Source organism: Microbacterium sp. K36 (assembly GCF_004794355.1).
In the GTDB taxonomy this organism is placed as follows: domain Bacteria; phylum Actinomycetota; class Actinomycetes; order Actinomycetales; family Microbacteriaceae; genus Microbacterium; species Microbacterium paraoxydans_D.
In genome coordinates this window covers 55,515-109,110 of record NZ_SSDN01000095.1, presented here as the reverse complement: position 1 = coordinate 109,110, position 53,596 = coordinate 55,515, and the positions used below count along the sequence as shown (strand labels likewise).

At 68.7% G+C, this 53,596-nt stretch carries 68 protein-coding genes (2 of these 68 only partly in view); 62 read left to right on the top strand and 6 right to left on the bottom strand.

All coding sequences use genetic code 11. From position 1 onward, the window contains the following. The 43 genes from malF to rplQ all read left to right on the top strand — a co-directional run. Positions 1 to 825, top strand: partial view of a maltose ABC transporter permease MalF gene (gene malF, locus DW296_RS13520; RefSeq protein ID WP_136052631.1) — the 3' portion only. It extends 780 nt beyond the left edge of the window; the window shows 825 of its 1,605 coding nt (coding positions 781–1,605); its start codon lies beyond the left edge, outside the window; it ends in the stop codon at positions 823 to 825. Between the two features lies 1 nt (position 826). Further along, positions 827 to 1,735 (top strand): sugar ABC transporter permease, encoded by a 909-nt coding sequence (locus DW296_RS13515; protein WP_136052630.1) that lies wholly within the window; start codon positions 827 to 829, stop codon positions 1,733 to 1,735. A 49-nt stretch (positions 1,736 to 1,784) separates the two neighbouring features. Further along, a complete protein-coding gene (locus DW296_RS13510; protein ID WP_168429038.1) occupies positions 1,785 to 2,111 on the top strand; it encodes a PadR family transcriptional regulator in 327 nt (108 codons plus the stop codon). Between the two features lie 2 nt (positions 2,112 to 2,113). After that, on the top strand, positions 2,114 to 2,764 hold the full coding sequence (locus DW296_RS13505) for an HAAS signaling domain-containing protein (protein ID WP_136052629.1): 651 nt from the start codon (positions 2,114 to 2,116) through the stop codon (positions 2,762 to 2,764). 64 nt (positions 2,765 to 2,828) lie between these two features. Beyond that, complete coding sequence (locus tag DW296_RS16515; protein WP_167627836.1) at positions 2,829 to 2,981, top strand: hypothetical protein; 153 nt, start codon at positions 2,829 to 2,831, stop codon at positions 2,979 to 2,981. Positions 2,982 to 3,094: 113 nt separating this feature from the next. Beyond that, complete coding sequence (locus tag DW296_RS13500) at positions 3,095 to 4,210, top strand: ABC transporter (RefSeq protein WP_136052628.1); 1,116 nt, start codon at positions 3,095 to 3,097, stop codon at positions 4,208 to 4,210. 71 nt (positions 4,211 to 4,281) lie between these two features. Beyond that, positions 4,282 to 4,710, top strand: a complete 429-nt coding sequence (locus DW296_RS13495; RefSeq protein WP_240743092.1) for a hypothetical protein — start codon at positions 4,282 to 4,284, stop codon at positions 4,708 to 4,710. Positions 4,711 to 4,759: 49 nt separating this feature from the next. Beyond that, on the top strand, positions 4,760 to 5,407 hold the full coding sequence (locus DW296_RS13490) for a spermidine/putrescine ABC transporter substrate-binding protein (protein WP_205808000.1): 648 nt from the start codon (positions 4,760 to 4,762) through the stop codon (positions 5,405 to 5,407). A gap of 227 nt (positions 5,408 to 5,634) precedes the next feature. Continuing rightward, positions 5,635 to 6,003, top strand: coding sequence for a 30S ribosomal protein S12 (rpsL, locus tag DW296_RS13485; RefSeq protein ID WP_018187369.1), 369 nt, complete (start codon positions 5,635 to 5,637; stop codon positions 6,001 to 6,003). A gap of 5 nt (positions 6,004 to 6,008) precedes the next feature. After that, positions 6,009 to 6,479, top strand: coding sequence for a 30S ribosomal protein S7 (rpsG, locus tag DW296_RS13480; protein ID WP_017201608.1), 471 nt, complete (start codon positions 6,009 to 6,011; stop codon positions 6,477 to 6,479). A gap of 87 nt (positions 6,480 to 6,566) precedes the next feature. Then, complete coding sequence (gene fusA, locus DW296_RS13475; RefSeq protein WP_025102411.1) at positions 6,567 to 8,681, top strand: elongation factor G; 2,115 nt, start codon at positions 6,567 to 6,569, stop codon at positions 8,679 to 8,681. 166 nt (positions 8,682 to 8,847) lie between these two features. Then, a complete protein-coding gene (tuf, locus tag DW296_RS13470) occupies positions 8,848 to 10,041 on the top strand; it encodes an elongation factor Tu (protein ID WP_025102410.1) in 1,194 nt (397 codons plus the stop codon). A 147-nt stretch (positions 10,042 to 10,188) separates the two neighbouring features. Continuing rightward, a complete protein-coding gene (locus tag DW296_RS13465) occupies positions 10,189 to 10,401 on the top strand; it encodes a hypothetical protein (protein WP_136052626.1) in 213 nt (70 codons plus the stop codon). 860 nt (positions 10,402 to 11,261) lie between these two features. Then, positions 11,262 to 11,570: a 30S ribosomal protein S10 gene (gene rpsJ / locus DW296_RS13460; protein WP_017201594.1), complete on the top strand. Its 309-nt coding sequence runs from the start codon at positions 11,262 to 11,264 to the stop codon at positions 11,568 to 11,570. 8 nt (positions 11,571 to 11,578) lie between these two features. Continuing rightward, on the top strand, positions 11,579 to 12,238 hold the full coding sequence (gene rplC / locus DW296_RS13455; RefSeq protein WP_025102408.1) for a 50S ribosomal protein L3: 660 nt from the start codon (positions 11,579 to 11,581) through the stop codon (positions 12,236 to 12,238). Between the two features lie 2 nt (positions 12,239 to 12,240). After that, positions 12,241 to 12,903 (top strand): 50S ribosomal protein L4, encoded by a 663-nt coding sequence (rplD, locus tag DW296_RS13450; RefSeq protein WP_136052625.1) that lies wholly within the window; start codon positions 12,241 to 12,243, stop codon positions 12,901 to 12,903. Beyond that, complete coding sequence (gene rplW / locus DW296_RS13445) at positions 12,900 to 13,223, top strand: 50S ribosomal protein L23 (protein ID WP_025102406.1); 324 nt, start codon at positions 12,900 to 12,902, stop codon at positions 13,221 to 13,223. The genes rplD and rplW overlap by 4 nt, the downstream gene beginning before the upstream one ends. Positions 13,224 to 13,243: 20 nt before the next feature. After that, positions 13,244 to 14,083: a 50S ribosomal protein L2 gene (rplB, locus tag DW296_RS13440; protein WP_025102405.1), complete on the top strand. Its 840-nt coding sequence runs from the start codon at positions 13,244 to 13,246 to the stop codon at positions 14,081 to 14,083. 12 nt (positions 14,084 to 14,095) lie between these two features. Continuing rightward, positions 14,096 to 14,377, top strand: a complete 282-nt coding sequence (gene rpsS, locus DW296_RS13435) for a 30S ribosomal protein S19 (protein WP_017201589.1) — start codon at positions 14,096 to 14,098, stop codon at positions 14,375 to 14,377. A gap of 25 nt (positions 14,378 to 14,402) precedes the next feature. Next, positions 14,403 to 14,801 carry a 50S ribosomal protein L22 gene (gene rplV, locus DW296_RS13430; RefSeq protein WP_025102404.1) on the top strand — a complete coding sequence of 133 codons (399 nt, stop codon included), beginning with the start codon at positions 14,403 to 14,405 and terminating at the stop codon, positions 14,799 to 14,801. Beyond that, a complete protein-coding gene (gene rpsC / locus DW296_RS13425; RefSeq protein WP_025102403.1) occupies positions 14,801 to 15,553 on the top strand; it encodes a 30S ribosomal protein S3 in 753 nt (250 codons plus the stop codon). Before rplV ends, rpsC begins: the two co-directional genes overlap by 1 nt. After that, positions 15,553 to 15,972: a 50S ribosomal protein L16 gene (gene rplP, locus DW296_RS13420; RefSeq protein WP_025102402.1), complete on the top strand. Its 420-nt coding sequence runs from the start codon at positions 15,553 to 15,555 to the stop codon at positions 15,970 to 15,972. The genes rpsC and rplP overlap by 1 nt, the downstream gene beginning before the upstream one ends. Next, positions 15,972 to 16,289: a 50S ribosomal protein L29 gene (gene rpmC, locus DW296_RS16715; protein WP_025102401.1), complete on the top strand. Its 318-nt coding sequence runs from the start codon at positions 15,972 to 15,974 to the stop codon at positions 16,287 to 16,289. The genes rplP and rpmC overlap by 1 nt, the downstream gene beginning before the upstream one ends. After that, positions 16,289 to 16,606: a 30S ribosomal protein S17 gene (gene rpsQ / locus DW296_RS13410; protein WP_025102400.1), complete on the top strand. Its 318-nt coding sequence runs from the start codon at positions 16,289 to 16,291 to the stop codon at positions 16,604 to 16,606. Before rpmC ends, rpsQ begins: the two co-directional genes overlap by 1 nt. Continuing rightward, positions 16,603 to 16,971 (top strand): 50S ribosomal protein L14, encoded by a 369-nt coding sequence (gene rplN / locus DW296_RS13405; RefSeq protein WP_025102399.1) that lies wholly within the window; start codon positions 16,603 to 16,605, stop codon positions 16,969 to 16,971. Before rpsQ ends, rplN begins: the two co-directional genes overlap by 4 nt. 2 nt (positions 16,972 to 16,973) lie before the next feature. After that, complete coding sequence (gene rplX / locus DW296_RS13400; protein WP_136052624.1) at positions 16,974 to 17,333, top strand: 50S ribosomal protein L24; 360 nt, start codon at positions 16,974 to 16,976, stop codon at positions 17,331 to 17,333. Further along, the gene (gene rplE, locus DW296_RS13395) at positions 17,333 to 17,923 is read left to right on the top strand and encodes a 50S ribosomal protein L5 (protein ID WP_025102397.1); all 591 of its coding nucleotides are present in this window, start codon (positions 17,333 to 17,335) and stop codon (positions 17,921 to 17,923) included. Before rplX ends, rplE begins: the two co-directional genes overlap by 1 nt. Before the next feature lie 133 nt (positions 17,924 to 18,056). Then, positions 18,057 to 18,455, top strand: a complete 399-nt coding sequence (rpsH, locus tag DW296_RS13390) for a 30S ribosomal protein S8 (RefSeq protein WP_136052623.1) — start codon at positions 18,057 to 18,059, stop codon at positions 18,453 to 18,455. 6 nt (positions 18,456 to 18,461) lie between these two features. Further along, positions 18,462 to 18,998: a 50S ribosomal protein L6 gene (rplF, locus tag DW296_RS13385; RefSeq protein ID WP_025102395.1), complete on the top strand. Its 537-nt coding sequence runs from the start codon at positions 18,462 to 18,464 to the stop codon at positions 18,996 to 18,998. 2 nt (positions 18,999 to 19,000) lie between these two features. Next, entirely contained in the window at positions 19,001 to 19,360 is a 360-nt protein-coding gene (gene rplR, locus DW296_RS13380; RefSeq protein ID WP_025102394.1) for a 50S ribosomal protein L18, read from the top strand. A 20-nt stretch (positions 19,361 to 19,380) separates the two neighbouring features. Further along, positions 19,381 to 20,055, top strand: coding sequence for a 30S ribosomal protein S5 (gene rpsE, locus DW296_RS13375; RefSeq protein WP_200838869.1), 675 nt, complete (start codon positions 19,381 to 19,383; stop codon positions 20,053 to 20,055). Then, a complete protein-coding gene (rpmD, locus tag DW296_RS13370) occupies positions 20,055 to 20,240 on the top strand; it encodes a 50S ribosomal protein L30 (RefSeq protein ID WP_017201575.1) in 186 nt (61 codons plus the stop codon). The genes rpsE and rpmD overlap by 1 nt, the downstream gene beginning before the upstream one ends. Continuing rightward, positions 20,240 to 20,857, top strand: coding sequence for a 50S ribosomal protein L15 (gene rplO / locus DW296_RS13365; protein ID WP_136052622.1), 618 nt, complete (start codon positions 20,240 to 20,242; stop codon positions 20,855 to 20,857). The genes rpmD and rplO overlap by 1 nt, the downstream gene beginning before the upstream one ends. A 153-nt stretch (positions 20,858 to 21,010) precedes the next feature. Then, positions 21,011 to 22,333: a preprotein translocase subunit SecY gene (secY, locus tag DW296_RS13360; RefSeq protein WP_025102391.1), complete on the top strand. Its 1,323-nt coding sequence runs from the start codon at positions 21,011 to 21,013 to the stop codon at positions 22,331 to 22,333. Next, positions 22,330 to 22,953: an adenylate kinase gene (locus tag DW296_RS13355; protein WP_136052621.1), complete on the top strand. Its 624-nt coding sequence runs from the start codon at positions 22,330 to 22,332 to the stop codon at positions 22,951 to 22,953. The genes secY and DW296_RS13355 overlap by 4 nt, the downstream gene beginning before the upstream one ends. A 1-nt stretch (position 22,954) precedes the next feature. Next, positions 22,955 to 23,806, top strand: coding sequence for a type I methionyl aminopeptidase (gene map, locus DW296_RS13350; protein ID WP_136052620.1), 852 nt, complete (start codon positions 22,955 to 22,957; stop codon positions 23,804 to 23,806). Beyond that, the gene (locus tag DW296_RS13345; protein WP_136052619.1) at positions 23,806 to 24,477 is read left to right on the top strand and encodes a DsbA family protein; all 672 of its coding nucleotides are present in this window, start codon (positions 23,806 to 23,808) and stop codon (positions 24,475 to 24,477) included. Before map ends, DW296_RS13345 begins: the two co-directional genes overlap by 1 nt. Before the next feature lie 174 nt (positions 24,478 to 24,651). After that, positions 24,652 to 24,873, top strand: a complete 222-nt coding sequence (gene infA / locus DW296_RS13340; protein WP_017201569.1) for a translation initiation factor IF-1 — start codon at positions 24,652 to 24,654, stop codon at positions 24,871 to 24,873. Between the two features lie 97 nt (positions 24,874 to 24,970). Next, complete coding sequence (gene rpmJ, locus DW296_RS13335; RefSeq protein WP_005050492.1) at positions 24,971 to 25,087, top strand: 50S ribosomal protein L36; 117 nt, start codon at positions 24,971 to 24,973, stop codon at positions 25,085 to 25,087. A gap of 179 nt (positions 25,088 to 25,266) precedes the next feature. Next, positions 25,267 to 25,641, top strand: coding sequence for a 30S ribosomal protein S13 (rpsM, locus tag DW296_RS13330; protein WP_025102387.1), 375 nt, complete (start codon positions 25,267 to 25,269; stop codon positions 25,639 to 25,641). A gap of 30 nt (positions 25,642 to 25,671) precedes the next feature. Further along, positions 25,672 to 26,070 (top strand): 30S ribosomal protein S11, encoded by a 399-nt coding sequence (gene rpsK, locus DW296_RS13325; protein WP_017829189.1) that lies wholly within the window; start codon positions 25,672 to 25,674, stop codon positions 26,068 to 26,070. Positions 26,071 to 26,200: 130 nt separating this feature from the next. Further along, positions 26,201 to 27,190, top strand: coding sequence for a DNA-directed RNA polymerase subunit alpha (locus DW296_RS13320; protein ID WP_025102386.1), 990 nt, complete (start codon positions 26,201 to 26,203; stop codon positions 27,188 to 27,190). 34 nt (positions 27,191 to 27,224) lie between these two features. Beyond that, positions 27,225 to 27,797 (top strand): 50S ribosomal protein L17, encoded by a 573-nt coding sequence (gene rplQ / locus DW296_RS13315; RefSeq protein ID WP_136052618.1) that lies wholly within the window; start codon positions 27,225 to 27,227, stop codon positions 27,795 to 27,797. Positions 27,798 to 27,851: 54 nt separating this feature from the next. Here rplQ and DW296_RS13310 read toward each other — a convergent pair whose 3' ends face one another. Then, entirely contained in the window at positions 27,852 to 29,072 is a 1,221-nt protein-coding gene (locus DW296_RS13310; RefSeq protein ID WP_136052617.1) for a PAS domain-containing protein, read from the bottom strand. 160 nt (positions 29,073 to 29,232) lie between these two features. Between DW296_RS13310 and DW296_RS13305 the strand changes: the two genes are divergently transcribed. From DW296_RS13305 to DW296_RS13250, 12 genes are all read left to right on the top strand, one after another. Then, entirely contained in the window at positions 29,233 to 30,252 is a 1,020-nt protein-coding gene (locus tag DW296_RS13305; protein WP_136052616.1) for a Bug family tripartite tricarboxylate transporter substrate binding protein, read from the top strand. Between the two features lies 1 nt (position 30,253). Next, on the top strand, positions 30,254 to 30,814 hold the full coding sequence (locus DW296_RS13300; protein WP_136052615.1) for a tripartite tricarboxylate transporter TctB family protein: 561 nt from the start codon (positions 30,254 to 30,256) through the stop codon (positions 30,812 to 30,814). After that, positions 30,814 to 32,361, top strand: a complete 1,548-nt coding sequence (locus tag DW296_RS13295) for a tripartite tricarboxylate transporter permease (RefSeq protein WP_085606370.1) — start codon at positions 30,814 to 30,816, stop codon at positions 32,359 to 32,361. The genes DW296_RS13300 and DW296_RS13295 overlap by 1 nt, the downstream gene beginning before the upstream one ends. A gap of 46 nt (positions 32,362 to 32,407) precedes the next feature. Then, positions 32,408 to 33,205: a sulfite exporter TauE/SafE family protein gene (locus DW296_RS13290; protein ID WP_136052614.1), complete on the top strand. Its 798-nt coding sequence runs from the start codon at positions 32,408 to 32,410 to the stop codon at positions 33,203 to 33,205. 60 nt (positions 33,206 to 33,265) lie between these two features. Further along, a complete protein-coding gene (locus DW296_RS13285) occupies positions 33,266 to 33,721 on the top strand; it encodes an FAS1-like dehydratase domain-containing protein (protein ID WP_062632842.1) in 456 nt (151 codons plus the stop codon). Next, entirely contained in the window at positions 33,718 to 34,122 is a 405-nt protein-coding gene (locus DW296_RS13280) for a MaoC/PaaZ C-terminal domain-containing protein (RefSeq protein ID WP_136052613.1), read from the top strand. The genes DW296_RS13285 and DW296_RS13280 overlap by 4 nt, the downstream gene beginning before the upstream one ends. After that, positions 34,119 to 35,249, top strand: a complete 1,131-nt coding sequence (locus DW296_RS13275; RefSeq protein ID WP_136052612.1) for a UDP-N-acetylmuramate dehydrogenase — start codon at positions 34,119 to 34,121, stop codon at positions 35,247 to 35,249. Before DW296_RS13280 ends, DW296_RS13275 begins: the two co-directional genes overlap by 4 nt. Then, positions 35,246 to 35,956: a FadR/GntR family transcriptional regulator gene (locus tag DW296_RS13270; protein ID WP_136052611.1), complete on the top strand. Its 711-nt coding sequence runs from the start codon at positions 35,246 to 35,248 to the stop codon at positions 35,954 to 35,956. The genes DW296_RS13275 and DW296_RS13270 overlap by 4 nt, the downstream gene beginning before the upstream one ends. Positions 35,957 to 36,088: 132 nt before the next feature. Next, positions 36,089 to 37,516 (top strand): four-carbon acid sugar kinase family protein, encoded by a 1,428-nt coding sequence (locus DW296_RS13265; RefSeq protein ID WP_136052610.1) that lies wholly within the window; start codon positions 36,089 to 36,091, stop codon positions 37,514 to 37,516. After that, complete coding sequence (locus DW296_RS13260; protein ID WP_136052609.1) at positions 37,513 to 38,403, top strand: NAD(P)-dependent oxidoreductase; 891 nt, start codon at positions 37,513 to 37,515, stop codon at positions 38,401 to 38,403. The genes DW296_RS13265 and DW296_RS13260 overlap by 4 nt, the downstream gene beginning before the upstream one ends. Before the next feature lie 39 nt (positions 38,404 to 38,442). Next, positions 38,443 to 39,864, top strand: a complete 1,422-nt coding sequence (locus tag DW296_RS13255) for a GntP family transporter (RefSeq protein ID WP_136052608.1) — start codon at positions 38,443 to 38,445, stop codon at positions 39,862 to 39,864. A 94-nt stretch (positions 39,865 to 39,958) separates the two neighbouring features. Beyond that, a complete protein-coding gene (locus DW296_RS13250) occupies positions 39,959 to 40,360 on the top strand; it encodes a VOC family protein (RefSeq protein ID WP_136052607.1) in 402 nt (133 codons plus the stop codon). Positions 40,361 to 40,459: 99 nt separating this feature from the next. Here the strand turns inward: DW296_RS13250 and DW296_RS13245 are convergent, their stop codons facing one another. Next, complete coding sequence (locus DW296_RS13245; protein ID WP_136052606.1) at positions 40,460 to 41,668, bottom strand: pyridoxal phosphate-dependent aminotransferase; 1,209 nt, start codon at positions 41,666 to 41,668, stop codon at positions 40,460 to 40,462. Positions 41,669 to 41,749: 81 nt separating this feature from the next. Further along, positions 41,750 to 42,844, bottom strand: coding sequence for an alanine dehydrogenase (ald, locus tag DW296_RS13240; RefSeq protein ID WP_136052605.1), 1,095 nt, complete (start codon positions 42,842 to 42,844; stop codon positions 41,750 to 41,752). Between the two features lie 107 nt (positions 42,845 to 42,951). On the opposite strand from ald, the gene DW296_RS13235 reads away from it, so the two are divergent. Then, positions 42,952 to 43,470 carry an Lrp/AsnC family transcriptional regulator gene (locus DW296_RS13235; RefSeq protein WP_136052604.1) on the top strand — a complete coding sequence of 173 codons (519 nt, stop codon included), beginning with the start codon at positions 42,952 to 42,954 and terminating at the stop codon, positions 43,468 to 43,470. Between the two features lie 16 nt (positions 43,471 to 43,486). On the opposite strand, the gene DW296_RS13230 is transcribed toward DW296_RS13235, so the two are convergent. From DW296_RS13230 to aceA, 3 genes are all read right to left on the bottom strand, one after another. Then, positions 43,487 to 43,918, bottom strand: a complete 432-nt coding sequence (locus DW296_RS13230; protein WP_136052603.1) for a hypothetical protein — start codon at positions 43,916 to 43,918, stop codon at positions 43,487 to 43,489. Between the two features lie 89 nt (positions 43,919 to 44,007). Continuing rightward, positions 44,008 to 45,642 carry a malate synthase A gene (gene aceB, locus DW296_RS13225; RefSeq protein WP_136052602.1) on the bottom strand — a complete coding sequence of 545 codons (1,635 nt, stop codon included), beginning with the start codon at positions 45,640 to 45,642 and terminating at the stop codon, positions 44,008 to 44,010. 125 nt (positions 45,643 to 45,767) lie between these two features. Beyond that, the gene (gene aceA / locus DW296_RS13220; RefSeq protein WP_136052601.1) at positions 45,768 to 47,093 is read right to left on the bottom strand and encodes an isocitrate lyase; all 1,326 of its coding nucleotides are present in this window, start codon (positions 47,091 to 47,093) and stop codon (positions 45,768 to 45,770) included. Between the two features lie 242 nt (positions 47,094 to 47,335). Between aceA and DW296_RS13215 the strand changes: the two genes are divergently transcribed. The 6 genes from DW296_RS13215 to DW296_RS13190 form a co-directional block, all read left to right on the top strand. After that, complete coding sequence (locus DW296_RS13215; protein WP_136052600.1) at positions 47,336 to 48,781, top strand: helix-turn-helix transcriptional regulator; 1,446 nt, start codon at positions 47,336 to 47,338, stop codon at positions 48,779 to 48,781. A gap of 22 nt (positions 48,782 to 48,803) precedes the next feature. Beyond that, entirely contained in the window at positions 48,804 to 49,928 is a 1,125-nt protein-coding gene (locus DW296_RS13210) for a DUF6226 family protein (protein ID WP_136052599.1), read from the top strand. A gap of 230 nt (positions 49,929 to 50,158) precedes the next feature. Beyond that, positions 50,159 to 51,262 (top strand): ABC transporter substrate-binding protein, encoded by a 1,104-nt coding sequence (locus DW296_RS13205; protein WP_240743091.1) that lies wholly within the window; start codon positions 50,159 to 50,161, stop codon positions 51,260 to 51,262. Beyond that, positions 51,262 to 52,059 (top strand): ABC transporter ATP-binding protein, encoded by a 798-nt coding sequence (locus DW296_RS13200; RefSeq protein ID WP_136052597.1) that lies wholly within the window; start codon positions 51,262 to 51,264, stop codon positions 52,057 to 52,059. The genes DW296_RS13205 and DW296_RS13200 overlap by 1 nt, the downstream gene beginning before the upstream one ends. Further along, a complete protein-coding gene (locus DW296_RS13195) occupies positions 52,052 to 52,900 on the top strand; it encodes an ABC transporter permease (RefSeq protein ID WP_136052596.1) in 849 nt (282 codons plus the stop codon). The genes DW296_RS13200 and DW296_RS13195 overlap by 8 nt, the downstream gene beginning before the upstream one ends. 108 nt (positions 52,901 to 53,008) lie before the next feature. Then, a protein-coding gene (locus DW296_RS13190) for an NtaA/DmoA family FMN-dependent monooxygenase (protein WP_136052595.1) crosses the window boundary here: on the top strand, positions 53,009 to 53,596 show its beginning. It continues 792 nt past the right edge of the window; only the first 588 of its 1,380 coding nucleotides appear in the window; its start codon is at positions 53,009 to 53,011; its stop codon lies beyond the right edge, outside the window.

Sequence of the window (53,596 nt, the reverse complement as noted above, 5' to 3'; positions counted from 1 at the left end):
GACGGTGCGTTCACCGCGGAGGACGGCGAGCAGCTGCTGCCCGGCTGGCAGACCACGGTCGGCTTCGACAACTTCGTCCGCGCGGTGACCGACGAGTCCATCCGCGGCCCGCTCATCTCCGTCACCGTCTGGACCTTCGTCTTCGCGCTGGTGTCCGTCGCGACGACCTTCTTCCTCGGCCTGCTGCTCGCGCTCGTCTTCAACAACACGCGGATGCGCTTCCGCAACGGCTACCGGATCATCCTCATCCTCCCGTACGCCTTCCCCGCGTTCCTCTCCGCGCTCGTCTGGGCCGGGATGATGAACGAGAGCTTCGGGTTCATCAACCAGGTGCTGTTCGGCGGTGCGGCCATCCCGTGGCTCACCGACCCGGTGCTGGCGAAGGTGTCCGTGCTGCTGGTGAACCTCTGGCTCGGCTTCCCGTACATGTTCCTCGTCTGCATGGGGGCGCTGCAGGGCATCCCGGAGGACGTCAACGAGGCCGCCGTGATGGACGGCGCGAACCCGTGGCAGGTCTTCCGCCGGATCAAGCTGCCGCTGTTGCTGGTGACCGTGGCGCCGCTGCTGATCTCGTCGTTCGCGTTCAACTTCAACAACTTCAACCTGATCTACATGCTGACCAAGGGCGGCCCGCGCTTCAGCGACGTGTCGATCCCCGTCGGCCACACCGACATCCTCATCTCGATGGTCTACAAGGTGGCCTTCACCGGGCAGACCCGCGACTACGGGCTCGCCTCCGCCTTCACGATCCTGATCTTCGTCGTGGTCGCGACGATCTCGATCATCAGCTTCCGCAAGACCAAGGCCCTCGAGGAGCTGAACTGACATGAACACCGTCCCCAGCACCGCCACCGCCCTGCGCGCCGCTCCGCCGCGTCGTTCGTTCGGCGCCTGGTTCGCCGACACCGGATGGCGTCACCTCGTCGCCATCGTGGTGAGTGCCTTCGCCCTCTTCCCGCTGCTGTACGTCGTGTCGGCCTCGCTCAACCCGAAGGGCACGCTCACCGGGTCGAACCAGCTCTTCTCGGCCATCGGGATCGACAGCTACGTGCGCATCCTCAGCGACCCGCAGAACCCGTACGGGACGTGGTTCCTGAACACGCTGCTCATCGCGGTCGTGACGGGCGCGGTCACCGTCTTCATCGGAGCCTGTGCGGCATATGCCTTCTCCCGCATGCGGTTCGCGGGCCGCCGCGTGGGGCTCGTCACCATCGTCGTGGTGCAGATGTTCCCGCAGCTCCTCGCGGTCGTCGCGATCTTCCTACTGATGTCGACGCTGGGGGACTGGTTCCCGGCGATCGGCCTCAACACCCACACGGGCCTGATCCTCGTCTACCTCGGCGGCGCGCTCGGCGTGAACACCTACCTGATGTACGGCTTCTTCAACACGATCCCGAAGGAGATCGACGAGGCCGCCCGCATCGACGGCGCCGGGCACGCACGGATCTTCTTCACGATCATCCTGCGCCTGGTCGCCCCGATCCTCGCGGTCGTCGGTCTGCTCTCCTTCATCGGCACGGTGAACGAATACGTGATCGCCAGCGTCATGCTCGTCGACGTGGATCAGCAGACCCTCGTCGTCGGTCTGACCAAGCTCGTGGCGAACCCCCGCTACGCCGACTGGTCGGCCTTCTCGGCCGGCGCGGTCATGGCCGCCATCCCAGTGATGGTGCTCTTCCTCTTCCTCCAGAAGTACATCGTCGGCGGTCTGACCGCGGGGGCGACCAAGGGCTGATCGACGCATCGGTGGGCGCTAGCCTGCGTCACATGCTACCTTGTGAGGCATGACAGCGGACGTCGGGGCGCAGATGCGCAAAGGAGTGGTCGAGTACTGCGTGCTCGGCTTGCTCTCGCGCGAGCCCATGTACGGCTGGCAGCTGTCGGAGGCACTCACCGGCGCCGGGCTGATCGCCAGCATCGGCACGCTTTACCCGCTGCTCGGGCGGTTGCGGGACAACGGCTGGGTGACGACGTTCGACCGGCCGTCCGAGAGCGGGCCGGCGCGCAAGTACTACCGGCTCACGGATGCCGGTATCGATCAGCTCGCGCGCTTCCGGGCGCAGTGGGCGCCGTTCGCCCGTGCCGTCACGGGCATGGTGGGGGAAGGATGACCATGACCGAGAAGACCGCAGCCCAGTTGCGTGACGACTACCTGGCCCGGTTGGACGAGGCGATGGGCGGACTCCCGCACGGCGTCGCGTCCGAGATCCGCGGCGGGATCGCAGAGGAGCTCGACGGGCTCGACGCGGTGGCGACCGCAGAGCGGATCGACCGCCTCGGAGATCCGCGGGGGATCGCGCGTGAGGCGGAGGACGAGGTGCCGAAGGCCCCGCCCGTCGGGTTCCCGGCGCCTGCGCCCGCTCCGTCGGCACCGCGTACGCCGACGACCGCGACGCGAGGGTTCGCGATCGCGGCCGCGCTCACGCTGAGCTTCGGCGGGATCGTGGTGCCGGTCGTCGGCTGGTTCGTGGGTGCGGTGCTCGTGAGCCTCAGTGCGATGTGGCGGACCTGGGAGAAGGCCGTCGCGATCCTGGTGCCCTTCGTCGCCACCGGGCTGTCCTTCCTGATCGCCTCGACGATGACCGGCTTCTCCACCGGATCGGCGTCCGGTGGCTCGACCGGCGGCGAAACGATGGCGGAGGTGGTGAACCCGCTCGTCCCCTCCTTCGGGGAGTGGCACCTGCTCCTGCTCCTGGGGTTCCTGCTGGTCCCGGCTTCCGGGCTCTGGCTGCTCTGGCGGATGCGCGGCCGCGGCCTCCGCTGACGGAGGCCGCCGCGTCGCGGCGTTGCTCACGACCCTCGCGACGGCTCGGGCCTACGGTGAGACCATGGCACGGGTGGGTGGACGCAACCTCGGGATGAGCTGGTTCGCCGGCATCGTGTGCGCAGGGATCGTCGCCGGACTCGTCTGGCTCTCGCTGCCGATGGTGCCGATCCTCGCGCAGTTCGCCGGGGATGCGCTTCGCAGCACCTTCCCGTGAACGGCGCGGACCCGCGGAAGCACGCGTATGACGACACGTCGGCACGCCTCCGGAAGCGTCGGGAGCCGCGGCGGTAATCTCACACTGCACATCCCCGATGAGAGGCGCACCCCATGAGTGATCCCGAGGCTCGTCAGCCCGAGAAGTCGAACGACGTCGACGGCGTCGTCGGCAGCGCGAACGCCGGTCTCGACGCCGCGGCGGCGGCCCGCGGAGATGTCCCCGGCCATGCCGACGACGCCCGTGCGGATGATTGGGATGCCGCAGCCGCGGCCCCTGCCTCCGCTGAGTCGACGGTCGACCAGGGCGCGACGCGGCAGGAGCCCGCTGTGGACCCCGACCTCGCCGCCTTCGAGGCCGCGGAGCGGGAGCATCCCGGCACTTTCGGGGCCACGGTCCCGACACCCTCCCGTACCGACGGCGACCGCTTCACCGCCGATCGCGACGAGGCGGACATCCGTGAAGCGGACCGACGCGACGCGACCCCCGAGACCTCGCTGTACGCGACGCCGGAGACCTCGCTGTACTCCACGCCGGGCACTCCTGCGCACGAGGAGTCGGCCATGGCCGGCGCAGCCTATGCGTCGCACGCCGACGACACCGACACCCGGATCGTGCCGTCCGAGCCGCTCACGAACGGCGCGGCCGCCGCACCGCAGCAGCCGCAGCCGATCTTCGTGCAGGCACCGGAGCCGCCGCGAGAGCGCGGCAACCGCGGCACCGCCGGGGCCATCGGTCTGCTCGCCACCGTCGCCTTCGCGCTGCTCTATCTCGCCACCACGCTCGGTCTCGGCGCCCTCGCGGGTGACGTGAACGGGGAGAACATCGGCGAGGCGCTCGTCGCCCCGCTCCTCACCTGGGGGTTCTGGACCCCGGTGGTCGTGTTCTTCCTCGGCTTCTGGCTCCTGGGAGCCATCATCAACCGCGGCCGCTGGGGCCTGTGGGTGGTGTTCGGCATCGTGGTCGGGCTGATCGCCTACGCCGGACACATCCTGGGCCAGCTCTTCGAGGCGCCCTTCTGGAAGCTCACCGCGTCGCAGGGTCTCGAACTCGCGGGCGAGCAGCTGCTCGCCCCGCTGGCCATCGCGGCCTTCGTCTTCGCCCGCGAGCTCACCATCTGGTTCGGCGCATGGGTGGCCCGCAGTGGTGCCCGCAAGACCGAGCTGAACGAGGAGGCGCAGCGCGAGTACGAGCGCACCCTCGAGGCCGGTCCCACCCTGTCGAGGTAATCACGAACACCACCACGCCGAACCCCCGCGGGCCCGAGTCCGCGGGGGTTTCGGCTGTCCTCGCGGCGGTGATGGCGACCATCGCATTCTTCGCCCTCGCCGTCTTCGGTCTCGGTGCCCTGAGCGTCGCCACCGACCGCGACATCATCGACGTCCCGGGCCTGGGGCAGGTCCCCGGGGTATCCGGCATGGTCGCGGCCGTCGTCGTGTTCGCACTCACGCTGTGGGTGACGGTGCGGAGAGGACACGCCTCCTTCGGCTCCGCTCCCGTGATCGCGCTGCTCACGGCACTCGTGCACTTGGCCACGGTCTGGATCGCCGTGCTCGTCGCGACGAGCGATGTGGTCGTGGCCACGGCCGTCGCCGGAGATCTCGTCCGCGGCGGCGCGAGCCTCGTGCTCCTCGCCGCCGCAGCGGTGGCCGCCTGGGGTGGCATAGCCCTCCGCCGCACGAGGTCTGCGCGGCCGCGATGGCCGTGGGAGCGCGACGAGGGGGAGTGACACCCCGCAAATCCGCGCCGTGAGCGGCGACGCGCCGTACGCTGGTGGGGTGGAGCGCTCATTGGAGACGCAGGTCGACCAGGCCGTCGAGGCCTGGTTGCGCTGGGTGCCGCGCTGGGAGCCGGCGACTCACCGCGGAAGGACTGCGCCGTGCCGGCGCTGTCTCGGCTCGCCCATCCTCGCCGCCGCAGGCATCGCGGGCACCACGCCGCACGGTGTCCAGCATGGGCTGTCGACGCGCATCAAGACGATCGTCGACCACGCGGTCGCGGAGTACACGGCGCGGAACCTCCCGACCTTGCAGCGCGAGCTCGATCAGCAGGCCGCACGCAACCGCGCCCGCAGCTACCGACCGACGGAGGACCTCGACCCCGAGTTCGAGGGCCTGCCGCTGGATCCGGAGCCGGTACCCGGCGCCCCCTTCCTCTTCACGATCGCCGGTCTCGCTGACGATTCCGCCGCCGAGTTGCCGCCGCTGCCCCCGCTGTCGGACGAGGCGAAGACCGCGCTGCGGCAGGAGGTCGCCTTGGCGGATGAATACGCGAACCTCGTCGGGCGCGAGATCTGCGGGATCCTGCTCCGACACCGGATCACCATCCAGGCGGCGGTGTCGCGACATGTCGAGCCGCAGATCGAGGCGCTTCTCGCCGAGCTCACGGAGTCGCTGGACTCGCCGTTCGACCCCGACATCCCCTGACTTCGGGCGGCGCGGGGGAGTGCGACCGTCATTTGACCGTCAGGTTACGCGGCATTACACTTGATCAGGTGTGTGCACGTCCTGACGTGCGCGCTGGGCGTCGGCACCTCGCCGGTCCGCCCCCACGGCATACCCACCACACCAAAAGCTCGTCGGTTCCGGCGTGCCGGTGGGTCATGATGTGAAACCCATCACGCTGTCACCGTGCAGCACTATGAGGAGAGAACGTGCCAACCATTCAGCAGTTGGTTCGCAAGGGTCGCTCGCCCAAGGTCACCAAGACCAAGGCGCCCGCGCTCAAGGCGAACCCGCAGCAGGCCGGGGTCTGCACCCGCGTCTACACCACCACCCCGAAGAAGCCGAACTCGGCCATGCGCAAGGTCGCTCGTGTGAAGCTCCGCAACGGGACCGAGGTCACCGCGTACATCCCCGGTGAGGGCCACAACCTGCAGGAGCACTCCCTGGTGCTCGTCCGCGGCGGTCGTGTGAAGGACCTCCCCGGTGTGCGTTACAAGATCGTCCGTGGCGCTCTGGACACCCAGGCCGTCAAGAACCGTAAGCAGGCTCGTTCCCGCTACGGCGCGAAGAAGGGTTGAGTTAGATGCCTCGTAAGGGTCCCGCCCCCAAGCGCCCCGTCGTCAACGACCCGGTCTACGGCGCTCCGATCGTCACCTCGCTGGTGAACAAGATCCTCGTCGACGGCAAGAAGTCGCTGGCCGAGTCGATCGTCTACGGCGCCCTCCGCGGTGTCGAGGCGAAGAACGGCCAGGACGCCGTCGCCACCCTGAAGAAGGCGCTCGACAACGTGCGCCCCACGCTTGAGGTCCGCAGCCGCCGCGTCGGTGGCTCGACCTACCAGGTTCCGGTCGAGGTCAAGCCGCACCGTGCGAACACTCTCGCGCTGCGCTGGCTCGTGAGCTACGCCAAGGGTCGTCGTGAGAAGACGATGACCGAGCGTCTCCAGAACGAGATCCTGGACGCGTCGAACGGCCTCGGTGCCGCGGTCAAGCGCCGTGAGGACACCCACAAGATGGCCGAGTCGAACCGCGCGTTCGCTCACTACCGCTGGTAAACAGCTTCGCCCGCCCTTCGGCCACTCGCCGAGGGGCGGGCACCCCCTCTTCGCAGTACACCTGCTCCAAAAGATAAGGACACTCCTGTGGCACAAGACGTGCTCACGGACCTGAGCAAGGTCCGCAACATCGGCATCATGGCGCACATCGATGCCGGCAAGACCACGACGACCGAGCGCATCCTGTTCTACACGGGCGTCAACCACAAGCTCGGCGAGACGCACGACGGTGCGTCGACCACCGACTGGATGGAGCAGGAGAAGGAGCGCGGCATCACGATCACGTCTGCCGCCGTGACCTGCTTCTGGAACAAGAACCAGATCAACATCATCGACACCCCCGGTCACGTGGACTTCACGGTCGAGGTGGAGCGCTCGCTCCGCGTCCTCGACGGTGCGGTCGCCGTGTTCGACGGTAAGGAGGGCGTCGAGCCCCAGTCCGAGACCGTGTGGCGTCAGGCCGACAAGTACAACGTCCCCCGCATCTGCTTCGTCAACAAGATGGACAAGCTCGGCGCGGACTTCTACTTCACGGTCGACACGATCATCAACCGCCTCGGCGCCAAGCCGCTGGTGCTGCAGCTCCCGATCGGTGCCGAGAACGACTTCGTCGGCGTCATCGACCTCGTCGAGATGCGCGCCCTGGTGTGGCCCGGCGATGCCAAGGGTGACGTGACCATGGGCGCCTCGTACGAGGTGCAGGAGATCCCGGCCGACCTCAAGGACAAGGCCGAGGACTACCGCCAGCAGCTGCTGGAGACGGTCGCCGAGACCGACGAGGAGCTTCTCGAGAAGTTCTTCGGCGGCGAGGAGCTCACCGTCGCGGAGATCAAGGGCGCCATCCGCAAGATGGTCGTCGCCAGCGAGATCTACCCGGTCCTCTGCGGCTCCGCCTTCAAGAACCGCGGTGTGCAGCCGATGCTGGACGCCGTCGTCGACTACCTCCCGTCCCCGCTGGACGTGCCCGCCATCGAGGCGCACGACCCGAAGGACGAGGAGAAGATCATCGAGCGTCACCCCGACGCGAAGGACCCGTTCGCGGCCCTGGCCTTCAAGGTCGCCGTGCACCCGTTCTTCGGTCGTCTGACGTACGTGCGCGTCTACTCGGGCGAGCTCGAGTCGGGCGCTCAGGTCATCAACTCGACCAAGGGCAAGAAGGAGCGCATCGGGAAGATCTTCCAGATGCACGCCAACAAGGAGAACCCGGTCGACAAGCTGACCGCCGGCAACATCTACGCCGTCATCGGCCTGAAGGACACCACCACCGGTGACACCCTCGCCGACATCGCGCAGCCGGTCGTCCTCGAGTCGATGACGTTCCCGGAGCCGGTGATCGAGGTCGCCATCGAGCCGAAGACCAAGGCCGACCAGGAGAAGCTGGGTCTCGCGATCCAGAAGCTCGCTGAGGAGGACCCGACCTTCCGCACGGAGCTCAACCCGGAGACCGGTCAGACGACCATCAAGGGCATGGGCGAGCTGCACCTCGACATCCTCGTGGACCGCATGAAGCGCGAGTTCCGCGTCGAGGCGAACGTCGGCAAGCCGCAGGTCGCGTACCGCGAGACGATCCGCAAGGCCGTCGAGAAGCACGACTACACGCACAAGAAGCAGACCGGTGGATCGGGCCAGTTCGCCAAGATCCAGTTCAACATCGAGCCGCTCGAGCTCGACGGCGAGAAGACGTACGAGTTCGTGAACGCGGTCACCGGTGGCCGCATCCCGCGCGAGTACATCGGCTCGATCGACGCCGGTTTCCAGGACGCCATGAACGTCGGAGTCCTCGCGGGCTACCCGATGGTGGGCGTCAAGGCGACCATCGTCGATGGTGCAGCGCACGACGTCGACTCCTCGGAGATGGCGTTCAAGATCGCGGGCTCCATGGGCTTCAAGGAGGCCGCGCGTCGTGCCAACCCCGTGCTGCTCGAGCCGCTGATGGCCGTCGAGGTCCGTACTCCGGAGGAGTACATGGGCGACGTCATCGGCGACCTGAACTCGCGTCGTGGCCAGATCCAGTCGATGGAGGACGCCGCCGGCGTCAAGGTCGTGCGCGCCGCGGTGCCGCTGTCCGAGATGTTCGGCTACATCGGTGACCTGCGCTCGAAGACCTCGGGCCGTGCCGTCTACTCCATGGAGTTCGACAGCTACGCCGAGGTCCCGCGCGCGGTGGCCGACGAGATCGTCCAGAAGGCCAAGGGCGAGTAATCGCTCTTCTGGGAGCCCTGGGTGCTGAGCACGTCGAAGCACCCGGGGTTCCCAGGTCACCTACAACTTCACATTCCCTCTCTACTAAACTGAGAACCTAACCCGTAGAGAACCGGTCGCAAACCAGTGCCCGGCACCTCTACAACGACGTCCTGAGGAGGACCCAGTGGCTAAGGCCAAGTTCGAGCGGACCAAGCCGCACGTCAACATCGGAACGATCGGTCACGTCGACCACGGCAAGACCACGCTCTCCGCAGCGATCTCGAAGGTGCTTGCTGACAAGTACCCGTCCGACACGAACGTGCAGCGCGACTTCGCTTCCATCGACTCGGCGCCGGAAGAGCGCCAGCGCGGTATCACGATCAACATCTCGCACATCGAGTACGAGACCCCGAAGCGCCACTACGCCCACGTTGACGCCCCCGGCCACGCCGACTACGTCAAGAACATGATCACGGGTGCGGCGCAGATGGACGGCGCGATCCTCGTCGTCGCGGCCACCGACGGCCCGATGGCGCAGACGCGCGAGCACGTTCTGCTCGCCAAGCAGGTCGGCGTCCCCTACCTGCTCGTCGCGCTGAACAAGTCCGACGCGGTCGACGACGAGGAGATCCTGGAGCTCGTCGAGCTCGAGGTTCGCGAGCTGCTCTCGAGCCAGGGCTTCGACGGCGACAACGCTCCCGTCGTTCGCGTCTCCGCTCTCAAGGCCCTCGAGGGCGACGAGAAGTGGGTCGACGCGATCCTCGAGCTCATGCAGGCTGTCGACGACAGCGTTCCGGACCCGGAGCGTGACCGTGACAAGCCGTTCCTCATGCCTGTCGAGGACGTCTTCACGATCACCGGTCGTGGCACCGTCGTCACGGGTCGTGCCGAGCGTGGCACCCTGGCCATCAACTCCGAGGTCGAGATCGTGGGTCTGCGCCCGACGCAGAAGACGACCGTCACCGGTATCGAGATGTTCCACAAGCAGCTCGACGAGGCATGGGCCGGCGAGAACTGTGGTCTGCTCCTCCGCGGCACCAAGCGCGAGGACGTGGAGCGCGGCCAGGTCATCGTGAAGCCGGGTTCGGTCACGCCGCACACCAACTTCGAGGGTACGGCCTACATCCTGTCCAAGGACGAGGGTGGCCGCCACAACCCCTTCTACACGAACTACCGTCCGCAGTTCTACTTCCGCACCACGGACGTCACCGGCGTCATCTCGCTGCCCGAGGGCACCGAGATGGTCATGCCCGGCGACACCACCGACATGACGGTCGAGCTGATCCAGCCGATCGCCATGGAGGAGGGCCTCGGCTTCGCCATCCGTGAGGGTGGTCGTACGGTCGGCGCCGGTACGGTGACGAAGATCATCAAGTAAGCAGCCGCTTCCTCGCAGAGGGGTCGAGCCTTCGGGCTCGGCCCCTCTGTCGTTTTCCGGATCGAGGGTTCCGTCGCCCGGTTCTGCCCGGCACAATGAGGTGTCCGGCGCGATCGTCGGAAGCACACACCTCCGAAGGGGATTCACATGGGTATCGAGGACGCCGTCAACAAGGGCAAGGACGTGTACGAGCAGAACAAGGACAAGCTGGCCGAAGCGGTCAAGAGCGAGCAGGCCGAGGACATCAGCGACAAGGTGCTCGACGGCGTCGCCGACTTCGCGAAGAAGATCGCCCCCGGTGCCGCCGACAAGATCGATGAGATCCGCGAGAGCGCTGACAAGAGCATCGGCAACGAGTAGATCGCGACATCTCCGTGGAGGGCGGCGGTCCCGAGAGGGGGACCGCCGCTCTTCCGTGTCGAGGGGACGCATGGCGCCCTCGGATGTGGCGGATCCTCGGAGAGATCGAGTAGGATCGTGTCGACCGCCTGGGGATCTTGCGGTCGGGGTGCCGAAGGGGTTCGGCTCCCGAATCACGCGGGTTCGTCCGCGTTCACACTGGGGAAAGCGATCTTGGGGATCATCGTGCGACGCGCGCACTCTTTGCGCCTGAGCGTCTTCCCGCCTGCGCGGCGGGTCTTCCGCCGCGCCCTCGGTCGAGGCGTCCGGCGTCCCTTCACGTCGGATTCCTCGCGTTCGGTGTGCCCCCTCGCACCGGACGCCCTCCCCAAGCGGGGCGAGGCATGGGGATGCCTCGCCCCGCGCTCCTCCGCAGGCTGAGGTACTCGGGGAGGAGGCGTTCACTGGGAGTCCGGTGAGCGCGACACGCCCGGGTTTGCAGAAGTGAAATCCGTCGTGGCAGAATAGACAGGTTCGATATTCCGTCGCCGCTGTGCGTGCGCCGGATCACTGCCAGGGCAGTGCATAGACGGCGTCTCCTCCGGGAGGCTGCAGGGTTCTAGGCCGCGGGCAGCAGAGCACAATCCCGACACCTTCATCATCGAGGGCACTGCCGTGCGCGGCGGGCGTCGGGCATCCGTCACCTTCGGGTGTGCGGCTGACAGCAGAACAGTGGTGCAGCCTCTTCGACAGGCTCCCTGACCGCGAGGTCGAGAGCCCGAGAAGACGAGTGCCGAGGCGCGAACAGCGCCGACGTGCGTCCAATGCCCCAAGGCCACCCGGTCTCGGACGGTAAGACGCTTAAAGAGAGAGAGCAGACAATGGCGGGACAGAAGATCCGCATTCGCCTGAAGTCGTATGACCACGAGGTCATCGACACGTCCGCACGCAAGATCGTCGACACCGTGACCCGTGCGGGCGCGACCGTCGTCGGACCCGTGCCCCTTCCGACCGAGAAGAACGTCGTGTGCGTCATCCGGTCGCCCCACAAGTACAAGGACAGCCGCGAGCACTTCGAGATGCGCACCCACAAGCGCCTGATCGACATCGTCGACCCGACGCCCAAGGCCGTCGACTCGCTGATGCGTCTCGACCTTCCGGCCGACGTCAACATCGAGATCAAGCTCTGAGGTCCGCCATGGTTGACATCAACTCCAAGGTTTCCAAGGGCATGCTCGGCACCAAGCTCGGCATGACCCAGGTCTGGAACGAGAACGGCAAGCTCGTTCCCGTCACCGTCATCGAGCTCGCGCCGAACGTGGTCACCCAGATCCGTACCCCCGAGAAGGACGGCTACAACGCCGTGCAGATCGCGTACGGTCAGATCGACCCCCGCAAGGTGAACAAGCCCCTCTCGGCTCACTTCGAGGCTGCCGGCGTCACGCCGCGTCGTCACGTGACCGAGGTCCGCACGGCCGACGCCGCCGACTACACCCTGGGCCAGGAGCTCACGGTGGACGGCACGTTCGAGGCCGGCCAGCTCGTCGACGTCGTCGGCACGAGCAAGGGCAAGGGCACCGCCGGTGTCATGAAGCGCCACAACTTCAAGGGCGTCTCGGCATCGCACGGTGCACACCGCAACCACCGCAAGCCCGGCTCCATCGGCGCATCGTCGACCCCGAGCCGCGTCTTCAAGGGCATGCGCATGGCCGGCCGTATGGGTGGCGAGCGCGTGACCGTCCTCAACCTCACGGTGCACGCCATCGACATCGAGAAGGGACTCATGCTCGTCAAGGGCGCCGTCCCCGGTGCTCGCGGCCGCATCGTCTACGTCCGCAACGCAGTGAAGGGTGCCTGATCATGGCTGACTCCACTCTCGCGCTCGACGTCCTCAAGGCAGACGGCAAGAAGGCAGGCTCCATCGAGCTTCCCGCCGCACTGTTCGACGTCAAGACGAACATCCCGCTCATCCACCAGGTCGTCGTCGCGCAGCTTGCGGCGGCTCGCCAGGGCACCCACTCGACCAAGCGTCGTGGCGAGGTCTCCGGCGCCGGCCGCAAGCCCTTCAAGCAGAAGGGCACGGGTAACGCCCGTCAGGGCTCGATCCGCGCGCCGCACATGACCGGTGGTGGCATCGTGCACGGCCCGAAGCCGCGCGACTACTCGCAGCGCACCCCCAAGAAGATGATCGCGGCCGCCCTCCTGGGTGCGCTCAGCGACCGCTTCCGTGGTGACCGTCTGCACGCGATCGACACCTTCGGCACCGACGGCGCGCCGTCGACCAAGGCCGCCGCGGGCTTCCTCGCCCAGGTCGCCACGTCGAAGAACGTCCTCGTGGTCATCGAGCGCGGCGACGAGCTCGCGCTCAAGAGCATCCGCAACCTCGGCCACGTCCACGTGCTGACGTTCGACCAGCTCAACGCCTACGACGTGCTCGTCTCCGACGACATCGTCTTCACCCAGGCCGCGCTCGAGGGCTTCATCGCCTCCAAGTCCGGCGCCAACCAGGAGGTCTCCGCATGAGCGAGCAGGCATCTGTTCTCCAGACGGCCCTGAACAAGGACCCGCGCGACATCATCCTGAAGCCGGTCGTGTCCGAGAAGAGCTACGGCCTGATCGACGAGGGCAAGTACACCTTCCTCGTCGACCCGCGCGCTTCGAAGACCGAGATCAAGCTCGCCATCGAGAAGATCTTCGGCGTCAAGGTCGCGTCCGTCAACACGATCAACCGCGTCGGCAAGGCCCGTCGCACCCGCTTCGGCACCGGTAAGCGCAAGGACACCAAGCGCGCCATCGTGAGCCTGAAGTCGGGCACCATCGACATCTTCACGGCAATCGGCTGATCCGGGGGATAAGGACAATCATGGCTATTCGCAAGTACAAGCCCACGACCCCGGGCCGTCGCGGCTCGTCGGTGGCTGACTTCGCCGAGATCACCCGATCGACGCCGGAGAAGTCGCTGCTGCGCCCGATCTCGAAGACCGGTGGTCGCAACAACCAGGGCCGCATCACGACCCGTCACATCGGTGGTGGCCACAAGCGCCAGTACCGCGTCATCGACTTCCGTCGCAATGACAAGGACGGCGTGAACGCCAAGGTCGCTCACATCGAGTACGACCCCAACCGCACCGCGCGCATCGCGCTGCTGCACTACTTCGACGGCGAGAAGCGCTACATCCTCGCGCCGGCGAAGCTGAAGCAGGGCGACATCGTCGAGTCGGGCCCCGCGGCGGACATCAAGCCGGGAAACAACCTCCCGCTGAAGAACATCCCCACGGGTACCGTCATCCACGCCATCGAGCTCCGCCCCGGCGGCGGCGCGAAGATGGCGCGCTCGGCCGGTGCGTCGGTCCGCCTCGTCGCCAAGGACGGCCCCTACGCCCAGCTGCGTCTGCCCTCCGGTGAGATCCGCAACGTCGATGCGCGCTGCCGCGCGACCATCGGCGAGGTCGGCAACGCCGAGCAGTCGAACATCAACTGGGGCAAGGCCGGCCGCATGCGCTGGAAGGGCGTCCGCCCGACCGTCCGCGGTGTCGCGATGAACCCGGTCGACCACCCGCACGGTGGTGGTGAGGGCAAGACGTCCGGTGGACGTCACCCCGTCTCCCCGTGGGGTCAGGCCGAGGGCCGCACCCGCCACGCCAACAAGGAAAGCGACAAGTACATCGTGCGTCGTCGCAACGCCGGCAAGAAGCGCAAGTAGGAGTAAGAGAAGATGCCTCGCAGTCTCAAGAAGGGCCCCTTCGTCGACGAGCACCTGCTTCGCAAGGTGGTCGTGCAGAACGAAGCCGGCACGAAGAACGTCATCAAGACCTGGTCCCGCCGGTCCATGATCATCCCGGCCATGCTGGGTCACACGATCGCGGTCCACGACGGTCGCAAGCACATCCCCGTGTTTGTCTCCGAGACCATGGTCGGTCACAAGCTGGGCGAGTTCGCGCCCACCCGCACCTTCCGCGGCCACGAGAAGGACGACAAGAAGGGCCGCCGCCGCTGACGCGGTGGCGATAGAGGAGAGAGAAATGGTGGAGTCCATCGCACGCGTGCGACACATCCGCGTGACCCCTCAGAAGGCTCGTCGTGTCGTCGCGCTCATCAAGGGCAAGCAGGCCCAGGAGGCTCTGGCGATCCTGAAGTTCGCTCAGCAGTCCGCCAGTGAGCCGATCTACAAGCTTGTCGCGTCGGCCATGGCCAACGCGCAGGTCAAGGCGGATCGTGACGGCGAGTACCTCGACGAGCAGGACCTGTACGTGAAGAACGCGTACGTGGACGAGGGCACGACGCTCAAGCGTTTCCAGCCCCGTGCACAGGGTCGCGCTTTCCAGATCAAGAAGCGCACGAGCCACATCACGGTCGTGCTCTCGACGCCGGAGGCGGCTCCTGCTGCGGCCGGCGACAGCAACAAGAAGGCGAGCAAGTAATGGGACAGAAGGTCAACCCGTACGGCTTCCGCCTCGGCATCACCACGGACCACGTGTCGCGCTGGTTCTCCGACTCGACGAAGCCGGGTCAGCGTTACGCCGACTACGTGGCCGAGGACATCAAGATCCGTCGCCTGCTGCAGACGCAGCTCGACCGTGCCGGCGTCTCGAACATCGAGATCGAGCGCACCCGTGACCGCGTCCGCGTCGACATCCACACCGCCCGCCCGGGCATCGTGATCGGTCGTCGTGGTGCAGAGGCCGAGCGCATCCGCGGCGACCTCGAGAAGCTCACGGGCAAGCAGATCCAGCTGAACATCCTCGAGGTCAAGAACCCCGAGGCCGACGCTCAGCTGGTCGCCCAGGGCATCGCCGAGCAGCTCTCGGCTCGTGTGGCGTTCCGTCGCGCGATGCGCAAGGGTCTGCAGGGCGCGCAGCGCGCCGGCGCCAAGGGCATCCGCATCCAGGTCTCGGGCCGTCTCGGCGGCGCCGAGATGAGCCGGTCGGAGTTCTACCGCGAGGGTCGTGTGCCGCTGCACACGCTGCGCGCGAACATTGACTACGGCTTCTACGAGGCCAAGACCACCTTCGGCCGCATCGGCGTGAAGGTGTGGATCTACAAGGGCGACCTCACCGCCAAGGAGCTCGCGCGCGAGCAGGCCAACGCGCCGAAGTCGCGCCGTGACGACCGTGGTGACCGCCGCCGTGCCCCGCGCAACGAGGCACCTGTTGCAGAAGGAGCTTCGGCATAATGCTCATCCCCCGTAAGGTCAAGTACCGCAAGCAGCACCACCCGGGGCGCTCGGGTCAGGCCACCGGCGGCACGAAGGTCTCCTTCGGCGAGTTCGGCATCCAGGCCCTCACCCCCGCGTACGTGACGAACCGTCAGATCGAGTCCGCTCGTATCGCGATGACCCGTCACATCAAGCGTGGCGGCAAGGTGTGGATCAACATCTACCCGGACCGTCCGCTCACGAAGAAGCCTGCCGAGACCCGCATGGGTTCCGGTAAGGGTTCCCCCGAGTGGTGGGTCGCCAACGTCAAGCCGGGCCGCGTCCTCTTCGAGGTCGCGGGTGTCGACGAGCAGCTCGCTCGCGAGGCACTGACCCGTGCAATCCACAAGCTGCCGCTCAAGGCACGCATCATCAAGCGCGAGGAGGGCGACGCGTAATGGCGATCGGCACCAAGGAGCTCGCTCCGGCAGAGCTCGACACGTTCGAAGACCAGCGCCTCGTTGAGGAGCTGCGCAAGGCCAAGGAGGAGCTGTTCAACCTCCGTTTCCAGTCGGCCACCGGCCAGCTGGAGAGCCACGGCCGCATCCGCGCCGTCAAGCGCGACATCGCGCGCCTCTACACGGTGATCCGCGAGCGCGAGCTGGGCATCCGTGCGACGCCCGCTCCGGTCGAGGCTCCCGCGAAGAAGGCGACCAAGTCGAAGGCGAAGAAGGCGGACGCCGCCGAGGACGCCCCGAAGGAAGAGGCTGAGTGATGGCCACCAAGAAGGAAGCCGCCGTCGAGGCTGAGCACGCCGCTCACGACGTGCGCGACGCCGACGCCCGCGGGTACCGCAAGGCCCGTCGTGGCTATGTCGTCAGCGACAAGATGGACAAGACGATCGTCGTCGAGGTCGAGGACCGCGTGAAGCACCCGCTTTACGGCAAGGTCATCCGCCGGACGTCGAAGGTCAAGGCGCACGATGAGGCGAACTCCGCCGGCATCGGCGACCTGGTCCTGATCAACGAGACCCGCCCGCTGAGCGCCACCAAGCGCTGGCGTCTGGTGGAGATTCTGGAGAAGGCCAAGTGATTCAGCAGGAGTCCCGTCTCAAGGTCGCCGACAACACCGGCGCCAAGGAGCTGCTCACGATCCGCGTGCTCGGTGGCTCGCGCCGCCGGTACGCCGGTCTGGGCGACACCATCGTCGCGACCGTCAAGGACGCGATCCCCGGTGGCAACGTCAAGAAGGGCGACGTCGTCAAGGCCGTCATCGTCCGCACCAAGAAGGAGACCCGTCGTCCCGACGGCTCCTACATCAAGTTCGACGAGAACGCCGCCGTGATCCTGAAGAACGACGGGGAGCCCCGCGGCACCCGTATCTTCGGGCCGGTCGGCCGTGAGCTTCGCGACAAGAAGTTCATGAAGATCGTCTCGCTGGCACCGGAGGTCATCTGATCATGGCGAAGATCAAGAAGGGCGACCTGGTTCAGGTCATCTCGGGCGCCAAGCCCGAGCGTGGTGGCGACCGCGGCAAGCAGGGCAAGGTCCTCGACGTCCTCGTCGAGCAGAACCGTGTCGTCGTCGAAGGCGTCAACTACGTCACCAAGCACACGCGCGTCGGTCAGACGCAGCGTGGCACGAAGACGGGTGGCCTCGAGACCGTCGAGGCGCCCATCCACATCTCGAACGTCGCACTCGTCGACCCCTCGACCAAGAAGCCGACCAAGGTCGGCCGCCGGGTCGAGGAGCAGACCAAGGACGGCGTGAAGCGCACCGTCCGTGTGCGCTTCGCGAAGAAGAGCGGTAAGGACCTCTGATGGCAACGACCGACGCTGCGGTGGCTGGCAAGATCCAGCCCCGCCTGAAGGCGAAGTACAACGCCGAGATCAAGAAGGCTCTGCAGGACGAGTTCGGCTACGAGAACGTCATGCAGATCCCCGGCCTGGTCAAGGTCGTCGTGAACACCGGTGTCGGCGAGGCTGCTCGCGACAGCAAGGTGATCGATGGTGCGGTCGACGACCTCACCAAGATCACCGGCCAGAAGCCGATCGTCACCAAGGCCCGCAAGTCCATCGCGCAGTTCAAGCTGCGCGAGGGCCAGGCCATCGGCGCGCACGTCACCCTCCGTGGCGACCGTGCGTGGGAGTTCGTGGACCGCCTGGTCTCGCTCGCCCTGCCCCGCATCCGCGACTTCCGCGGTCTGTCGGCCAAGCAGTTCGACGGCAACGGCAACTACACCTTCGGTCTTCAGGAGCAGAGCGTGTTCCACGAGATCGATCAGGACAAGATCGACCGCGTCCGTGGTTTCGACATCACCGTCGTGACCTCGGCGAAGACGGACGACGAGGGTCGGGCGCTGCTCCGTCACCTCGGCTTCCCGTTCCGCGCGGACGACGCCCAGGCGTGACCCATCGACGGGCTCAGTGGTCTCCGTGTCACTGAGCCCGTCGATGTGCACGTACAATTGAAGATTGCGTGCTCATCGCAGGCCGTCTGTCGTGTAACGGCAGCCGGAACCTCATGAACGAAAGTAGACAACAATGACAATGACAGACCCGGTCGCAGACATGCTGACCCGTCTGCGCAACGCGAACTCGGCGCACCACGACACCGTGACGCTGCCGTCGAGCAAGCTCAAGACGCACATCGCAGAGATCCTCCAGCAGGAGGGCTACATCGCCGGTTGGGAGACCTCCGACGCCCGCGTGGGCACGAACCTCACGCTGACGCTGAAGTACGGTCCGAACCGCGAGCGCTCGATCGCGGGCATCAAGCGCGTGTCGAAGCCCGGCCTCCGCGTGTACGCGAAGTCGACCGAGATCCCCACGGTCCTCGGCGGCCTCGGCGTGGCCATCCTGTCCACCTCCTCCGGTCTCCTCACGGACCGCCAGGCTGAGCAGAAGGGCGTGGGCGGAGAAGTTCTCGCCTACGTGTGGTAATCCGAAATGTCGCGTATTGGACGACTTCCCATCGACGTTCCCGCGGGCGTGACCGTTTCGGTCGACGGCCGTGAGGTCGCGGTGAAGGGCCCCAAGGGTGAGCTCACCCTGACGGTGGCCAGCCCCATCGAGGTGTCGGTCGAGGAGAACCAGGTTCTCGTCACCCGCCCCGACGACGAGCGCGAGTCCCGGTCGCTCCACGGCCTGACCCGCACGCTCATCAACAACAACATCATCGGCGTGACCCAGGGCTACACCAAGGGTCTCGAGGTCGTCGGCACCGGTTACCGCGTGCAGCAGAAGGGGAACTCGGTCGAGTTCGCCCTCGGCTTCTCGCACCCGGTCCTGGTCGACCCGCCCGCCGGCATCACGCTCACGGTCGAGGGCACCAACAAGCTCACCGTCAGCGGGATCGACAAGCAGGCCGTCGGCGAGGCGGCTGCGAACATCCGCAAGATCCGCAAGCCCGAGCCGTACAAGGGCAAGGGTGTGCGCTACGCCGGCGAGGTCGTGCGTCGCAAGGCCGGAAAGGCTGGTAAGTAACCATGGCTGTGAAGTCGAAGTCCGACGCCCGCGCGCGTCGTCACGCCCGTCTTCGCAAGAAGATCGTGGGCACCGAGGTGCGTCCGCGCCTCGTCGTCAACCGTTCGGCGCGTCACGTCTTCGTGCAGCTCGTCGACGACAGCAAGGGCCACACGGTCGCCTCGGCCTCGACGCTCGAGACCGACCTGCGTTCGCTGGATGGCGACAAGACCGCCAAGGCCCGCAAGGTCGGCGAGCTCCTCGCCGAGCGTGCGAAGGCCGCAGGCGTTTCCGAGGCAGTGTTCGACCGTGGCGGCAACCGCTACGCGGGTCGTGTCGCCGCCATCGCCGACGGCGCCCGTGAAGGGGGTCTGGCACTGTGAGTGACAACAAGGAGAACGAAGTGACCGAAGCGGCTGCTGCCACTTCCGAGACGGCCGCCGGCACCACGCAGGCTGAGCCCACTCGCGACCAGCGGGACGGCCGCCGCGGCGGACGTGACCGCAACCAGGGCGGCCGCGACCGCAACTCGCGCGACCGCGGCGACAACCAGTTCCTGGAGCGCGTCGTCACCATCAACCGCGTCTCGAAGGTCGTGAAGGGTGGTCGTCGCTTCAGCTTCACCGCTCTCGTGGTCGTCGGCGACGGCAACGGCCTGGTGGGCGTCGGCTACGGCAAGGCCCGTGAGGTCCCCCTGGCTATCTCGAAGGGTGTCGAAGAGGCCAAGCGCAACTTCTTCCGCGTCCCGCGCGTCGGCAGCACCATCCCGCACCCCGTGCAGGGTGAGTCGGCCGCCGGTGTGGTGCTCCTGCGCCCCGCCGCCGCCGGTACCGGTGTCATCGCCGGTGGTCCGGTCCGCGCCGTGCTCGAGTGCGCCGGCATCCACGACGTGCTGTCCAAGTCGCTCGGCTCGTCGAACACGATCAACATCGTGCACGCGACGGTCACCGCCCTGAAGGAGCTCGAGGAGCCCCGCGCCGTCGCCGCACGTCGTGGTCTCGAGTTCGACCAGGTCGCCCCGGCCCGGCTCGTCCGCGCCGAGGCCGAGGCCATCGCCGCACAGAAGGTAGGTGCCTGATGGCCGCGCGACTCAAGGTCACGCAGATCAAGTCCAAGGTGAGCGAGAAGCAGAACCAGCGCGATACGCTGCGCAGCCTCGGTCTCAAGCGGATCGGTGACACCACCGTCCGCCCCGACGACGCGCAGACGCGCGGCTACGTCAAGACCGTCGCCCACCTCGTCAAGGTTGAGGAGATCGACTAATGGCTGAGAAGAACGAGGCCATCGAGGCCGAGAAGGCCACCAAGAAGGCGGCGGCTCCCAAGGCCGACGCTGCCAAGAAGCCCGCCGCGAAGAAGGCACCGGCCAAGACCGCTGCCGCCGACGCCAAGGCCGACGGCTCCGCCAAGGCTGCGCCGAAGAAGGACGCCCCGGCGTCCCGCCCCGGTGTGCTGAAGGTCCACCACCTGCGTCCCGTCCCCGGCTCCAACACCGCGAAGACCCGTGTCGGTCGCGGTGAGGGCTCGAAGGGCAAGACGGCCGGTCGCGGCACGAAGGGCACCAAGGCCCGCAACACCGTGCGCGTCGGCTTCGAGGGTGGCCAGATGCCGCTGCACATGCGCACGCCGAAGCTGCGCGGCTTCAAGAACCCGTTCCGCGTCGAGTACCAGGTCGTGAACCTGGAGAAGCTCGCGGAGCTCTACCCCCAGGGTGGCGACGTCACCGTGAGCGACCTGGTCGCCAAGGGTGCGGTTCGCAAGAACGAGAAGGTCAAGGTTCTCGGCAATGGCGACATCGCCGTGAAGCTCACCGTCGCGGTCGACAAGGTCTCGGGTTCTGCCGAGCAGAAGATCGTGGCTGCGGGCGGATCCGTCAAGTAACCACTGCGGAAGAGGGGTCGGAGATTCTCCGGCCCCTCTTCTGGTTCGGCGGGGGAGAAGCCGACCGCTCGCATTCCCCAGACCTCGGAGTGGGTTACCCTGGTGTTTCAGCCGCCCCTCGAGGGTTCGGCCACCTTTTCAGGAGGAACGTTCTTGTTTAGCGCCATCGCGCGGATCTTCCGCACGCCCGACCTGCGTCGGAAGATCGGTTTCACTCTCGCGATCATCGCGATCTACCGTCTGGGCTCGAACGTCCCTGCGCCGTTCGTCAACTTCCCGAACGTGGAGCAGTGTCTCGCGGCCAATGCCGGCACCGAGGGTCTGCTCGGACTCGTCAACCTCTTCTCCGGTGGCGCTCTGCTGCAGCTGTCGATCTTCGCGCTCGGTGTCATGCCGTACATCACGGCGACGATCATCACGCAGCTCCTGCGCGTCGTCATCCCGCACTTCGAGGCGCTGCACAAGGAGGGCCAGGCCGGACAGGCCAAGCTCACCCAGTACACGCGGTACCTCACGATCGCCCTTGCGCTCCTGCAGTCGACGACGCTCGTCACTGTGGCCCGCACCGGTCAGCTCTTCGGAACGACCGACATCGGCGCGTGCACCCAGCTCCTCACCAACGACGTGTGGTGGGCGCAGGTGCTCATCATCATGGCGATGACAGCCGGCACCGGTCTGATCATGTGGTTCGCCGAGCTCGTCACCGAGCGCGGCATCGGCAACGGCATGTCGCTGCTGATCTTCACCTCGATCGCCGCGACCTTCCCCGGCGCGATGTCGATCATCTGGCAGACCCGCGGCTTCGAGGTGTTCCTCCTCGTGCTGCTCGTCGGCATCATCGTGATGGGGCTCGTGGTGTTCGTCGAGCAGTCGCAGCGGCGCATCCCCGTGCAGTACGCGAAGCGCATGGTGGGCCGCCGCACCTACGGCGGCACGAACACGTATATCCCGATCAAGGTGAACATGGCCGGTGTGATCCCCGTCATCTTCGCCTCGTCGCTGCTGTACATCCCGGCGCTCATCGCGCAGTTCAACACGCCGCAGGACGGCTCCACGCCGCCCGCGTGGGTCAGCTGGATCAGCGCGAACTTCACCACCGGCAACAGCCCGATCTACATGGCGGCGTACTTCCTGCTGATCATCGGGTTCACCTACTTCTACGTCGCGATCACGTTCAACCCGGTCGAGGTCGCCGACAACATGAAGAAGTACGGCGGCTTCATCCCCGGGATCCGGGCCGGCCGTCCGACCGCGGAGTACCTGGACTACGTGCTCACCCGCATCACGCTCCCCGGTTCCCTCTACCTGGGTCTGATCGCCCTCATCCCGTTGATCGCCCTCGCCACGGTCGGCGCCAACCAGAACTTCCCGTTCGGTGGCGCGTCGATCCTCATCATCGTCGGCGTGGGTCTCGAGACGGTCAAGCAGATCGATGCCCAGCTGCAGCAGCGACACTACGAAGGACTTCTCCGATGACGGTTCGACAGGCTCACCGACCCACTGCCCGTTTGCTCATCGTCGGCCCCCAGGGTTCCGGCAAGGGCACGCAAGGTGTGCGCATCGCCGAGTCCTACGGGATCCCCGTCGTCTCGACCGGCGACATCTTCCGCGCGAACATCAAGGAGGGGACGGCTCTCGGCCAGCAGGTCACGGCCATCCTCGACAAGGGCGACCTCGTTCCGGACGAGCTGACGAGCGAGATCGTGCGCGACCGGCTGAGCCAGGACGACGCGCAGAACGGCTTCCTCCTCGACGGCTACCCCCGCAACACCGCTCAGGTCGCGCACCTGGACGCGTTCCTCGAAGGACGCGGCGAGGCGCTGGACGCGGTGATCCTCCTCGACGTCCCGCGCGAGGAGAGCATCGCCCGCCTCACCCTCCGCGCTGCGGAGCAGGGGCGTTCCGACGACACCGACGAGGCCATCGCGCACCGACTCGACATCTACGAGAAGGAGACGGCGCCGATCATCGAGCTCTACAGCAGCCGCGGCATCGTCGACCGCATCGACGGCGTGGGCTCCCTCGAGGAGATCACGGAGCGCATCGCCGCCGCCCTGGCCGCTCGCGGGCTGCGTTCCGCTGCCTCCGCCGTCTGAGATGTTCCGCCGCTCGATCTACAAGACCCCGGCTCAGCTCCGAGCCCTGGTCGAGCCGGGCCTCATCACCGCTGAGGCCCTCGACGCCGTCCGCGCCCTCATCAAGCCGGGGGTGAAGACGATCGAGCTCGATGCCGCCGCGAACCGCGCGATCGTGCAGCGGGGCGCGGAGTCGAACTTCCAGCTCGTCAAGGGCTACCACCACACGATCTGCGTCTCGGTCAACGAGCAGGTCGTGCACGGTATCCCGGGGGAGCGGGTGCTTCAGCCCGGCGACATCGTCTCGGTCGATTGCGGCGCCCAGTTCGAGGGCTGGAACGGTGACAGCGCGATCACCGTCGTCGTCCCCGATCCCGAGCGCCCGGAGCTCGTCGCGCGCCGCGAGGAGCTCTCCCGCGTGACCGAGGGATCGATGTGGGCGGGGATCGCCGCGATGGCCACGGCGTCGTCGATCGACGAGATCGGTGCCGCGATCCAGGACTACATCGAGGCGCAGGGGCCGTCCGCCGTGAGCGGCGAGCCCTACGGGATCCTCCGCGAGTACGTCGGCCACGGCATCGGGCGGAAGATGCACGAGGCGCCCAGCGTCTTCAACTACCGGACACCGGACCGCGGCGCGGACGTGAAGCCCGGGCTCGTGCTCGCCATCGAGCCCATGGTGACCGCCGGCGGCGAGGCGACCTTCGTGGAGGACGACGACTGGACCGTCACGACGGTCGACGGCACCGACGGCTCACATTGGGAACATAGCGTCGCCCTGCATGATGGGGGCATCTGGGTGCTCACCGCGCCCGATGGTGGAAGAGCCGGACTCGCCCCGTTCGGGGTCGAGCCTCGAGAGATCGGAAAGTAATGGCAGCGGCGAAGAGCAACACCAACTGGTTCGCGATCGGCGTCTCCATCGCCGTCGTCGTGGTCCTGGTGGCCCTCGGCGGACTCGTGGTGTTCCTCAACAACCAGGCGACCTCTCCCGGCGCCACCCCGGCCGCGAGCGACAACTTCGACGCCGAGGCCGGCTCCATCTCCATGGGTGACGGCGACACCACGGTGTCGGTCTTCCTCGACTTCCAGTGCCCGGTCTGCAAGACGTTCGAGGACCAGTTCGGCGCCGCCCTCGAAGCCAAGGCGCAGAGCGGCGAGATCACCCTCGAGCAGCACCCCATCGCGATCCTGGACCGCTTCTCACAGGGCACGGAGTTCTCCTCCCGTTCGGCCGGTGCCGCGTTCTGCGTCGCCGAGTCGGACTCCGACCTCTACTTCGACTACGCGAAGGTCCTGTTCGAGAACCAGCCGGCGGAGAACAGCCCCGGCCTCACGAACGAGCAGCTCGCCGAGTTCGCCACCCAGGTCGGCGCGGGCGACGATGTCGTGTCCTGCATCACCGACGAGACGTACCGCAAGTTCGGTGCCGCGCAGGCGAAGGCCAACGACATCCAGGGCACGCCGACCGTCGAGATCGACGGCGAGCGGCTCGACCTCCAGAACCAGGAAGACATGAAGCGGTTCACCGACCTGCTCGGCTGAGACCCGCTCACCCCGCTCGACGCCCCATTCGGCCAAGTTGCCGGATGGGGCGTCGTCGGATAACATAGATCTTTGGTGCCTTGTGCCATGCGTTCGGCGTGTCCGATCCGGCCCGGTACCGCATACCACCCACCCACCGCAGATCGACCGATCTGCAGAAGCGTCAGCGAGGCTATGGCTAAGAAAGACGGTGTCATCGAGATCGAGGGCGTGATCTCCGAGGCTCTTCCCAACGCGATGTTCCGCGTTGAGCTCAGCAACGGACACAAGGTCCTGGCAACGATCTCCGGAAAGATGCGGCAGAACTACATCCGTATCATCCCCGAGGACCGTGTGGTCGTGGAGCTCAGCCCCTACGACCTGACCCGCGGCCGCATCGTCTACCGCTACCGCTGATCGGTCGAGAAGTAACGGCTGCCCTTCGACGGGCTCAGGGACCCCGGTCTCGGAGGTCGGACATCGGGCAGCACGAAGACAGCGAACAGGAAACATCATGAAGGTCAACCCCAGCGTCAAGCCGATCTGCGATCACTGCAAGGTGATCCGCCGCCACGGCCGCGTCATGGTGATCTGCAAGAGCAACCCGCGCCACAAGCAGCGCCAGGGCTGAGCCCCCGCTGCGTGAGCGCCGCTCTCGCAATCTCACAACTCAATACGAAACGGCAGGATCAGACGCTTCGACAGGCTCAGCGACCGGGTAACCGGCGGAGCCCGTAGGGGCTGACACCTCGGGGCGGAGGCCCGGGCACCGATCCTGCTCCACACCTCCACAACACCCAGGAGAACCGCATGGCACGTCTTGCCGGCGTTGACATCCCGCGCGACAAGCGCGTGGTGATCGCCCTTACCTACATCTACGGCGTCGGCCGTACCCGCTCGGTCGAGATCCTCAAGGCGACCGACATCGACGAGAGCATCCGCGTCAAGGACCTCAGCGATGACCAGCTCATCGCCCTCCGCGACTACATCGAAGGCAACTACAAGGTGGAGGGTGACCTGCGCCGCGAGGTCGCCGCAGACATCCGCCGCAAGGTCGAGATCGGCTCCTACGAGGGCCTCCGCCACCGTCGTGGCCTTCCGGTCCGCGGTCAGCGCACCAAGACCAACGCCCGTACCCGCAAGGGCCCGAAGCGCACCGTCGCCGGCAAGAAGAAGGCCCGCTAAGCAGCGGCCAGGGACTAGGAGAACACTTTCATGGCTGCACCCAAGGCCGCCGCGCGTAAGCCGCGCCGCAAGGAAAAGAAGAACATCGCGCTGGGCCAGGCCCACATCAAGTCGACGTTCAACAACACCATCGTTTCGATCACCGACCCGTCCGGCGCCGTCATCGCCTGGGCTTCGTCGGGTGGCGTGGGCTTCAAGGGCTCCCGCAAGTCGACCCCCTACGCCGCCGGCATGGCAGCGGAGTCCGCTGCCCGCCAGGCCGCCGAGCACGGCGTGAAGAAGGTCGACGTCCTCGTGAAGGGTCCGGGCTCCGGCCGCGAGACCGCGATCCGCTCGCTGCAGGCCGCCGGCCTCGAGGTGGGTTCGATCCAGGACGTCACCCCGCAGGCGCACAACGGCTGCCGCCCGCCGAAGCGCCGCCGCGTCTGATGCGTGTGCCGAGCCGCTCGCCCTTCGGGTCGGGCGGCTCGGCGCCCCGCGTGGGGCATCGACTTCCACAACTCAAGACCTCACCCCACCACATGTCATATAGCGGGCATGTGATCGAAAGGAACACAGAGTGCTTATTGCACAGCGTCCCACACTGACCGAGGAAAAGATCGTCGAGAACCGGAGCCGGTTCATCATCGAGCCTCTGGAGCCCGGCTTCGGCTACACGATCGGCAACGCGCTGCGTCGCAGCCTGCTGTCGTCGATCCCCGGCGCCGCTGTCACCAGCGTCCGCATCGACGGTGTGCTGCACGAGTTCAGCACGATCCCCGGCGTGAAGGAGGATGTCACCGAGATCATCCTCAACATCAAGCAGCTGGTCGTCTCCAGCGAGCGCGACGAGCCCATCACCGCGTACCTCCGCAAGACCGGTGCCGGTGAAGTGACCGCCGCCGACATCTCGGCTCCGGCCGGTGTCGAGGTGCACAACCCCGAGCTCGTCATCGCGACGCTCAACGACACCGCCAAGTTCGAGCTCGAGCTCACCATCGAGCGCGGCCGTGGCTACGTCTCCGCGACGCAGAACCGCAACGAGTACGCCGAGGCCGGTCAGATCCCGATCGACTCGATCTACTCGCCCGTGCTCAAGGTCAGCTACCGCGTCGACGCGACGCGTGCCGGTGAGCGCACCGACTTCGACAAGCTCATCCTCGACGTCGAGACCAAGTCGGCGATCAGCCCCCGCGACGCCGTCGCCTCGGCTGCTAAGACGCTCACCGAGCTGTTCGGCCTCGCCCGCGAGCTGAACGTCGAGGCCGAGGGCATCGAGATCGGCCCGGCGCCGGTGGAGGCTGTGAACTCCAGCGAGCTGTCGATGCCGATCGAGGACCTCGACCTGTCGGTCCGCTCGTACAACTGCCTGAAGCGTGAGGGCATCAACACCGTTTCTGAGCTCGTCGCCCTGTCGGAGACGCAGCTCATGAACATCCGCAATTTCGGCCAGAAGTCGGTCGACGAGGTGCGCGACAAGCTCATCTCGCTCGGTCTGTCGCTCAAGGATTCGGTGCCCGGTTTCGACGGCGCCCACTTCTACGGCGGCAGCGAAGACGAGTCCTTCTGATACCCGACCCTTTCTGACCAGGAGTTAGACGATTATGCCCAAGCCCACCAAGGGTCCCCGCCTCGGAGGCGGCCCCGCCCACGAGCGCCTGCTGCTTGCCAACCTCGCCGCTGCGCTGTACACCCACAAGTCGATCAAGACGACCGAGACCAAGGCCAAGCGCCTGCGTCCGCTCGCCGAGCGCCTCATCACCTTCGCCAAGCGCGGAGACCTCCACGCCCGCCGTCGCGTGCTGTCGGTCATCGGTGACAAGGAAGTCGTGCACGTCCTGTTCAACGAGATCGCTCCGCTCGTCGCGGACCGCGAGGGTGGCTACACGCGCATCACCAAGGTCGGCAACCGCAAGGGCGACAACGCTCCCATGGCCGTGATCGAGCTCGTCCTCGAGCCCGTCACCCCGAAGGCGAAGTCGACCAAGAAGGCCGCCGCGGCTCCGAAGGACGAGAAGCCCGCTGCCGATGAGGCTCCCGCCGAGGAGACCGTCGAGGCTCCCGCGGACGAGACCGCTGCCGACGACACGGCTGCCGAGGCCGGCGCCGAGTCGCAGGCCGAGGGCGAGGCCGCTGAGGCCGCCGCCGAGGACGCTGTCGAGAAGAAGTCCGAGTAAGGACCGCTCTGCCACGAAGCCCGCCGCCCCTCTCGGGGTGGCGGGCTTCGTCGTTCAGCGGGGATCGGTGATCCGATAGCGCGCTCCGGGGCGCCCCTTGGTGGAGTAGTCCAGGGACCGCACGGCCCGGCCCGTGGCGGCGAGGTGCTCGAGATAGCGACGGGCGCTGACGCGGGAGATGGCGAGGTCGTCCCCGATCTCGGTCGCCGAGGCATCCGGTCGGGCGGCGAGGGCGGCGGAGACCCGTTCCAGGGTCTCCGCGCTCAAGCCCTTCGGCAACCCGTACCGCTCCCGGAAGGCGATGATCGCGTCGGCCGTCTCGACCCGGCGGACGACGTCGTGCAGCTCGGTGTGGTCGCGCAGCAGGAGCGTCGCCCCGACCTCGGCGGAACCGTTTCCGGAGGCGGTGCTGCGGGCGACGAGCACATGCGAGCCGACGATCACGGGACGGCCCGCGGCCTCGCCTTCCCGGAGCACGGTGGCGAGGTCGGCGCCGAGCACCTCGTCGGCGGGAGCACCGTCGAGGTCGGCGGCATCGCGACCGAGGAACCGCGCAGCCGCGTCGTTGACCAGGGTGATCCGACCGGAGCCGTCCACCGTGACGACCCCTTCGCTGAGCCCGTGCAGGGTCGTCTCCTGGTTCTTGACCAGGGCCGCGATCTGGTGCGGCTCGAGGCGGTAGATGCGGCGACGGATGAACGACGTCACCCACGCGGCCCCGAAGACGCCGAGGACCGCCGCGACGAGCATGGCGGAGATGAGTCCGACGAGGTTGCTGGTGAACTCCTCGTTCAGCTCGGACTCCAGGATGCCGACGGACGCCGTGCCGATGACGGCGCCGTCCTCGTCGCGGATGGGCACCTTCACCCGCCACGAGGTCCCGAGCGTACCGGTCTGCGTGCCGACGAAGATCTCGCCGCCGAGCGGGATCGACGGGTCGGTGGACACCCGCTCGCCGATGCGGTCGATGTTCGGATGCGAGTACCGGATACCCTCGTCGTTGGCGACCACGACGTACGCGAGGTCGGAGGCCTCGCGGATGACCTCGGCGACCGGCTGGATGGCGGCGGCCGGATCCTCGTCGTCGAACGCATCGAGGACGACGGGGAGCGCAGCGACGGACTGGGCGACCGCCTGCATGCGGTCCTTGTAGGCCTCGCGAAGCGCGTTCTCCTGGAACGCCCCGGCGGCGATGCCGGTGCCGAGGGTCACCAGGAACACGATCAGCGCCTGCAGCGCGAGCAGCTGCACACGGAGCGTCATCTTCGAGGCCACGGATCCATTCTCCCGGGTGGGTGGACGGGCCGCGAGCCGGCGACCATGCTGTTCGCGACCAATAGTTACGGAACGCGACCAATGGTTTCCGAAGCTTGAGCGGGCGCATCCGCACCTCGACAGTGGACGGATTGCACCCGAACGCTCAAGGAGGAGCGCCATGAATCACGCCCGCATCGGGACCCTCGCCGCGGCAGTCGCCGCGACCGCCCTCGTCCTCACCTCGTGCTCGACCGCCGACGGCGGAACGGCCGGCTCCGACGGCGGCGACGAAGCGGTCGCCATCACCGACGTCAACATCGTCGTCCCCGCCGACCCGGGCGGCGGCTGGGACCAGACCGGCCGCGCCCTCTCGCAGCTGCTCACCCAGGAGGACATCGTCGGCTCGGCGCCCGTCACCAACGTCGGCGGCGCCGGAGGCACGGTCGGGCTCGCGCAGCTCGCCAACGAGAAGGACCCGGCGACCCTCATGGTCATGGGCCTCGTGATGGTGGGCGCGGTGGAGACCAACGCCTCCGCCGTCCGCATCGAGGACATGACCCCGATCGCCCGACTCACCGACGAGCCCCTCGTCGTGGTCGTTCCCGCGGACTCCGAGTACGACACCCTGGAGGACCTCGTCGAGGACGTCGTGGACAAGGGTCAGGAGGTCACGATCACGGGCGGTTCGGCCGGGGGAGCGGACCACATCCTCGCCGGGCTGCTGCTCGAGGAGGCGGGACTCGACGGCGCGGAGATCGCCGAGAAGCTGAACTACACGCCCAACTCGGGCGGCGGCGAGGCCACGTCGCTGATCCTGGGCGGCAAGGTCTCGGCGGGCATCTCCGGCGTGGGCGAGTTCCTGCAGCACATCGAGGCCGGCACCATGAAGGCCCTGGCCGTCTCGTCGGAGGAGCCGGTCACGCAGCTGCCAGACGTCGACACGATCACCGACTCCGGGTACGACGTCGTGCTCACCAACTGGCGCGGCGTGATCGCCCCGGGCGGGATCAGCGACGCCGAGCGCTCGGAGCTCGAGCGCCTCGTCACCGAGCTGGAGGCGTCCGACGCGTGGAAGGACGAGCTGGAGACGCGAGGGTGGGCGGACGCGTTCCTCACCGGCGCGGAGTTCGACGAGTTCCTCGACGGCAACATCGCCGAGGTCACCACGACGCTGCAGAACATCGGGCTGGTCGGCTGAGATGACGACCGGGTCTTCCGGACCCGTCGAGGAGGTGCGGACCGGCGCCCGTCGGTCCGCACGTTTCGTCGCGTCCCTGCCGCGGGGGGAGCTCGTCTTCGCCCTCCTCATGGTGGCCCTCGGCGTGTTCGCTCTCGCCGGGGTCTTCACCATCCACGTGCCCGCGGGCGGCCAGGTCGGCCCGACGGTCTTCCCGCTGTTCGTCTCGATCCTGCTGCTCGGCTCCTCCCTCGCCGTCGTGGTGAGCATCCTCCGGGGTCACCGGGGCGTGCCGGAGGAGGGGGAGGACGTCGATCAGAGCCTGCCGACCGACTGGCTCACCCTCGTGAAGATCGTGGCGCTCGTGGTCGCTCATCTGCTCCTCATCGAGCCGCTCGGCTGGGCCCCGGCGGCGGCGCTGCTGTTCGGCGGCGTCGCGTGGGCGCTCGGCGCCCGCCGCTGGTGGATAGCGCTCCTCATCGGCGCCATCCTCGCGCTGGTCGTCCAGGTCGTGTTCGGCGGTCTGCTCGGGCTGTCGCTTCCGTGGGGACCGGCGCTCGGCTGGCTGGGAAGGATGTTCTGATGGACAGCTGGAGTCTGCTCCTCGAGGGGTTCGCGACCGCGCTGCAGCCCCAGTACCTCGTGTTCGCCTTCTTCGGCGTGCTGATCGGCACCGCCGTGGGCGTGCTCCCCGGGATCGGGCCGGCGATGACCGTCGCCCTGCTCCTTCCCCTCACCTACACATTGGAACCGGCCGCGGCGCTGATCACGTTCGCGGGGATCTACTACGGCGGCATGTACGGCGGGTCGACCACGAGCATCCTGCTGAACACCCCGGGGGAGTCGTCGTCGATCGTGACGGCGATCGAGGGCAACAAGATGGCCAAGCTCGGGCGGGGCGCGGCGGCCCTGGCCACCGCGGCACTCGGGTCGTTCGTCGCCGGGACCCTCGCCACCGTGGGCCTGACGCTGCTCGCACCGGTGCTCGCGCAATTCGCCGTGAACCTCGGGCCCGCCGACTACGTGGCTCTCATCGTCGTGGCCTTCGTCACGGTCGGTGCGCTGATGGGGTCCTCGGTACCGCGCGGCCTGCTGTCGCTCGGCGTCGGGCTGTTCCTCGGCCTGGTCGGCACCGACTGGCTCTCGGGCCAGCAGCGGTACACGCTCGGCCTGCTGCCGCTGGCGGACGGCATCGACGTGGTGCTCGTGGCGGTGGGGCTCTTCGCGGTCGGCGAGACGCTCTACGTCGCGGCCCGGCTGCGGCACGGCGCGATCGACGTGATCCCGGTGTCGCGCGGGTGGCGCAGCTGGATGACGAAGGACGACTGGCGTCGCTCGTGGAAGCCCTGGCTCCGCGGCACCGCCATCGGCTTCCCGATCGGCACGATCCCGGCCGGCGGGGCGGACGTGGCGACCTTCCTGTCCTACGCGACCGAGCGCAAGCTCTCGCGCCGCAAGGACGAGTTCGGCCGTGGGGCCATCGAAGGCGTCGCGGGCCCGGAGTCGGCGAACAACGCCGCGGCCGCGGGCGTGCTCGTGCCGCTGCTGACGCTGGGACTTCCGACGACGGCGACAGCCGCGATCATCCTCACCGCGTTCCAGACGTACGGCCTGCAGCCCGGGCCGCAGCTTTTCACCGGACAGGCGGACCTCGTGTGGGCACTGGTGGCGAGCCTCTACATCGGCAACGTGATCCTGCTCGTGCTGAACCTGCCGCTGGTGGGCATGTGGGTGAAGCTCCTGCAGATCCCGCGCCCGTATCTGTACGCGGGCATCCTCCTGTTCGCCGCCTTCGGGGCGTACGCGCTGAACTTCGCGGTCGTCGACATCCTGATCCTGCTGATCATCGGCGTCCTCGGCTACTTCCTGCGGCGGTACGGGTTCCCGGTGGCGCCGCTGGTGGTGGGCATGATCCTCGGGCCGATGGGGGAGGAGCAGCTGCGCCGCGCACTGCAGCTCAGCCAGGGCGACCTGACGACGCTCATCGCGCAGCCGTTCTCCGCAGTCGCCTACGTGATCCTCGCGCTGCTCATCGCCGGCGGGCTGTGGCTGCGGCGCCGGCAGCGCCGGTACGAGCAGGCGCTCACGGAGTCCATCGCGGTGCCCGTCAAAGCGGACTCGGAGGTCTGAGCCCGCTCGATTCGAGGAGGGGAGAGGCCGGGAGTAAGCTGATCCGGTGAGCGATGCGACGGTCCTGAAGCGCGGGCCACGCGCCTACGCCACGTTCATCGGCATCGGCCTCCTCGCCGGCCTCCTCTCCGGTCTCTTCGGCGTCGGCGGCGGCACGGTCATCGTCCCGCTGCTGGTGCTCCTGCTCGCGTTCGACCAGCGACTGGCGGCCGGGACGTCGCTGGCGGCGATCGTCCCGACGGCGGCGGTCGGGGTCATCTCCTACGCCGCGTCGGGCGCCGTCGCCTGGATCCCGGCGCTGATCCTCGCGGCCGGGGCCGTGGTCGGGGCGCAGATCGGCACCCGCCTGCTCCCGCGGATCTCGCAGACCGCCCTCCGTTGGGGCTTCGTCGGCTTCCTCGTCGTCGTGATCGTGAGCCTCTTCCTCGTCATCCCCTCGCGCGACGCCGTCTTCGAGCTCACCTGGCTCACCGGGATCGCCCTGGTGGCCGTGGGAATCGGAACCGGCGTCCTGGCCGGGCTCATCGGTGTGGGCGGCGGTGTCATCGTCGTCCCGGTGCTCATGCTCGCGTTCGGCACGAGCGACCTCGTCGCCAAGGGCACCTCGCTGCTCATGATGATCCCGACCGCTCTCTCCGGCACGGTCGGCAACTTCCGCAACCGCAACGTCGATCTCCTCGCGGCGTCGCTCATCGGCGTCTCGGCGTGCACCACGACGGCCCTCGGTGCCTGGCTGGCGACCATCGTCGACCCGACCGTCGGCAACCTCCTCTTCGCCGCGTATCTCGTCGTGATCGCGGTGCAGATGGCCCTCAAGGCCATCCGCGGGCGTCGGCGCGGCTGACACACTTTTCCTCCGGCTCGCCCGAACCGGACTGTCGGCGTGCCTCGGTAGGATCAACGGGTGGCAGTGAACCAAGAACTCGTCGGCCGGGAGTTCCCGCCGACCGCCCCCTACCTCGTCGGACGGGAGAAGGTGCGCGAGTTCGCGCGCGCCGTCTTCGCCGACGCCCCCCAGCACACTGACGTCGAGGCGGCCCGTGCGGCGGGCTTCGCCGACGTCGTCGCGCCGCCGACCTTCGCGATGGTCCTGCAGGACCTCACGCTGCAGCAGCTGCTGGCCGAGCCGGATTCCGGCATCGTCCTGGCGCGGACCATCCACGCCGAGCAGCGGTTCCGCTACACCAGGCCGATCGTCGCGGGCGATGAGCTGACGGCGCAGCTACGCGTCACCGGCATCCGCATGATGGGCGGCAACGCGATGATCACGAGCGAGGCCGAGATCACCGACGACGGGGGCGCGCACGTCGTCACCGCCACCAGCGTGCTGCTCGTCGGCGCCGAGGAGGAGGCCGCATGAGCGCGTTCACCGTGGGAGACGTGCTGGCCGAGCGCACCGTGCATCTGACGAGGGAGTCGCTCGTCCGTTACGCCGGCGCCTCCGGAGACTTCAACCCGATCCACTACCGCGATGACGTCGCCGCTTCGGTGGGCCTGCCCGGCGTGCTCGCGCACGGCATGCTGACCATGGGCATCGCCTCCTCGGTGGTCGTGGCCGCGCTCGACCCGCAGACCCGGATCCTCGATTACGGCGTGCGCTTCACCAAGCCCGTGGTGGTCGACCCCGAGACCGGCGCCGACGTGCACGTCGTCGCGACGATCGGCGCGGTGGACGAGGAGTCCGCACGCATCGACCTGAAGGTCACGGCGGGCGACACCACCGTGCTCGTCAAGGCGCAGCTGCGCGTCGCCGTCCGATGAGCGACGTCGAGCCGATCCGTCTGGCCGAGCTCACGACGCTCCGCACCGGCGCCGCCCCCGCGCACATGCGCGAGGCGGCGACGACCCCGGAGCTCGTCACGGTCCTCCGGGAGACCTGGGCGGAGGGCGACCCCTGGCTGGTGCTCGGAGGCGGCTCGAACCTCTTCGTGGGTGACGAGCCGTTCGAGGGCACCGTCATCCGCATCCGCACGAGCGGCATCGAAGAGCTCCCGTCCCCGCACGCCGGCCGCATCCGCCTGCGCGTGCAGGCCGGACACGGCTGGGACGACCTGGTCTCGTACGCGGTCGAGCGGGGCTACGCCGGGCTCGAAGCCATGAGCGGCATCCCCGGCACGGTAGGTGCCGCGCCCGTGCAGAACATCGGCGCCTACGGGCAGGAGATCCAGGAGACCCTCGTCGAGGTCGAGCTGATGGACGAGGACTCGGCCGAGATCTCCACCGTTCCGGCGACGGAACTCGGGCTCGGATTCCGCACCTCGGTGCTCAAGCACCATCACGGGAGCGAGCCGCAGCGCCGGGCCGTGATCCTGTCCGTCACGGTCGATCTCCTGGTCGCCCGCGAACGCGTGGTCCGCGGGGAGCAGCTGCGACGCGCTCTCGGTCTGACCGACGACACCCCGGTGCCGCTGACGTGGGTCCGAGAGCGCATCCTCGCCACGCGCGCATCGAAGGGCATGCTGCTCGACGCGGACGATCCGGACACACACGGCGTCGGCTCCTTCTTCCAGAACGCGATCGTCACGGCCGCCCAGGCCCGGTCCCTCCCGCCGGAGTGCCCGCGCTGGCCGGTCGCCCCCGACCTCGACGCCGTGACCGTCATCCCCCTCGCCTCCTACGACGGACACGTGCCGCCGACGAAGACCGAGGCCCCGGACGTGAAGGTGAGCGCCGCCTGGCTCATCGAGCAGGCCGGCATCCGCAAGGGGTTCAAGCTGCCCCGCTCGCGGGCGTCCGTCTCGACCAAGCACGCCCTGGCCTTGACCAACCGGGGTGGCGCCACGGCGGCCGAGGTCGCCGAGCTCGCCCGCTTCATCCAGAACCGCGTGCATGCCGAGTTCGGTCTGGTGCTGCAGCCGGAACCCGTGCTGGTGGGCGTCGACCTGTGACGAAGGTCGAGCGGGTGTCGCGGACGCAGGCCGTCGTGGACGGACTGCTCGACGCCATCATCGCGGGTCGGCTCGAGGCCGGCCAGCCGCTGCCTCCCGAGGGGGAGCTGGCGGAGCAGTTCGGGGTCTCCCGTCTCACGATGCGCGAGGGCGTCCGCCTCCTGCAGGCGCAGGGCGTGATCGTCGCGGTGCCGGGCACGCGACACCGCATCGCGCCGACCGACGAGTGGACAGGCCTCGATGCGGTCGTGCGGCACGCCCAGAGCGCGGGTGCCCGGGAGCGCTCCTCGCTGGAGATGCTCGAGATGCGCATGATGTTCGAGACCGGGGCGGCCGAGTTCGCGGCGGGGCGACGCACCGAGGAGCACCTCGCCGAGATGGCCGCGCTCCTCGCGGAGATGCAGGCGGCGCACGAGCGGGCCGACGTGGACGCCTTCGTGGCTGCGGACCTCGCCTTCCACGACGTGATCATCCGCGCGGCGGAGAACCGCATCCTCGTCGCCTCGATGCGCCCGCTGACGACGATGCTGCAGGCGACCCGCAGCGAGACCAGCGCCATCCCGGACATCCGCGAGCACGCGCTGAGCGAGCACGCGGCGGTGCTGGAGGCGATGCGGACCGGGTCCGGCGCGGCCGCCCGCCAGGCCATGCGCAGCCACATGCGCCAGACCCGCGACGACCTGCTGCACTACGTCCACGGTCGCTGACCGCACGGCTCCCATCGGTTTGGAGCCGGCGTGATCGTGGGGTACGCTCGTCGTTATCTGATATCGGATAACGATGCAGATCCCCGGTCCGTGGCCCCCACCACGGACCCTCTCCGGAACGAAGGAGTTCGTGTGCACATCGACGACCTGCTGGCCCCCCTGCCCGCACCCGTCGCCGTCACCGCGGCCGATGTCCGCACCGAGGTCGACCCCACCGACGTGCTCCTCGTCCTCGACGACGACCCGACCGGCACGCAGTCGGTCGCGAACCTCCCCGTCCTCACTCGATGGGAGCGCGCCGATCTGGACGAGGCCCTCGCGACGGGCGCCGCCGCCGTGTATGTGCTCACGAACACCCGGTCCCTCGACGAGGACGGCGCCGCCGCCCGCAACCGCGAGATCGTCGACGTGGCCCTCGCCGCCGCGGAGGCGCAGGGGCGGCGCGTCACGTTCGTCTCCCGGGGTGACTCGACGCTGCGCGGCCACTTCCCGCTCGAGACCGACGTCCTCGCCGCGGAGATCGGATCCCGTACCGGCCACGCCCCCGCGCTGACCCTGCTCGTGCCCGCCTTCCCCGACGCCGGCCGCATCACGGTCGACTCCGTGCACTACTGGGTCACCGACGGCGAGGCCACCCCGGTCGGCGAGACACCCTTCGCGGCGGACGCGACCTTCGGCTACGCCTCTTCCGACCTGCGCGAGTGGGTCGCCGAGAAGACGGGCGGACGCATCCCGGCATCCGCGGTCGCGGGTCTCGACATCCGCACCATCCGCGCCGGAGTGGACGCGGTGGCCGGCTTCCTCGACGCGCTGACCGACGGCACGGTCGTCGCGGTCGACGTGGTCGAGGAATCGGACATGCGCGTCGTCGCGCTCGCGCTGCACCGCCTGCGGGACCGCGACGTGCTCCTCCGCGTCGGCCCGCCCTACGTGCGTGCGCACATCGGACAGGAGATCGCCGAGCCGGTCCGCGCAGAGGACATCCCCTTCGCGCATGACCGTGGCGGTCTCGTGGTCGTGGGAAGCCATGTGCCGCTCACCACCGCCCAGCTCGAAGCTCTCACGGCGGCGCGGCCGAACACCCGCACGATCGAGCTCGACGTGCGCGCCCTCATCGGCTCCGAGCGCGAGGCTCATCTCGAGGCGCAGGCCCACGCCGTGGCCGAGGCACTCGCCACGGGGACCGTGATCGTGCACACCACACGCGAACTCGTCACCGGGGCAGACGGCGACGAGAGCCTCGCGATCGCCCGCCGCATCTCCAGCGGCGTGGTCGAGCTCGTGCGCCGGGTGCTCGCCATCGCTCCGCCCCGCTTCGTCATCGCGAAGGGCGGCATCACCTCCAGCGATGTCGCGAGCGAGGCCCTCGAGATCCGCCGGGCCACCGTGCTCGGCCCCATGCTGCCCGGCCTCGTCTCGCTATGGCAGCCGGAGACCGGCCCCGCGGTCGGCATCCCGTACGTCGTGTTCGCCGGCAACGTCGGCGACGCGGACTCCCTCGTCACGGTCGTCGCCACGCTCGCAGGCGACGATGGAAACAACCCGGAAGGACACTCATGACATCCACCGTCGCTGTCATCGGACTCGGCGCCATGGGGCTGCCGATGGCCACCCGCCTCGCCGAGCGCTTCGCGGTGCGCGGCTTCGACATCGCCGCCGAGCGCGTCGCCCTCGCCGCGGAAGCCGGGGTCACGCCGGCCCCCTCGGCGGCGGACGCCGTGGACGGTGCGGATGCGGTGCTGGTCGCCGTCCGCACCGGCGCGCAGCTCGAGGCGCTGCTCTTCGGCGAGGACGGGCTCGCCCCACACCTCGCCGACGGCGCCGTCGTGATCCTCACCAGCACGGTGGGCACGGACGGCATCGACGCGATCGCCGCACAGCTCGCCGCGCACGGTGCGCAGCTCGTCGACGCCCCGCTCTCCGGCGGACCGGTCCGTGCGGGGGAGGGCGACCTCCTCATCGTCGTCGGCGCTACCCCGACCGCTCTGGAGACGGCACGCCCCGTGCTGGACCAGCTCGCCTCCACGCTGTCCATCGTCGGCGACAAGCCCGGCGACGGCCAGGCGCTGAAGACCGTCAACCAGCTCCTCTGCGGCGTGCACATCGCCGCGGCCGCGGAAGCGCTCGCGCTCGCCGACGCCCTCGGGCTGGACCGCGCCCGCACGCTGGACGCGCTGACGGCCGGTGCTGCGAACTCCTTCATGCTCGGCAACCGCGGTCCGCGCGCCCTGCAGGCCTACGACGAGGACGGCGCCGAGGTGCTCAGCCGCCTCGACATCTTCGTCAAGGACCTCGGCATCGTCGGCGACGCCGCCCGCCGTGCGCACCTGTCCACGCCGGTCGCCGCCGCGGCCGAGCAGCTGTTCCTCCTCGGCGAAGCGCAGGGCCTCGGCGCCCTGGACGACTCCGCCGTCATCCGCGTCGTCGCACCCGAACGACTGTCCTGAGCGCGACGTCGCGCCCTCACTGAAAGAAGAGATCCAGAGATGCTTCCTCTTCCGATCCTCATCCTGATCGGCCTGGCGGGCCTCGGCCTGCTGCTCCTGCTCATCATCCGGTTCAAGATGCAGGCGTTCTACGCCCTCATCCTCGTGTCGATCATCGTCGGCATCGCGGCGGGCCTGCCGCTGACCACGATCCCCGCCGACGGCGACACCCCCGAGCAGCTCGGCGTCATCCAGGCGATCATCGCCGGTGTCGGCGGCACGCTGGGCTCGGTGGCCGTGCTCGTCGCGCTCGGGTCGATGCTCGGCAAGATCATCGAGCTGTCCGGCGGCGCCGATGCGCTCGCCGGCCGTTTCACCGGCTGGCTGGGCCCGAAGCGCGTCGGCATCGCGCTCGTCATCGCCGCCGGCGTCCTCGCGATCCCGGTGTTCTTCGACGCGGGGTTCATCATCCTCATCCCCATCGTGTTCGCCTTCTCGAAGGCGGCCGGTCTCAACCCGATCAAGTTCGGCCTCCCCGTGGCCGGCATCATGCTCGCGGTGCACGTCGCGGTGCCGCCGCATCCGGGCATCGTCGGCGGTTCCGCGATCCTCGGCGCCGACATCGGCTGGGTCACGATCTTCTCCCTCGCGATCTCCGTGCCGCTCGGTGTGCTGTCCTACCTCGTGGCGAAGTGGATCAACACCCGCGAGTTCGCGATGCTCGCGGCCACGAAGGAGATGTACGACAACTTCGGCACGGAGAAGTCGACGCTCACCGGCGGGCTCGGTGCGGGCGAGAAGGCGCCGGGTGCGGGAACGGTCCTCGGGCTCATCCTCCTGCCGCTCGTGCTCATCATGCTCGGCACCGCGGTCGCGCCGCTGTTCGAGGCGGGCACGTTCTGGAACGGGTTCCTCAGCATGGTCGGGCAGCCGATCTTCGCTCTCATGGTCGCGATCGCCGCCGCGATGTACCTGCTCGGCGTGCGCCGCGGCTGGTCGGCCGCGCACCTCGGCGAGGTCATGGAGTCGGCGCTGCCGGCCGCCGCCGTCATCATCCTCGTTACCGGTGCCGGTGGCGCCTTCGGCCGGGTCCTGACCGAGACCGGGATCGGTGGAGCGGTCGCCGACGTGCTCGCGTCCAGCGGGATGCCCCTGCTGCTCGCGGCCTTCCTCATCTCGCTCATCATGCGTGCCGCCCAGGGGTCCGCCACCGTCGCGATCGCCACGACCGCAGGACTCCTGCTGCCGTCGGTCTCCGCGATGGGACTCGACACCGTGCACACCGCGCTGCTCGCGGTCGCGATCGGCTACGGAGGCCTCGGTCTCAGCCACGTGAACGACTCCGGATTCTGGGTGGTCACGCGGTACCTCGGCCTGTCGGTGAAGGACGGTCTGCGCACGTGGACGCCGCTCACGACGGTGCTCGGTGTGGCCGGCTTCGCGCTGACCTGGATCCTCTACGCGGTGATCCCCGTCTCCTGACCGCGCTCGCACGAGCGGCCGTCGCCTCCGGGCGGCGGCCGTTCGTCGTTCCCGTCGGGTGGCCGCCGGGGCCACGGCGGACTACGCTCGCGGGATGAGCGGACTGATCCCGTACCTGCTGTTCCCCGGCAACGCCGCAGAAGCGCTCGGCCACTACCGCGACGTCTTCGGCGGCGAGCTCCAGCTGATGGACTATGCGAGCGCCGGTCGTCACGACGGCCCGGGGGACGCGGTCGCGCACGGACAGCTCAGCGGCCCGGTCGAGCTCGCCGGGGCCGACGCGGGAGCCGATGACGACGCGGTGCAGATGAGCGGGATGTTCCTCTCGCTCCTCGGCACCGCCGACCCCGGAACGCTGACCCGGTGGTACGACGAGCTTTCCGCCGGTGGCCGCGTCATCGATCCTCTCCAGCAGCGCCCGTGGGGAGACTTCGACGGCACCCTGGTGGACCGCTACGGCATCCGTTGGCTGATCGGCTTCCACCCCGAGGACTGACCCGCCCACCTCCCACGCCGAGACCCCGGATTCACGCCGAGACCCCCTCGTACCTGCGCAGGTACGAGGGGGTCTCGGCGGTAAAGCGGGGTCTCGAGGTCAGGAAGACGAGGAGAACAGGCGCTGCAGGCGCTGCACGCCCTCCAGGAGCTGGTCGTCGCCGAGCGCGTAGGACATGCGGATGTAGCCCGACGGACCGAAGGCCTCGCCGGGGACCACGGCGACCTCGGCCTGGTCGAGGATGAGGTCGGCGAGCTCCAGCGAGGTGGTCGGGGTCACGCCACCCCAGGTGCGACCGAGCAGGCCCTGCACGTCGGGGTACACGTAGAACGCGCCCAGCGGGTTCGGGACCACGAGGCCGTCGATCTTCGACAGCTCCGAGACGATGAGCTGACGGCGGCGGTCGAAGGCCTCGCGCATCTGCTCGGCCTCGTCCTGCGGGCCGTTGAGCGCCGCGATCGCCGCCTTCTGCGCGACGTTGTTCACGTTGCTGGTGAGGTGCGACTGCAGGTTGCCGGCGATCTTGATGGCGTCGGCCGGACCCACCATCCAGCCCACGCGCCAGCCGGTCATCGCGTAGGTCTTCGCGACCCCGTTGACGAGGATCGTCTGGTTCGCGGCCTCCGGGACTGCCTCGACGATCGAGGTCGCCTTGACGCCCTCGTAGGTGAGGTTCTGATAGATCTCGTCGCTGATGATCCAGATGCCGTGCTCCACCGCCCACTCGCCGATGGCCTTCGTCTCCTCGGCGGTGTACACGGAGCCGGTGGGGTTCGACGGCGACACGAAGACGAGGACGGTCGTGCGGTCGGTGCGCGCCGCCTCGAGCTGCTCGACCGTCACCTTGTACTCCTGGTCGGCGCCGGCGAAGACCTCGACGGGGGTGCCGTCGGCGAGACGGATCGCCTCCGGGTAGGTCGTCCAGTACGGGGCCGGCAGCAGCACCTCGTCGCCGGGGTTCACGACCGCCTGGAACGCCTGGTACACCGACTGCTTCCCGCCGTTGGTGACGATGATCTGGCCGGGGGAGACCTCGAGTCCGGAGTCGCGGAGCGTCTTGGCGGCGATCGCCTCACGAAGCGCCGGCAGCCCGGGAGCGGGGGTGTACCGGTAGCTCGCGGGGTCGGCCAGTGCCTCGGCCGCCGCATCCACGATGAACTGCGGCGTGGCGAAGTCGGGCTCGCCCGCGGCATACGAGATGACGGGCTTGCCCTCGGCCTTGAGGGCCTTGGCCTTGGCGTCGACCTTGAGGGTCGCGGACTCGGCGATGGCGGACAGCTTGCGGGAGAGAGGAGCGCGTTCGGTCACGGTTACGAGCGTACTCGCGTCGATACGACGGGTGAGGTGTGGGATGCCGCCAAGATCCGAGGTTCTTTCGGGTTCGACAGGTCAGTCGGTCGTGAGGCCGTGCGCACGGGCGACGGCGTCCAGCGTGATGCGTCCCCCCTGCACGTTGAGGCCCTTCGCGAGGGCAGCGTCGTCGGAGGCCGCCCGCTCCCAGCCCTTGGCCGCGATCGCCGAGACGTAGGGGAGCGTGGCGTTCGTCAGGGCCCGGGTCGCGGTCGTCGGCACGGCCCCCGGCATGTTCGCGACGCAGTAGTAGATCGAGTCGTGCACGGCGAAGGTCGGGTCGTCGTGGGTCGTCGGACGGGAGCCCTCGAAGCAGCCGCCCTGGTCGATCGCGATGTCGACGAGCACGGACCCCGGCTTCATGGCCGCGACCATGTCGTCGGTCACCAGCTTGGGGGCCGCGGCGCCGGGGATGAGGACCGAGCCGATCACGAGGTCCGCCGTCGTCAGCTCCTCAGCGATGTCGTACCGGCTCGACGCGCGCGTCTCCAGGGCGCCGCCGTAGCGGTGCTCGAGGTCGCGCAGGCGGGGGAGCGCCACGTCGACGACGGTGACCTTCGACCCGAGTCCGAGCGCGTTCGCGGCGGCGTGCTCGCCCGCGACGCCGCCGCCGATCACCACGGTCTTGGCCCGCGGGGTGCCGGCGATGCCGCCCAGCAGCATGCCGCGGCCGCCCTGCGAACGCAGCAGCGAGTGGGACCCCATGACGACGGAGAGGCGGCCGGCGATCTCGCTCATCGGCACGAGCAGTGGCAGCGTGCGATCCGGCAGCTGCACGGTCTCGTAGGCGACGGCGGTCGTGCCGGCCGCGACGAGCGCCTCGGTCAGCGGGCGGTCGGCTGCGAGGTGGAGGTAGGTGAAGAGCGTGAGGTCGGGGCGGAGGAAGCCGTACTCCTCGGCCACGGGCTCCTTGACCTTGATGAGAAGGTCGGCCTCGCCCCACGCGTCGGCGGCGGTCGCGACGATCTCCGCCCCGGCCGCGCGGTACGCGTCGTCATCGATGCTCGACCCGACGCCGGCTCCCGACTGCACGAGCACCCGGTGGCCTTCCCGCACGAGCCGATCGGCTCCGGCCGGGGTGAGGGCGACGCGGTTCTCGTTGTTCTTGACTTCGGTCGGGATGCCGATCTTCATGGATCCTCCAGGTCTCGGGGGCGCAGGGTGCAGACAAGGATCGCAGAAACGTCGAGACATCGACAGATTCGATGAATACTCTTCGGAGAAGGATCGAATCCTGAATAATGCTTCGTATGACCACCGCCTCCACGTCGCCCGAGCCGAACAGTGTTCGGGCGCCTGCTCTCGACCCCACCGACGCGCGGATCGTGCAGCTCCTCACCGTCGACGGGAGGATGACGAACGCCGAGCTGGCCGGACGACTGGGAGTCGCCCCGTCGACCGCGCACGCACGCCTGCGCGGGCTGATCGAGCGCGGGGTCATCACCGGATTCCATGCGAGCGTCGACGAACGCGAGCTCGGCGCCGGACTGCAGGCGATCATCGGCGTCAGTCTTCGCCCGGCCGCGCGCCGGGAGAGCATCGTCGAGTTCGCAGATCGCGTGCGCGCGCTGCCGCAGGTGATCCAGGTGTTCTTCCTCGGCGGAGACGACGACTTCCTCCTGCACATCGCGGTCGCCGATTCTTCGGAGATGCGCGAGTTCGTGCTCGAGCACCTGTCCGCGCAGAGCAGCGTGGCATCGACCCGTACGAGCATCGTGTTCGACTACCACCGCAACTCGGTTGCCGCGTCGTTCCACTGAGTCGGCGCGCGGCGACTCAGGTCTCGAACGAGGAGGGGACTGCGCAGTAGTCGGCGAAACGCCGGGTGGGATGGGCCGGATCGGTCACGTCGACCAGGGCGTTCGCCGCGGTGTGCGGAGGCTCGTCTCCGGCGAGCTGCCAGAGGACGTAGTTCCACATCCCGCGTGCGCTCGGCGACACGATCGCGCCCGGCCCGGACACGAGGAGCACGGCATCGCTGTCGGTGGCGCGGAACGGCCCCACGACGTCGGCGCGGAGGGCTGCTTCCTCCCCGTCTGCGGTGTGTGCGCGCTCGACGGCCTGGCCGGCAGCGGTGAGAGCGGCGGCCAGGCCATCCGCGGCCACGCGCGAACGCTCGGCGTCGGCCCCGGCGACCGCGACCAGCCGTCGCCCCCGCGGGTACAGGTGCAGGAACTCCTCGGCGATGCTGTCCCATACGGCGCTCATGGCTCCAGGCTACGCCCGGCAGGGAGCGTGCGGGCCGGGTGGGACGTGAGGATGCCGCGGACCTCGCGGCCCGCGGCATCCCGGCGTCGTCAGTCCTCGTCGACCAGGAACCGGCTGTAGGCGCCCAGGGTGAGGAAGGTCGGGAACTCCTCGCGGAGGGCGACCTCGCGGAAGATCTCGGCGGCGTCGTCGAAGCGGTCGCCCTCGCGTCGCTCGACCTCGTCCAGCACCTCGGCGATCAGCCCTTCGACGTACTCGACCGTGATGGGGGTGCCGTCCTGCGTGGTGCGGTCCTGGTGGATCCACTGCCACACCTGCGAGCGGCTGATCTCCGCGGTCGCGGCATCCTCCATGAGGTTGTCGATCGCCACGGCGCCGAGCCCACGCAGCCAGGCCTCCAGGTAGCGGATGGCCACCGAGACGTTGTCCCGCACGCCCTGCGCCGTGATCGGCCGGCCGATGTGCAGGTCGAGCAGGTCGCGCGCCTCCACGTGCACGTCGTCGCGCTGGCGGTCGATCTGGTTCGGGCGGTCTCCGAGCACGGCGTCGAACTCGGCCTGGGCCGTGGGGATCAGGTCCGGATGGGCGACCCAGGTGCCGTCGAAGCCGTCGCCGGCCTCGCGCTTCTTGTCGGCCGACACCTTCTCGACCGCGCGCGCCGTCACCTCGGGGTCGCGGCGGTTCGGGATGAACGCGCTCATGCCGCCGATGGCGAAGGCACCGCGCTTGTGGCACGTCTGCACGAGCAGCTCGGTGTAGGCCCGCATGAACGGCACCGTCATCGTGACCTCGCTGCGGTCGGGGAGCACGAAGCGGGCGCCGCGGCCGCGGTAGTTCTTGATGATGGAGAAGATGTAGTCCCAGCGCCCGGCGTTGAGGCCCGCGCAGTGGTCGCGCAGCTCGTACAGGATCTCGTCCATCTCGAACGCGGCCGGGAGCGTCTCGATCAGCACAGTCGCGCGGATGGTGCCGTGCGGGATGCCGATGTACTCCTCGCTGAACGAGAAGACGTCGTCCCACAGCTTCGCCTCTTCGCTCGACTCCAGCTTCGCGATGTAGAAGTACGGTCCGCGTCCGCCCTCGATCAGCGCCTGCGCGTTGTGCAGGAAGTAGAGACCGAAGTCGACCAGGGAGCCGGACGCCGAGGTGCGGCGGCCGGAGCGGTCGATGAAGGCGAGGTGCTTCTCCGGCAGATGCCACCCGCGCGGACGCATCACGATCGTCGGGGTGCGCTCGGCCGTGACGCGGTACTCCTTGCCCTCCGGGGAGGTGAAGGAGAGCTCGCCGCGGATCGCGTCGCGGAGGGACAGCTGCCCCTCGATGACGTTCTTCCAGGTCGGGCTCGTGGCGTCCTCCTGGTCGGCGAGCCAGACGCGAGCCCCGGAATTCAGGGCGTTGATCGTCATCTTCGGGTCGGTGGGGCCGGTGATCTCGACGCGGCGGTCCTCGAGCCCGGGGCCGGCGCCGGCGACGCGCCAGGTGGTGTCCTGACGGATGTGCGCGGTGTCCTCGCGGAACTGCGGGTCGTGCCCGTTGCCGATCTCGAAGCGGCGACGCATCCGGTCGGCCAGCCGGTCATGGCGGCGGGACGCGAACCGGTGGTGGAGCTCGGTGAGGAAGGCGATCGCCTCCGGGGTGAGGATCTCGTCGTAGCGGTCGCGCATGGGCCCGGTGATCTCGATCGCGGGCCCCTGCCGGGTCGTCTGAATCGGTGCGGTGGTCATGATGGTGTCCTTTGCCTGATGCCGACCCCCCGGGTTGTCGTCGAAACCCCGGGCTCCCGGCGTGTGCGGGGCGGGGTCTCGACGAGAACCGGGGGTCTCGGGGGAAGTGGGGGAGATGTACTGGGTCAGTGGAACTGGGCGGTCTCGGTGGAACCGGCCAGGGCGAGCGTCGCGCTGTCGGGGTTGAGCGCGGTGGAGATGACGTCGAAGTAGCCGGTGCCCGCCTCGCGCTGGTGCTTGGTGGCGGTGTAGCCGTCGGCCTCGGCGGCGAACTCGGCCTCCTGCAGCTCGACGTAGGCGCTCATGGCGCGCTCGGCGTAGCCGCGGGCGAGGTCGAACATGGAGTGGTTCAGGGCGTGGAACCCGGCCAGGGTGATGAACTGGAACTTGTAGCCCAGGTCTGCCAGCTCCTGCTGGAACGTCGCGATCTCGGCGTCCGACAGGTGGCGCTTCCAGTTGAAGCTCGGCGAGCAGTTGTAGGCCAGGAGCTTACCGGGGAACTGTGCGTGGATCGCCGCGGCGAACTCCCGTGCCAACGCGATGTCCGGCTCCCCGGTCTCGACCCAGAGCAGGTCGGCGTAGGGGGCGAACGCGAGGCCGCGGCTGATGACCGACTCGATGCCCGGACGGATCCGGTAGAAGCCCTCCGAGGTGCGCTCGCCGGTGGTGAACTCCCGGTCGCGCTCGTCGACGTCGCTCGTGAGCAGGTCGGCGGCGAGGGCGTCGGTGCGGGCGATGATGACGGTCGGCACGCCGGCGACGTCTGCTGCGAGGCGGGCCGCGTTGAGCGTGCGGATGTGCTGCTGCGTGGGCACGAGCACCTTGCCGCCGAGGTGGCCGCACTTCTTCTCGCTCGCGAGCTGGTCCTCCCAGTGGATGCCCGCGGCACCGGACTGGATGAGGGACTGCGCGAGCTCGTAGGCATTGAGCGGGCCGCCGAAGCCCGCCTCGGCATCGGCGACGATGGGCGCGAGCCAGTCCTGCGTGGTCTCGCCCTCGGCGTGCTCGAGCTGGTCCTGTCGCAGCAGGGCGTTGTTGATGCGACGCACGACCGCCGGGACCGAGTTCGCCGGGTAGAGCGACTGGTCGGGGTAGGTCTGTCCGGCGAGGTTGCCGTCGGCGGCGACCTGCCAGCCGGAGAGGTAGATGGCCTTCAATCCCGCGCGTACCTGCTGCACGGCCTGGCCGCCGGTGTAGGCGCCGAGTGCGCGGACGTAGTCCTCCGTGTGCAGGAGGTTCCAGAGGTTCTCCGCACCGCGGTGGGCGAGGGTGGCGTCCTCGCGGACCGAACCGCGGATGCGGATGACGTCCTCAGCGGAGTACGTGCGCTCGACGCCGTCCCAGCGGGGATCGGTGTCCCAGATCTCCTGGAGCTCCGCGGCCGTCTGAACCTGGTCGCCGGCGCGCAGGCCGGCGGGGCGCGGGGTGGGGGTCGCTGCGGTGTTCGTCATGGTGTCTCCTCGGATGGGAATCGGCGTCGGTGCCGATGGCGTGCCTCCACTCTGTGTGAAGTTCTCTCGCTCTCCTGTGCCGAATCGAGGAGAAGTTTGCACGAATTTCTGTTTTCGTGACAGACTCAGCCCTCACGCACCGCTCGCCCGGCCCGGCGGGATCAGAAAGAACCCCGGCACGGCCTCGCGCGGAGCTTTTCCCATCCCGCATCGACGCGGACGGTGGGCCGAGAGGAGCCGAGATGGACGACACCGCGGAAGGCACCGACGCCCTCACCGTCGGCCGACGCATCCGCCAGCTGCGCACAGCACGGGGCCTGACGCTCGAGGAGCTCGCCGCCGCGGTCGATCGCGCGCCGAGCCAGATGTCGATGATCGAGACCGGCAAGCGCGAGCCCAAGCTCACCCAGCTCCAGGCCATCGCCCGTGCGCTCGGGGTGACCATCGACGCGCTCCTTTCCGGGGAACCACTCGACGAGCGCAGCGCGATCGAGATCGCCCTGGAGCGGGCGATGAAGGGGCAGACGTTCCAAGCGCTGGGCATCGCGCCGTTCCGCATCGCCAAGAGCGTGCCGACGGAGGCGCTGAAGGCGCTGCTCGCCCTGCACGGTGAGATCGACCGCCTGAAGGACGAGCGCGCGGCGACCCCGGAGGAGGCCCGGCGCGCCAACGTGGAGCTCCGGCACCTGATGCGGCGACAGGACAACCACTTCGCCGACCTCGAGGCGAAGGCGGCGGAGATCCTCGCGGCCGTCGGTCATCCCGGCGGGCCGCTCACCCAGCGCACCGCCTCCGAGATCGCGGCGTACCTCGGCTTCTCCCTGCACTACGCCGCCGACCTGCCGCAGACCACCCGCAGCGTCGCCGACCTCGCGAACGGTCGGCTGTATCTGTCGAGCAGTGTGCCGGCGAAGGGCGATGCCCGCACCGCGGTGCTGCAGGCGCTGTCGAGTCGCATCCTGGGGCACGCCGAGCCGCGCAGCTACGCTGAGTTCCTGCGTCAGCGCGTCGAGACGAACTACCTCACCGGCGCCCTCCTCATCCCGGAGGCGCACGTCGTCCCTGCGTTGCAGGACGCCAAGCAGCGGCGCGCGATCTCCATCGAAGACCTCCGCGACGCGTACTCGGTGTCGTACGAGACGGCGGCGCACCGCTTCACGAACCTCGCGACGCAGCACCTCGACATCCCCGTCCACTTCCTCAAGGTGCACGAGTCGGGCACGATCACCAAGGCGTACGAGAACGACGACGTGAACTTCCCGACCGACCGGCTCGGCGCCATCGAGGGGCAGATGTGCTGCCGCCGGTGGACCTCTCGGGTGGTGTTCGACGAGGACGACCGCTTCAACCCGTACTACCAGTACACCGACACAGGGAACGGCACCTACTGGTGCACCGCCCGCGTGGAGGCGTCGAGCGAGGGCCTGCACTCGGTGAGCGTGGGGGTACGGTTCGACGACACGCGGTGGTTCGTGGGGAGGGACACCCCGCACCGCGGCGTGTCGAAGCACTCGGTCGAGGTCTGCTGTCGTCGAGCCCCCGCCGAGCTGGAGGAGCGGTGGCGCGAGAACTCCTGGCCCAACGTGAAGACCCCGCGCACGCTGCTGGCGACTCTGCCCACGGGGGCGTTCCCCGGCGTGGACACCACCGATGTGTACGAGTTCCTGGAGGTTCACGCGCCGCGGTGATCCGGCTCGGTACGCTCGGTCGATGAGCAGCGACGTCTTCCCCGGTCCCTTCGGCCCGATGCCCGAGGCGGGTGCCGCCGCGATCCTGTGGATGCCCCCGCAGGCGGATGCCCCGGGGCCGGTCCGGTTCGTCGACGGCTTCGGGCCCTTCGCCGAGTTCGCGCGGGGCCAGGGGGCCGACCCCGCAGTGCTCGCCGTCGATCTTGGGGCGACGTGGGACTTCGTCGCCGGTCATCCTGAGGTCCTCGAGAGCGACAGGCTGGCCGCGGCGGCGGCGCGGTTCGTGGGCAACGTCATCGCGGTCGTGCACCCGGCCGCGACGTGGCGGATGACGGGCGAGCCGGAGATCGGGACCAACACCCTCTCGATCCCGGTCGCGGGTCTCGTGCAGGGGATGGTGCAGCAGCCCGAGCAGCGGGACGCGCTCCTGCAGATGCTCGCGTCGTGGGAGCAGGACGACCTCGATGACCAGGAGATGAGGGCGCTGTCCGCGGAGGACTCCGCTCCCGCGGTCGTCGTCCCGGCGCGGGCGTACGTCCGGCCTGTTCTCCCGCTCCTGGACTTCCATGACGAGAGCGGCGACGTCATTCGCTACGGGCACCGCTGGCCCGACGGCGACGCGCCGGAGGAGTCGTACTCCCGCGAGTCCCACCCGGAGCGCTTCGCACCGCTGTCCCTCGTGGTCGACGCGCTCGTCGAGCACCTCCGTCGCGAGTACACGGTCGAGGTGCGGCGAGAGGCGGAGGAGGGCGCGACGGAGCGCATCGTGCTCGCACCGGCGCGCGGTGCGCAGATCGCGATCACGCCGGCCGTTCCCTCCGTCTGCGTCGACGCCGGCGCCCTGTTCCACGCGATCGTGCCGTCGTGCATCTGCGATGCGTGCGACGAGACCGCCGAGACCGCGGCGGACGAGCTGGAGCGGATCGTGCTGTCGATCGCCGCCGGTGGCTTCCGGGAGAAGTACCCCGTCGGTCGCCGTGCATGGCTGTACACGGAGATCCGGTCGCCGGACGGCGAACGGCGGGAGACCAGCTCAGGCCCCGCCCCGGAGGTGCCCGCGGAGGATCGGGAGCGCGCGACCGCCCTGCTGCGCGGGCTCGACGACGGCTGGTGGCCCGCCTGGCCGCTCCGCTCGACCCCCGCCTGACCCCGACCCCACCCGGACCGGCCCCGGCCCCACCCCCGGCCCCCTCCGCGAACCCTCCCGTCCGTGCCTCGCCTGCACGACGGTGTTGCGCGTGCACGACCCCGTGGGCGGGTGAGTCGTGCGTCCGTCGCTGGATCGTGCAGCCGAACTTAGTCTGATCTTGCTTAGTCAAGATTGACTATGTTACTTTCATCGAGCCATCAATGACGAACGGCCGAGAAGGGACCCTCATGGCTACTTCCTCTGCGGAAACCCGATTCCGCACCACTGCCACCCTGACGTGCGTTCTCGCCGCCACGCTGACGCTCGGAGCATGCTCCTCGCCGGCGCCCGGCGGCGATACCGCCCCCACGAGCGCGGGCGGCAGCGACGCCTGCCAGCGCAACCAGGATGCCGGCACCATCACCTACATCTCCGGCTACGGCTACTCCGCCAGCGCCGGGCAGCTCGACGTGTTCCTGGCGAAGGAGCTGGGCTACTTCGACGACCTCTGCCTCGACGTGGAGATCAACGCCTCCGGCGCGAACGGGCAGCAGCTCGTCGCCTCGGGGCAGGCGCAGTTCACCGCTCTCGGCTCCGCCTCCGACGTGATGCTCGCCGCGGCGAACAGCAAGAACCTCACCGCCGTCGCCACCTACGGCACGACCCCGCCGTTCTCGATCTTCGGCAACGAGAAGCTCGACGACCTCACCGACCTCGAAGGCGGCTCGCTGGGGTACTTCATCAACCTCACTCCCATCGCCTCGGCCATGCTCGACGAGGCCGGGGTCGACGTCTCGAAGGTCGAGATGGTGAAGATGACCAACTACGACCCGACCGTCGTGGTGCGCGAGCAGGTCGACGCGATCGTCGGCTACGCCTCCAACCAGCCGCAGACCCTCAAGGCGCAGGACCTCCCGTTCAGCGAGTTCCTGCCCTCCGACCTCGGCGTCGAGGGTACGTACAACGTCATGGAGGTGAACTCGCGCTTCCTCGACGAGCACCGCGAGGTGGCCGCCGACTTCATGCGCGCGAGCCTCAAGGCCCTGCAGTTCTGCCTCGACGAGGCGGACGAGTGCATCGACATGCTGGCGGCCCTGGCGGAGGAGAACGGCCAGGGTGCGGCGTTCCCCCGCGATCAGCTCGCCCGTACGTGGGAGGTCGAGTCGGCCTGGGTGCGCGAGAGCGCGGGCGGCAACCCCGGCGTGCAGACCGAGGACATGTGGCAGCCCGAGTACGAGATCGTGCAGGAGTACGGCGACGTCAAGGACCTCCCCGCCATCGCCGACATGATGGACCCGGACCTCGTGGCCGACCTGTACGACGGCGACACCCTCATCTGGGCGGAGAAGTGATGGCCGCGGCACAGGGCGCCGGCGTCGAGGTCACGAACGTCTCGAAGTCCTTCGGCGTCGACGGGGCGAAGGTCACCGTGCTCGACGACGTGAGTCTCACGATCGGCATGGGCGAGTTCGTGTCGGTGATCGGGCCCAGCGGCTGCGGCAAGTCCACGCTGCTCAAGGTGGTCGCCGGACTCCTCGACGCCGACTCCGGCACCGTCACGATCGACGGCGAGAGCGTCACGGCGGCCTCCCGCGACAAGAAGATCGGCCTCGTTCCGCAGTCCCCGGCGCTGCTGCCGTGGAAGACGGTGCGCGAGAACGTCGAGCTCCCCGTGCGGATCAACCGAGGGGCCAACGGCGACCGCGCCCTCCGCGACCCGGCCGAGCTGCTGTCGACGTTCGGCCTCGGCCATGCGCTGAAGAAGTACCCGGGGCAGCTCTCCGGCGGCATGCAGCAGCGCGCCGCGATCGCCAGGGCCTTCGTGTTCGATCCGGCGATCATGCTGATGGACGAGCCGTTCTCCGCGCTCGACGAGATGAACCGCGACCTGCAGCGGATCGCTCTGCTGGACTTCTGGCAGTCGAACCGCAAGGCCGTGATGTTCGTCACGCACTCGGTGCCGGAGGCGATCATGCTCTCCGACCGCATCGTGGTCATGGCGGCTCACCCCGGACGCATCGCCGAGGTGATCGACGTGAACCTCCCGCGGCCGCGGACCGAGGAGGCGTACGCGACGGACGAGTTCCGCGACCTGGAGGCAGTCGTGCGCGGTGCGCTGCGCGCGCAGACGGAGAAGGCCCATGTCTGAGCTGACGATGAGAGACACCACCGCCACCCTCGCCACCGCCCGGCTGAAGGCGCAGCCGCGCCGCGGCATCCCCGGGTGGCTCCGCTGGGGCTCGTGGGTGCCGACCCTGATCACGTTCGTGATCGCGGCCCTGCTCTGGCAGATCGTGGCGTGGACCAACCCGTACGTCCTCCCGACGTTGGAGGCCATCGGCGCCAGCCTCGTCGAGGACGCGGGGATGTACTGGTCGAACTTCCTCGTGACGCTGCTCGAGGTCGTCGTCGGCGCCTCGGCCGGCATCCTGGCGGGTTTCCTCCTGGCGGTCGTGATGGCCGAGTTTCAGATCATCGAGCGCGCCGTCATGCCGCTGGTCATCATCGTGATGGTGACGCCGATCGTCGCGATCGCCCCGGCGCTCGTCGTCGCCTTCGGGTTCGGCATGGTGCCGAAGTTCATCGTCACCGGCCTCGTGGTGTTCTTCCCGATGCTCGTGAACTCGCTCGCCGGTCTCCGTGACGTGGACCAGAAGGCCATGGACGTGTTCAAGACGCTGCACGCCTCGCGATGGGAGATCTTCCGCGAGCTGCGATTCCCCGGCAGCATGCCCTACGTGTTCGCCGGTCTGCGGATCGCGCTGCCCCTCGCCGTGGTCGGCGCGGCCGTGGCCGAGTTCGTCGCGGCAGGACAGCAGGCCGGTCTCGGCTCCCTCGTCACCACGTCGGCCGCGCAGGCGAATCTGCCCGTGACCTGGGCGAGCATCGCCCTGCTCTGCCTGCTCGGGGTGCTGCTCATCGTGCTCCTCGCGGTCGTGCGCCGGCGCGTCCTGTGGTGGAGCGACGGCGAGGTCACCGCGAAGGGCTGACCGTACGCCCCCCGGTCCCGGGGGCGCGACCCCTGCGCCCCCGGGTTCCCCCGGCGTGCCCGGAAACTCCGAACGACACCATCCCCCACTCCCAGGAAGGCATCCGCCATGACCGCTCAGCACCCCGTGAAGACCCTGCGGCTCGGACTCTTCGAGAACGCCCAGGCGAACGACTCCGGCACCGCGACCTGGCGCCACCCCGACAACCGGCGCTACCTCTTCGACAAGCTCGACTACTGGCGCGACACCGCGCGCCTGGTCGAGGACGCGGGCTTCGACTTCCTGTTCCTCGCCGACGCGTGGGGCTGGGCCGACGTCGCCGGCGAGCGTCCGGACATCTGCTCGGTCGAGGGCCTGGACCTGCCCCGGCTCGACCCGGCGATCATCCTCGCCGCGCTCATCCCGGAGACCACCCGCCTCGGCCTCGTCGCCACCGGGTCGACCCTGCTCGAGCCTCCCTACTCCTTCGCCCGACGCCTGGCCACCCTCGACATCCTGTCCGGCGGCCGGATCGGCTGGAACGTCGTCACGACCGGCACCGCCGACACCGCGGTGCAGGGCTTCGGTGTGCCGATGGTCGGGCACGACGAGCGCTACCTGATGGCGGACGACTTCATGCAGGTCGTCTACAAGCTGTGGGAGGAGGCCTGGGAGGAGGGGGCGCTGGAGCGCGACAAGGCGGGCCGTTTCGCCGAC

What these genes read in the sequence shown, in the direction of transcription:
- rpsC (WP_025102403.1), top strand. Translation starts at nt 14,801, where the DNA reads ATGGGACAGAAGGTCAACCCGTACGGCTTCCGCCTCGGCATCACCACG.
- rplB (WP_025102405.1), top strand. Translation starts at nt 13,244, where the DNA reads ATGGCTATTCGCAAGTACAAGCCCACGACCCCGGGCCGTCGCGGCTCG.
- DW296_RS13260 (WP_136052609.1), top strand. Translation starts at nt 37,513, where the DNA reads ATGACATCCACCGTCGCTGTCATCGGACTCGGCGCCATGGGGCTGCCG.
- rplP (WP_025102402.1), top strand. Translation starts at nt 15,553, where the DNA reads ATGCTCATCCCCCGTAAGGTCAAGTACCGCAAGCAGCACCACCCGGGG.
- DW296_RS13280 (WP_136052613.1), top strand. Translation starts at nt 33,718, where the DNA reads ATGAGCGCGTTCACCGTGGGAGACGTGCTGGCCGAGCGCACCGTGCAT.
- DW296_RS13215 (WP_136052600.1), top strand. Translation starts at nt 47,336, where the DNA reads ATGGACGACACCGCGGAAGGCACCGACGCCCTCACCGTCGGCCGACGC.
- rpmD (WP_017201575.1), top strand. Translation starts at nt 20,055, where the DNA reads ATGGCCGCGCGACTCAAGGTCACGCAGATCAAGTCCAAGGTGAGCGAG.
- DW296_RS13305 (WP_136052616.1), top strand. Translation starts at nt 29,233, where the DNA reads ATGAATCACGCCCGCATCGGGACCCTCGCCGCGGCAGTCGCCGCGACC.
- rplC (WP_025102408.1), top strand. Translation starts at nt 11,579, where the DNA reads ATGGTTGACATCAACTCCAAGGTTTCCAAGGGCATGCTCGGCACCAAG.
- DW296_RS13275 (WP_136052612.1), top strand. Translation starts at nt 34,119, where the DNA reads ATGAGCGACGTCGAGCCGATCCGTCTGGCCGAGCTCACGACGCTCCGC.
- DW296_RS13345 (WP_136052619.1), top strand. Translation starts at nt 23,806, where the DNA reads ATGGCAGCGGCGAAGAGCAACACCAACTGGTTCGCGATCGGCGTCTCC.
- DW296_RS13200 (WP_136052597.1), top strand. Translation starts at nt 51,262, where the DNA reads ATGGCCGCGGCACAGGGCGCCGGCGTCGAGGTCACGAACGTCTCGAAG.
- rpsH (WP_136052623.1), top strand. Translation starts at nt 18,057, where the DNA reads ATGACAATGACAGACCCGGTCGCAGACATGCTGACCCGTCTGCGCAAC.
- rpmJ (WP_005050492.1), top strand. Translation starts at nt 24,971, where the DNA reads ATGAAGGTCAACCCCAGCGTCAAGCCGATCTGCGATCACTGCAAGGTG.
- rpmC (WP_025102401.1), top strand. Translation starts at nt 15,972, where the DNA reads ATGGCGATCGGCACCAAGGAGCTCGCTCCGGCAGAGCTCGACACGTTC.
- DW296_RS13195 (WP_136052596.1), top strand. Translation starts at nt 52,052, where the DNA reads ATGTCTGAGCTGACGATGAGAGACACCACCGCCACCCTCGCCACCGCC.
- DW296_RS13500 (WP_136052628.1), top strand. Translation starts at nt 3,095, where the DNA reads ATGAGTGATCCCGAGGCTCGTCAGCCCGAGAAGTCGAACGACGTCGAC.
- DW296_RS13515 (WP_136052630.1), top strand. Translation starts at nt 827, where the DNA reads ATGAACACCGTCCCCAGCACCGCCACCGCCCTGCGCGCCGCTCCGCCG.
- DW296_RS13210 (WP_136052599.1), top strand. Translation starts at nt 48,804, where the DNA reads ATGAGCAGCGACGTCTTCCCCGGTCCCTTCGGCCCGATGCCCGAGGCG.
- DW296_RS13300 (WP_136052615.1), top strand. Translation starts at nt 30,254, where the DNA reads ATGACGACCGGGTCTTCCGGACCCGTCGAGGAGGTGCGGACCGGCGCC.
- rpsQ (WP_025102400.1), top strand. Translation starts at nt 16,289, where the DNA reads ATGGCCACCAAGAAGGAAGCCGCCGTCGAGGCTGAGCACGCCGCTCAC.
- rpsG (WP_017201608.1), top strand. Translation starts at nt 6,009, where the DNA reads ATGCCTCGTAAGGGTCCCGCCCCCAAGCGCCCCGTCGTCAACGACCCG.
- DW296_RS13205 (WP_240743091.1), top strand. Translation starts at nt 50,159, where the DNA reads ATGGCTACTTCCTCTGCGGAAACCCGATTCCGCACCACTGCCACCCTG.
- rpsK (WP_017829189.1), top strand. Translation starts at nt 25,672, where the DNA reads ATGGCTGCACCCAAGGCCGCCGCGCGTAAGCCGCGCCGCAAGGAAAAG.
- aceA (WP_136052601.1), bottom strand. Translation starts at nt 47,093, where the DNA reads ATGACGAACACCGCAGCGACCCCCACCCCGCGCCCCGCCGGCCTGCGC.
- DW296_RS13295 (WP_085606370.1), top strand. Translation starts at nt 30,814, where the DNA reads ATGGACAGCTGGAGTCTGCTCCTCGAGGGGTTCGCGACCGCGCTGCAG.
- aceB (WP_136052602.1), bottom strand. Translation starts at nt 45,642, where the DNA reads ATGACCACCGCACCGATTCAGACGACCCGGCAGGGGCCCGCGATCGAG.
- rplQ (WP_136052618.1), top strand. Translation starts at nt 27,225, where the DNA reads ATGCCCAAGCCCACCAAGGGTCCCCGCCTCGGAGGCGGCCCCGCCCAC.
- map (WP_136052620.1), top strand. Translation starts at nt 22,955, where the DNA reads ATGTTCCGCCGCTCGATCTACAAGACCCCGGCTCAGCTCCGAGCCCTG.
- rpsS (WP_017201589.1), top strand. Translation starts at nt 14,096, where the DNA reads ATGCCTCGCAGTCTCAAGAAGGGCCCCTTCGTCGACGAGCACCTGCTT.
- DW296_RS13255 (WP_136052608.1), top strand. Translation starts at nt 38,443, where the DNA reads ATGCTTCCTCTTCCGATCCTCATCCTGATCGGCCTGGCGGGCCTCGGC.
- rplE (WP_025102397.1), top strand. Translation starts at nt 17,333, where the DNA reads ATGGCAACGACCGACGCTGCGGTGGCTGGCAAGATCCAGCCCCGCCTG.
- DW296_RS13235 (WP_136052604.1), top strand. Translation starts at nt 42,952, where the DNA reads ATGCTTCGTATGACCACCGCCTCCACGTCGCCCGAGCCGAACAGTGTT.
- rplX (WP_136052624.1), top strand. Translation starts at nt 16,974, where the DNA reads ATGGCGAAGATCAAGAAGGGCGACCTGGTTCAGGTCATCTCGGGCGCC.
- rplW (WP_025102406.1), top strand. Translation starts at nt 12,900, where the DNA reads ATGAGCGAGCAGGCATCTGTTCTCCAGACGGCCCTGAACAAGGACCCG.
- DW296_RS13505 (WP_136052629.1), top strand. Translation starts at nt 2,114, where the DNA reads ATGACCGAGAAGACCGCAGCCCAGTTGCGTGACGACTACCTGGCCCGG.
- DW296_RS13510 (WP_168429038.1), top strand. Translation starts at nt 1,785, where the DNA reads ATGACAGCGGACGTCGGGGCGCAGATGCGCAAAGGAGTGGTCGAGTAC.
- DW296_RS13465 (WP_136052626.1), top strand. Translation starts at nt 10,189, where the DNA reads ATGGGTATCGAGGACGCCGTCAACAAGGGCAAGGACGTGTACGAGCAG.
- DW296_RS13250 (WP_136052607.1), top strand. Translation starts at nt 39,959, where the DNA reads ATGAGCGGACTGATCCCGTACCTGCTGTTCCCCGGCAACGCCGCAGAA.
- DW296_RS13355 (WP_136052621.1), top strand. Translation starts at nt 22,330, where the DNA reads ATGACGGTTCGACAGGCTCACCGACCCACTGCCCGTTTGCTCATCGTC.
- DW296_RS16515 (WP_167627836.1), top strand. Translation starts at nt 2,829, where the DNA reads ATGGCACGGGTGGGTGGACGCAACCTCGGGATGAGCTGGTTCGCCGGC.
- rplV (WP_025102404.1), top strand. Translation starts at nt 14,403, where the DNA reads ATGGTGGAGTCCATCGCACGCGTGCGACACATCCGCGTGACCCCTCAG.
- infA (WP_017201569.1), top strand. Translation starts at nt 24,652, where the DNA reads ATGGCTAAGAAAGACGGTGTCATCGAGATCGAGGGCGTGATCTCCGAG.
- rplO (WP_136052622.1), top strand. Translation starts at nt 20,240, where the DNA reads ATGGCTGAGAAGAACGAGGCCATCGAGGCCGAGAAGGCCACCAAGAAG.
- ald (WP_136052605.1), bottom strand. Translation starts at nt 42,844, where the DNA reads ATGAAGATCGGCATCCCGACCGAAGTCAAGAACAACGAGAACCGCGTC.
- rplD (WP_136052625.1), top strand. Translation starts at nt 12,241, where the DNA reads ATGGCTGACTCCACTCTCGCGCTCGACGTCCTCAAGGCAGACGGCAAG.
- DW296_RS13230 (WP_136052603.1), bottom strand. Translation starts at nt 43,918, where the DNA reads ATGAGCGCCGTATGGGACAGCATCGCCGAGGAGTTCCTGCACCTGTAC.
- rpsJ (WP_017201594.1), top strand. Translation starts at nt 11,262, where the DNA reads ATGGCGGGACAGAAGATCCGCATTCGCCTGAAGTCGTATGACCACGAG.
- rpsM (WP_025102387.1), top strand. Translation starts at nt 25,267, where the DNA reads ATGGCACGTCTTGCCGGCGTTGACATCCCGCGCGACAAGCGCGTGGTG.
- rplR (WP_025102394.1), top strand. Translation starts at nt 19,001, where the DNA reads ATGGCTGTGAAGTCGAAGTCCGACGCCCGCGCGCGTCGTCACGCCCGT.
- DW296_RS13495 (WP_240743092.1), top strand. Translation starts at nt 4,282, where the DNA reads ATGGCGACCATCGCATTCTTCGCCCTCGCCGTCTTCGGTCTCGGTGCC.
- rplF (WP_025102395.1), top strand. Translation starts at nt 18,462, where the DNA reads ATGTCGCGTATTGGACGACTTCCCATCGACGTTCCCGCGGGCGTGACC.